General features: G+C 70.6%; 42 protein-coding genes (1 of these 42 cut by a window edge). 21 read left to right on the top strand and 21 right to left on the bottom strand.

Annotation, left to right across the window (positions count from 1 at the left end; translation table 11 throughout):
- From AH6_RS10520 to AH6_RS10505, 4 genes are all read left to right on the top strand, one after another.
- On the top strand, positions 1–1,289 hold a 1,289-nt coding region (locus tag AH6_RS10520; protein WP_067477554.1), incomplete at its 5' end, for an amidohydrolase family protein.
- A gap of 91 nt (positions 1,290–1,380) precedes the next feature.
- The gene (locus AH6_RS10515) at positions 1,381–2,877 is read left to right on the top strand and encodes a carboxyl transferase domain-containing protein (protein WP_067477551.1); all 1,497 of its coding nucleotides are present in this window, start codon (positions 1,381–1,383) and stop codon (positions 2,875–2,877) included.
- Between the two features lie 81 nt (positions 2,878–2,958).
- On the top strand, positions 2,959–3,855 hold the full coding sequence (locus AH6_RS10510; protein WP_067477548.1) for an NAD-dependent epimerase/dehydratase family protein: 897 nt from the start codon (positions 2,959–2,961) through the stop codon (positions 3,853–3,855).
- Positions 3,852–4,721: an RNA polymerase sigma-70 factor gene (locus tag AH6_RS10505; protein WP_067477545.1), complete on the top strand. Its 870-nt coding sequence runs from the start codon at positions 3,852–3,854 to the stop codon at positions 4,719–4,721. Before AH6_RS10510 ends, AH6_RS10505 begins: the two co-directional genes overlap by 4 nt.
- Before the next feature lies 1 nt (position 4,722).
- Here the strand turns inward: AH6_RS10505 and AH6_RS10500 are convergent, their stop codons facing one another.
- Complete coding sequence (locus tag AH6_RS10500) at positions 4,723–5,520, bottom strand: inositol monophosphatase family protein (RefSeq protein WP_218005770.1); 798 nt, start codon at positions 5,518–5,520, stop codon at positions 4,723–4,725.
- Between the two features lie 225 nt (positions 5,521–5,745).
- Here AH6_RS10500 and AH6_RS10495 point away from each other — a divergent pair, with 225 nt between their 5' ends.
- Both AH6_RS10495 and AH6_RS10490 read left to right on the top strand, forming a co-directional pair.
- Positions 5,746–6,648: a metal-dependent hydrolase gene (locus AH6_RS10495; protein ID WP_067477542.1), complete on the top strand. Its 903-nt coding sequence runs from the start codon at positions 5,746–5,748 to the stop codon at positions 6,646–6,648.
- Positions 6,649–6,791: 143 nt separating this feature from the next.
- Positions 6,792–7,082, top strand: coding sequence for a hypothetical protein (locus AH6_RS10490; protein WP_067477539.1), 291 nt, complete (start codon positions 6,792–6,794; stop codon positions 7,080–7,082).
- A 50-nt stretch (positions 7,083–7,132) separates the two neighbouring features.
- Here AH6_RS10490 and AH6_RS10485 read toward each other — a convergent pair whose 3' ends face one another.
- The 5 genes from AH6_RS10485 to AH6_RS10465 all read right to left on the bottom strand — a co-directional run bounded on the left by AH6_RS10485 (position 7,133) and on the right by AH6_RS10465 (position 13,292).
- Positions 7,133–7,537 (bottom strand): hypothetical protein, encoded by a 405-nt coding sequence (locus tag AH6_RS10485; RefSeq protein ID WP_067477536.1) that lies wholly within the window; start codon positions 7,535–7,537, stop codon positions 7,133–7,135.
- A gap of 88 nt (positions 7,538–7,625) precedes the next feature.
- Positions 7,626–9,053, bottom strand: a complete 1,428-nt coding sequence (locus AH6_RS10480) for an aldehyde dehydrogenase family protein (protein WP_067477532.1) — start codon at positions 9,051–9,053, stop codon at positions 7,626–7,628.
- An 80-nt stretch (positions 9,054–9,133) separates the two neighbouring features.
- Complete coding sequence (locus AH6_RS10475) at positions 9,134–10,126, bottom strand: LLM class flavin-dependent oxidoreductase (protein ID WP_067477529.1); 993 nt, start codon at positions 10,124–10,126, stop codon at positions 9,134–9,136.
- 57 nt (positions 10,127–10,183) lie between these two features.
- Complete coding sequence (locus AH6_RS10470) at positions 10,184–11,419, bottom strand: serine/threonine-protein kinase (protein WP_169807829.1); 1,236 nt, start codon at positions 11,417–11,419, stop codon at positions 10,184–10,186.
- A gap of 181 nt (positions 11,420–11,600) precedes the next feature.
- Positions 11,601–13,292, bottom strand: coding sequence for an ExeM/NucH family extracellular endonuclease (locus AH6_RS10465; protein ID WP_067477523.1), 1,692 nt, complete (start codon positions 13,290–13,292; stop codon positions 11,601–11,603).
- 303 nt (positions 13,293–13,595) lie between these two features.
- Here AH6_RS10465 and AH6_RS10460 point away from each other — a divergent pair, with 303 nt between their 5' ends.
- On the top strand, positions 13,596–14,288 hold the full coding sequence (locus AH6_RS10460) for a hypothetical protein (RefSeq protein ID WP_067477520.1): 693 nt from the start codon (positions 13,596–13,598) through the stop codon (positions 14,286–14,288).
- Here AH6_RS10460 and AH6_RS10455 read toward each other — a convergent pair.
- A complete protein-coding gene (locus AH6_RS10455; protein ID WP_067477517.1) occupies positions 14,281–14,880 on the bottom strand; it encodes a TetR/AcrR family transcriptional regulator in 600 nt (199 codons plus the stop codon). The genes AH6_RS10460 and AH6_RS10455 overlap by 8 nt on opposite strands.
- 69 nt (positions 14,881–14,949) lie before the next feature.
- Between AH6_RS10455 and AH6_RS10450 the strand changes: the two genes are divergently transcribed.
- Entirely contained in the window at positions 14,950–16,179 is a 1,230-nt protein-coding gene (locus AH6_RS10450; protein WP_067477515.1) for a macrolide family glycosyltransferase, read from the top strand.
- 31 nt (positions 16,180–16,210) lie between these two features.
- Entirely contained in the window at positions 16,211–18,547 is a 2,337-nt protein-coding gene (locus AH6_RS10445; RefSeq protein ID WP_067477512.1) for an ATP-binding cassette domain-containing protein, read from the top strand.
- A gap of 313 nt (positions 18,548–18,860) precedes the next feature.
- Here the strand turns inward: AH6_RS10445 and AH6_RS10440 are convergent, their stop codons facing one another.
- Positions 18,861–19,214, bottom strand: a complete 354-nt coding sequence (locus tag AH6_RS10440; RefSeq protein WP_067477509.1) for a winged helix-turn-helix transcriptional regulator — start codon at positions 19,212–19,214, stop codon at positions 18,861–18,863.
- Positions 19,215–19,279: 65 nt separating this feature from the next.
- Here AH6_RS10440 and AH6_RS10435 point away from each other — a divergent pair, with 65 nt between their 5' ends.
- Positions 19,280–20,146 (top strand): imine reductase family protein, encoded by an 867-nt coding sequence (locus tag AH6_RS10435; protein WP_067477506.1) that lies wholly within the window; start codon positions 19,280–19,282, stop codon positions 20,144–20,146.
- A 49-nt stretch (positions 20,147–20,195) separates the two neighbouring features.
- On the opposite strand, the gene AH6_RS10430 is transcribed toward AH6_RS10435, so the two are convergent.
- Positions 20,196–21,896 carry an alpha/beta hydrolase gene (locus AH6_RS10430; RefSeq protein ID WP_067477503.1) on the bottom strand — a complete coding sequence of 567 codons (1,701 nt, stop codon included), beginning with the start codon at positions 21,894–21,896 and terminating at the stop codon, positions 20,196–20,198.
- A 156-nt stretch (positions 21,897–22,052) separates the two neighbouring features.
- On the opposite strand from AH6_RS10430, the gene ligA reads away from it, so the two are divergent.
- Together ligA and AH6_RS10420 are read left to right on the top strand one after the other, a co-directional pair.
- Entirely contained in the window at positions 22,053–24,218 is a 2,166-nt protein-coding gene (gene ligA, locus AH6_RS10425) for an NAD-dependent DNA ligase LigA (RefSeq protein ID WP_067477500.1), read from the top strand.
- A 125-nt stretch (positions 24,219–24,343) separates the two neighbouring features.
- Positions 24,344–25,576 carry a hypothetical protein gene (locus tag AH6_RS10420; protein ID WP_067477498.1) on the top strand — a complete coding sequence of 411 codons (1,233 nt, stop codon included), beginning with the start codon at positions 24,344–24,346 and terminating at the stop codon, positions 25,574–25,576.
- 160 nt (positions 25,577–25,736) lie between these two features.
- On the opposite strand, the gene AH6_RS42265 is transcribed toward AH6_RS10420, so the two are convergent.
- The 5 genes from AH6_RS42265 to AH6_RS10400 are packed head-to-tail and all read right to left on the bottom strand — an operon-like array spanning position 25,737 to position 27,312.
- On the bottom strand, positions 25,737–25,922 hold the full coding sequence (locus tag AH6_RS42265; RefSeq protein ID WP_083982573.1) for a DUF397 domain-containing protein: 186 nt from the start codon (positions 25,920–25,922) through the stop codon (positions 25,737–25,739).
- 17 nt (positions 25,923–25,939) lie between these two features.
- Positions 25,940–26,131, bottom strand: a complete 192-nt coding sequence (locus AH6_RS10415) for a DUF397 domain-containing protein (RefSeq protein WP_067477495.1) — start codon at positions 26,129–26,131, stop codon at positions 25,940–25,942.
- Positions 26,132–26,153: 22 nt separating this feature from the next.
- A complete protein-coding gene (locus AH6_RS10410) occupies positions 26,154–26,339 on the bottom strand; it encodes a DUF397 domain-containing protein (RefSeq protein ID WP_067477493.1) in 186 nt (61 codons plus the stop codon).
- 23 nt (positions 26,340–26,362) lie between these two features.
- A complete protein-coding gene (locus tag AH6_RS10405; RefSeq protein ID WP_067477490.1) occupies positions 26,363–26,548 on the bottom strand; it encodes a DUF397 domain-containing protein in 186 nt (61 codons plus the stop codon).
- Positions 26,539–27,312 carry a helix-turn-helix domain-containing protein gene (locus AH6_RS10400; protein WP_067477486.1) on the bottom strand — a complete coding sequence of 258 codons (774 nt, stop codon included), beginning with the start codon at positions 27,310–27,312 and terminating at the stop codon, positions 26,539–26,541. Before AH6_RS10400 ends, AH6_RS10405 begins: the two co-directional genes overlap by 10 nt.
- A gap of 233 nt (positions 27,313–27,545) precedes the next feature.
- Between AH6_RS10400 and AH6_RS10395 the strand changes: the two genes are divergently transcribed.
- The 4 genes from AH6_RS10395 to AH6_RS10380 all read left to right on the top strand — a co-directional run bounded on the left by AH6_RS10395 (position 27,546) and on the right by AH6_RS10380 (position 30,202).
- Positions 27,546–27,923 (top strand): ATP-binding protein, encoded by a 378-nt coding sequence (locus AH6_RS10395; RefSeq protein WP_169807828.1) that lies wholly within the window; start codon positions 27,546–27,548, stop codon positions 27,921–27,923.
- Positions 27,920–28,144 (top strand): hypothetical protein, encoded by a 225-nt coding sequence (locus AH6_RS10390; RefSeq protein WP_067477480.1) that lies wholly within the window; start codon positions 27,920–27,922, stop codon positions 28,142–28,144. The genes AH6_RS10395 and AH6_RS10390 overlap by 4 nt, the downstream gene beginning before the upstream one ends.
- Before the next feature lie 190 nt (positions 28,145–28,334).
- Positions 28,335–29,306, top strand: a complete 972-nt coding sequence (dapD, locus tag AH6_RS10385; protein ID WP_067477477.1) for a 2,3,4,5-tetrahydropyridine-2,6-dicarboxylate N-succinyltransferase — start codon at positions 28,335–28,337, stop codon at positions 29,304–29,306.
- 227 nt (positions 29,307–29,533) lie between these two features.
- Complete coding sequence (locus tag AH6_RS10380) at positions 29,534–30,202, top strand: hypothetical protein (protein WP_067477474.1); 669 nt, start codon at positions 29,534–29,536, stop codon at positions 30,200–30,202.
- Positions 30,203–30,286: 84 nt separating this feature from the next.
- Here the strand turns inward: AH6_RS10380 and AH6_RS10375 are convergent, their stop codons facing one another.
- Complete coding sequence (locus AH6_RS10375) at positions 30,287–31,141, bottom strand: SCO6745 family protein (RefSeq protein WP_083982576.1); 855 nt, start codon at positions 31,139–31,141, stop codon at positions 30,287–30,289.
- Positions 31,142–31,289: 148 nt separating this feature from the next.
- The gene (locus AH6_RS10370; RefSeq protein ID WP_067477468.1) at positions 31,290–34,706 is read right to left on the bottom strand and encodes an indolepyruvate ferredoxin oxidoreductase family protein; all 3,417 of its coding nucleotides are present in this window, start codon (positions 34,704–34,706) and stop codon (positions 31,290–31,292) included.
- 123 nt (positions 34,707–34,829) lie between these two features.
- Between AH6_RS10370 and AH6_RS10365 the strand changes: the two genes are divergently transcribed.
- Positions 34,830–35,318: an Lrp/AsnC family transcriptional regulator gene (locus tag AH6_RS10365; RefSeq protein ID WP_218005769.1), complete on the top strand. Its 489-nt coding sequence runs from the start codon at positions 34,830–34,832 to the stop codon at positions 35,316–35,318.
- Here AH6_RS10365 and AH6_RS45270 read toward each other — a convergent pair.
- The 3 genes from AH6_RS45270 to AH6_RS10350 all read right to left on the bottom strand — a co-directional run bounded on the left by AH6_RS45270 (position 35,315) and on the right by AH6_RS10350 (position 37,343).
- Entirely contained in the window at positions 35,315–35,560 is a 246-nt protein-coding gene (locus AH6_RS45270; protein ID WP_218005768.1) for a potassium channel family protein, read from the bottom strand. The genes AH6_RS10365 and AH6_RS45270 overlap by 4 nt on opposite strands.
- 289 nt (positions 35,561–35,849) lie before the next feature.
- Positions 35,850–36,386 carry a DUF1269 domain-containing protein gene (locus AH6_RS10355; protein WP_067477458.1) on the bottom strand — a complete coding sequence of 179 codons (537 nt, stop codon included), beginning with the start codon at positions 36,384–36,386 and terminating at the stop codon, positions 35,850–35,852.
- Positions 36,387–36,404: 18 nt separating this feature from the next.
- Positions 36,405–37,343, bottom strand: a complete 939-nt coding sequence (locus AH6_RS10350) for a S8 family peptidase (protein ID WP_067477455.1) — start codon at positions 37,341–37,343, stop codon at positions 36,405–36,407.
- A gap of 271 nt (positions 37,344–37,614) precedes the next feature.
- Here AH6_RS10350 and AH6_RS10345 point away from each other — a divergent pair, with 271 nt between their 5' ends.
- Together AH6_RS10345 and AH6_RS10340 are read left to right on the top strand one after the other, a co-directional pair.
- Positions 37,615–38,364, top strand: a complete 750-nt coding sequence (locus AH6_RS10345) for a trimeric intracellular cation channel family protein (protein WP_067477452.1) — start codon at positions 37,615–37,617, stop codon at positions 38,362–38,364.
- Positions 38,365–38,398: 34 nt separating this feature from the next.
- Positions 38,399–39,235 carry a glycosyltransferase family 2 protein gene (locus AH6_RS10340; RefSeq protein ID WP_067477575.1) on the top strand — a complete coding sequence of 279 codons (837 nt, stop codon included), beginning with the start codon at positions 38,399–38,401 and terminating at the stop codon, positions 39,233–39,235.
- A 526-nt stretch (positions 39,236–39,761) separates the two neighbouring features.
- Here the strand turns inward: AH6_RS10340 and AH6_RS10335 are convergent.
- On the bottom strand, positions 39,762–40,739 hold the full coding sequence (locus tag AH6_RS10335; protein ID WP_067477449.1) for a hypothetical protein: 978 nt from the start codon (positions 40,737–40,739) through the stop codon (positions 39,762–39,764).
- Positions 40,740–40,790: 51 nt separating this feature from the next.
- Entirely contained in the window at positions 40,791–41,267 is a 477-nt protein-coding gene (locus AH6_RS10330) for a hypothetical protein (protein WP_067477446.1), read from the bottom strand.
- 963 nt (positions 41,268–42,230) lie between these two features.
- Here AH6_RS10330 and AH6_RS43630 point away from each other — a divergent pair.
- The gene (locus AH6_RS43630) at positions 42,231–42,464 is read left to right on the top strand and encodes a hypothetical protein (protein ID WP_157431393.1); all 234 of its coding nucleotides are present in this window, start codon (positions 42,231–42,233) and stop codon (positions 42,462–42,464) included.
- 429 nt (positions 42,465–42,893) lie between these two features.
- Positions 42,894–44,222: the 5' end (the start) of an SGNH/GDSL hydrolase family protein gene (locus AH6_RS42260; protein ID WP_083982567.1), read on the top strand. The gene runs 2,586 nt beyond the window's last position; 1,329 of the gene's 3,915 nt are visible here — the first part of the coding sequence; it begins with the start codon at positions 42,894–42,896; its stop codon lies beyond the right edge, outside the window.

Genomic DNA, 44,222 nt, shown 5'->3' with positions numbered 1-44,222 from the left:
CCCGCGGCTACCCGACCTTCAAGGACTGGCCCGCCCATGACTCGCTCACCCACCAGCAGACCTACTACAAGTGGGTCGAACGGTCCTGGCGGGGCGGGCAGCGCGTCCTGGTCAACCAGCTCGTCGCCAACCGCACGTTGTGCGAGATCTACCCGCTGAAGAAGAACTCCTGCGACGAGATGGACTCCCGGCGCCTCCAGGCCCAGCGCACCCGCGAGCTTCAAGACCACGTGGACAAGGAGTACGGCGGCCCCGGCAAGGGCTGGTTCCGGATCGTGGAGAGCCCCGAGCAGGCCCGGTCGGTGATCAAGGCGGGCAAGCTCGCGGTGGTGCTGGGCGTCGAGACCTCCGAGCCGTTCGGCTGCCGCCAGATCGTCGGCAAGGCGCAGTGCACCGAGGCCGACATCGACAGGGGCCTGGACGAGCTGCACCGCATCGGCGTCCGCTCGATGTTCCTGTGCCACAAGTTCGACAACGCCCTGTGCGGCGTGCGCTTCGACCCCGACACCACCGGCGTCATCATGAACCTCGGCAACTTCGTGGGCTCGGGCCGCTTCTGGCAGGCCGACACCTGCACCGCGCCCGAGCACGACAACCCGATCACGCCGTCCGGCGGCCTCGGCGACCTGCTCGCGGGCCCGCTGCGCGACCTGCGCGGCCTCGGCGTGACGTTGCCGATCTACCCCAAGGGCCCGCACTGCAACGTCAACGGCCTGACCGCCCTCGGCGAGCACGCGCTCAGGGGCATGACGAAGCGCAAGATGATCGTCGAGCTGGACCACATGAGCGCCAAGGCGGCCGGGCAGGCGCTGGACCTGCTGGAGAAGGACGGCTACTCCGGCGTCATCTCCTCGCACAGCTGGTCCGACGAGCACTACGCGCGGCGCATCTACCGGCTCGGCGGGATGGTCACCTCCTACGGCTCCCCGGCCGACGCGTTCACCTCGGAGTGGCGCAGGGCCAAGGAGCTGCGCGACGACCGGTACGTGTTCGGCTACGGGTACGGCCTGGACGCCAACGGCATGGGCCCGCTGCCCGGCCCGCGCAAGAACGCGTCCGACAAGCCGCTCGAATACCCCTACACCTCGCCCGTCGACCCCGGCGTCACGCTGGACCGGCAGACCACCGGCGACCGCACCTGGGACCTCAACACCGACGGCGTCGCCAACTACGGCCTGGTCCCGGACTGGATCGCCGACATGCGCAACGTCTCCGGCGGCGAGATCACCGACGACATGGCGCGCGGCGCGGAGGCCTACCTCCAGATGTGGGGGCGCGCCGAACGTTGATCCGCGACGCGGCGGCCCGGCGGCGACCCTCCGCCGGGCCGCCGCGCACGCTGTTGAAAGGATGGGCCGACCCACCCTGAGGAGGCCGCCGATGACCGAGCGTGTCGGAGCGCGCGACCTGTTGCGGCGCGTGCTGGACGACGGGTCCTGGACGTCCTGGGACACCGCCCCGCTCCCGGTCGCCGAGCCGGGTTCCCGCTACGCCGACGAGCTGGCCGCCGCCCGCGAGCGCAGCGGTTGCGACGAGGCCGTCGTCACCGGCACCGGCCTGCTGCGCGGCCGCCGCGTCGCCTGCATCGCCTCGGAGTTCCGGTTCCTGGCGGGCTCGATCGGCCTGGCGACGGCCGAGCGCATCGTCGCGGCCGTCGAGCGCGCCACCGCCGAGGGCCTGCCGCTGCTGGCCGCGCCGTCCTCCGGCGGCACCCGGATGCAGGAGGGCACCGCCGCGTTCGCGCAGATGGCGCGGATCACCGCCGCCGTCACCGAGCACCGCGCCGCCGGGCTGCCCTACCTCGTCTACCTGCGGCATCCCACCACCGGCGGGGTGTTCGCGTCGTGGGGGTCGCTGGGCCACCTGACCGCCGCCGAGCCGGGCGCGCTGATCGGGTTCCTGGGGCCGCGCGTCTACGAGGGCCTGTACGGGGAGCCGTTCCCCGAAGGCGTGCAGGTCGCCGAGAACCTGGCGGCCAAGGGCCTGGTGGACGCGGTCGTGGAGATCGACCACCTGGCCGACGTGGCGGCCGACGCGCTGGAGGTGCTGTGCGCGGACGAACCCGCCGCTCCGCCCCCACCGCCGGAGACCGCCGTCCCTTCCGACGAACCGGCGTGGGAGTCGATCGAACGTTCCCGCCGCCCCGACCGGCCCGGCGTCCGCGAGCTGCTGCGGCACGGCGCCGACCACGTCACCCCGCTGTCGGGCACCGGCCAGGGCGAGGCCGAGCCCGGCCTGCTGCTGGCGCTGGCCCGCTTCGGCGCGTCCCCGTGCGTGCTGGTCGGCCAGGACCGCCGCAGCCAGCGGTCGGGCCACCCGCTCGGCCCGGCCGGGCTGCGGGTCGCGCGGCGCGGCATGGGCCTGGCCGCCGAGCTGGACCTGCCGCTGGTCACGGTCGTGGACACCCCCGGCGCGGTGTTGTCGGCCGAGGCCGAGGAGGGCGGGCTCGCCGGGGAGATCGCGCGCTGCCTCGCCGACCTGATCACCCTGCCCGCGCCCACCCTCTGCCTGCTGCTGGGGGAGGGGACCGGCGGGGCCGCGCTCGCGCTGCTGCCCGCCGACCGCGTGCTGGCCGCCCGGCACGCCTGGTTGTCGCCGCTGCCGCCCGAGGGCGCGTCGGTGATCGTGCACCGCACCGCCGACCGCGCGCCCGAGATGGCCGAGGCGCAGGGCGTGCGCGCCGCCGACCTGCTGCGCGACGGCATCGTGGACGCCCTGGTGGACGAGCGCCCGGACGCCGCCGACGAGCCGGAAGCGTTCTGCGACCGCGCCGCCCGCGCCGTCGAGCACGCGCTGCGCGCCCTGGCCACGACCGATCCCGCCGACCGCCGCGCGGCCCGCCGCGACCGCTACCGGAACCTGGGCCGACGCATGTGACGCAGGCCACTCCGCCGGTGGTCACATTCGGGGACGCCCGCCCGTCCTGTCCCCGGAAACCGAATCCGAGGAGTGATCGTCATGCGCGTTCTCGTCGCCGGAGCCACCGGGGTCATCGGCCGCCAGTTGGTCCCGCTGCTCACCGCCACCGGGCACGAGGTGATCGGCCTGTCCCGCACCGGCCAGGTCAAGGCCGACGCCCTGGACCGGGCCGCGCTCACCAGGGCCGTCAAGGACGCCGCCCCCGACGCGGTGGTCCACCTGCTGACCGCCATCCCCGCCGAGATCAGCCCGCGCCACATGGAACGCGACTTCGCGCTCACCAACCGGCTGCGCACCGAGGGCACCCGCAACCTGCTGGACGCCGCCCACGAGGCGGGCGCGACCCGGATCATCTCCCAGGGCGTCGCCTTCGCCTACGACCCCGCGCCGGGCCTCGCCAACGAGGACGCCCCGTTCTGGACCAACCCGCCCAAACCGTCGGCGACCACCCTGGCCGCGCTGGAGACCCTGGAGAAGCTGACCGGCGAGGCGGACGGCCTGGTGTTGCGCTTCGGGCACCTCTACGGGCCGGGCACCGTGTTCGCGGCCGACGGCTCCATCGTCCGGCAGGTCCGGGCCCGCAAGATGCCGCTCGTCGGCAAGGGGAGCGCGGTCTTCTCCTTCACCCACACCCACGACGCCGCCACCGCCGTCGTGTCGGCGCTGTCGCGGCCGGTCGGCGGCGCGCTCAACATCGTGGACGACGACCCCGTGCCCGTCGCCGACTGGCTCCCCACCCTCGCCGCGATCCTGGGCGCGCCCAAACCGCAGCGCGTCCCCACCGCGCTGGCCCGGCTCATCGCGGGCCCGTGGGGCGTGGCGTTCATGACCAGGCTGCGGGGCGCCGACAACGCCCGCGCCCGGCTGGAGTTGAATTGGCGGCCACGCCACACCTCGTGGCGCGACGGCTTCGCCGCCGAACTGGGGGAACGGTGAACGAGGAGTTCGAGGAGCACCGGCCGCTGCTGCTCGGCCTGGCCTACCGGATGCTGGGCAGCATGTGGGACGCCGAGGACGTGGTGCAGGAGGCGTACCTGCGCTGGAGCGGCACCGACCGGACGCGGGTCCGCGCGGCGCGGCCCTTCCTGGCGACGATCGTGTCGCGCCTCGCGTTGGACCAGCTCCGCTCGGCCCGCGTCACCCGCGAGTCCTACACCGGGCCGTGGCTGCCCGAGCCCGTCGCCACCGACGGGCTCGGCCCCGTGGACACCGCCGAGCAGCGCGACACCCTCTCCTACGCCACCCTGCACATGATGGAGCGCCTCACCCCGCCCGAACGCGCCGTGCTCGTGCTGCGCGAGGCGTTCGAGATGCCCTACGAGCAGATCGCCGACGTGGTGGGCGCCTCGGCCGCCACCTGCCGCCAGACCTACCGGCGCGCCGCCCGCCACCTGGCCGAACGCCGCGACCGGACGCAGCCGACGCGCGAGGAGCACGCCGCGCTGCTCGCCCGCTTCCTGGACGCGGCGGCGGGCGGCGACCTGGCCGCCCTCACCGACCTGCTCAGCGCCGACGTCACCGCCTGGAACGACGGCGGCGGCAAGGTCCGCGCCGCGCTGCGCCCGATCCTCGGCCGCGAGCGCGTCATCGCGTTCGTCCTCGGCCTGGTCGCCCAGTACGGCCTGGGCGAGATGGAGGCGATCGAGGTCAACGGCGAGCTCGCGGTCCAGGTGACGGTGGACGGCGTGACGCAGGTCGTCACCGCCGACGTGCGCGACGGCCGCATCCACGCCCTGTTCAACGTCCGCAACCCGGACAAGCTGCACCATCTCCCCGCCCGGCCCGCAGCGGAGGACGCGTGACTCAGCCGTCGAGGGCCGCGAGCGCCGCCGCGTGCAGCTCGGGCGTGGCGGCCGCGACGACGAAGCCGCCGTCCACCGGCGTCCGTCCGGCCCGATCGGTGATCACGCCCCCCGCCGCGCGGACGATCGGGATCAGCGCGCCGACGTCGTAGGGCTGGAGCCCGTTCTCCACCACCAGGTCGAGCTGCCCGAGCGCGAGCAGGCCGTAGGAGTAGCAGTCGCCGCCGAAGCGCTGGAGCCGCACCGCCGTGGAGATCCGCCCGAACGCGGCCCGCTCCTCGTCGGTCTCGAACATGCTGGGGTGCGTGGTGTACATGACCGCCTCGCCCAGCTCGGTGGTGGGCCGGACGCGCAGCGGCGCGCGGCCGTGCGGCCCGTCGAACCATCCCTCGCCATCGATCGCGCCGAAGGTCTCGCCCAGGTAAGGCTGGCGCAGCCACCCCGCCACCGGATCGTCACCGACCGACAGACCGAGCAACACGCCCCACATCGGGACGCCGCTGACGAACGCCTTGGTCCCGTCGATCGGGTCGATCAGCCAGGTGCGGCCGCTCGCGCCGCTGCCCGACGTCCCGGCCTCCTCGCCGATCACCCGGTCGCCGGGGAACAGGCGGCTCAGCTCCTCCCGCAGGAAGCCCTCCACCGCCTTGTCGGCCTCGGTCACCGGGTCGTAGGCCCCGGGACGGCCCTTGTCCAGCTCGCCCAGCGCCGCCGGGTCCTGCCGGAACCAGCGCAGCGCCAGTTCCCCGGCCTCCGCCATCAGGGCGGGCACCCGGTCCCGCGCAACATCATCGATCACGCACCCATCATGGCGGACCCGGCCGTGATCACGTTCCGGGGCCCGGCGGAATCCGGATCGAGGCGGCGGTGCAAGTTACTGGACGGTTCATCCAATTGTGACGCACGCAACGCGCCGCCGGTCTTGCCCGGACACGGGCGGATTCCTACCGTCGAGATGTGTCCCAGGTCACCACGACGACCCCGGGACGTTCCCTCCCCGGCACGGACCTCACAGGAGAGTCCCATGAGCCCAGCAGCGGCCCGGCGCCGCGTCACGATCACCCCGCGCACCGTGCGCACGCGCCGCATCGCGTTCGAGTACCCGCCCGAGCGGCTGCCCCGCCACTACGTCGGCGGCGACCTGGTGATGAGCCACGTCGTCACCGTGCTGTCCAGCTTCTTCCCCGAAGGCGAGGACTTCTTCATCCGCTCGGTGCGCAACTACCGCGACCGCGTCACCGACCCCGAACTGAAGGCGCAGGTCGCCGGGTTCATCGGGCAGGAGGTGACGCACAGCCGCGAGCACCGCAACTTCAACGACCGGCTCGGCGCCCTCGGCTACCCGACCCGCCAGATCGACCGGGCGATCGGGGCGCTGCTGCGCTTCGGCGACCGCACGACGCCGCGCAGCAGCCGCCTCGCGGTGACCGCCGCGCTGGAGCACTACACCGCGACCCTCGCCGAGGTGCTGCTGACCGACGCGCGGGCGCGCGAGATGTTCGACGTCGACGAGGTCCGCTCGATGCTCGAATGGCACGCGCTGGAGGAGAACGAGCACAAGTCGGTCGCGTTCGACGTCTACCAGACCGCCGTCGGCAACCAGTTCCGCCGCGTGTGGACGATGCGCGTCACGACCGTCAGCTTCCTGGGCATCACGATCCTGGCGACGGTCTACTCGCTGCTGCGCGACCCCGTCGTCTACCGGCAGCCGCGCCGCCTGGCCGCGAGCCTGCGCGGGCTGCGGCACTCGCCGTGGCTCACCCCGGAGGTGGCGCGGCACATCCGCGACTACAACCGGCGCGACTTCCACCCCGACGACCACGACACCACCGCGCTGATCGAGGAGTGGAAGGTGCGCCTGTTCGGGACCGAGGGCGAGCTGACCGAGCGCACCAAGGGGCGGCCGGAGGAGGCCACCCCGAGTTGACGCGCGCCGGGTATGGCCCCGGTAGGCCGCCGGGCGCGACGGCAAGGACGCGGTCGGCGGCCGGTGATGCTTGCCTCGCGCATCGGCAAAAGCGGCGGAGATCGTGTGCCGCCGCCGCGCGGCGCGCGGCTACGGTGCCGCACATGTCGAACAACACGGCACACGAGATGTCACCCGGCCAGGGCCGGGTGACGGGACGCTACGCGCACCCGGGCGATCCGGTCGGGATGACGCACCCGCTGAGCGGGATGCCGCAGGGGGCGGTGATGGCGAACAAGGAGCTGGACCCGGCGGTCGCGGGCCTGGTGGCGTGGCTGCCGCCGTCCGGCGGCACCCTGTCGCGGGCCGCGATCGACCGCTGGACCGACGCGGCCCGCACGGTCCTGACCCTGGCCCACGCCCGCGACGAGGAGGAGCGGCAGCCGGCCGAGTGACCGAGGCCGGCGGGCGGCCGCCCAGCGGCCGCCGGCCGCCGCTCTCGGGCCTACGGGACCTGGCGGAGCCCGGAGGGCGAGATCACGACCTCGGCGAGGTGCACCAGGGGCGGGCAGTCCTTGCCGTTCGGACGGAAGTCCTCCAGCGTCGCCACCGCCGAGCGCTCGAAAAGCGGACCCGCACGACCGGTGACGCGCACCGAGACCGGCACCTTCTGCTGGGAAGCCGCCGCCTCGTACTTCACGAAGAACCGGACGGGCTCGGCGTCGGCCGCCGTGACCTCGGCATCGCGACAGACGGCGGCCACGCACGCGCGGACGCGCGTCGCCTTCTCCAGGACGGCCCGTTCGACGGTGAAGCCCACGCCGGATTCACCACCCATCAGAGTGCACAAGCGCTCGCCACCGCACCCGGCGACGGCCGCGACGAGCAGCGCGCACAGCAGAACCCGCATGTCCCTAGGACGCACAGGTCCCGAACGGGGTTGCTGCGGAAATGCGAACGGGCCTCGCGCGTGCGCGCGAGGCCCGGACGACTTCGGACTACAGCGGCAGCCCGGTCAGCACCATGATCTTCTCTTCGGTGTAGTCGGCCATCGCCGAACGCAGCCCCTCGCGGCCGACGCCCGAGTCCTTCACACCGCCGTAGGGCATCTGGTCGGCGCGGTAGGACGGCACGTCGCCGATGATGACGCCGCCCACCTCCAGCTCGCGGTGCGCGCGGAACGCCACGTCCAGATCGCGGGTGAAAACGCCCGCCTGGAGCCCGAACTTGGAGTCGTTGACCAGCGCGAACGCCTCGTCCACGCCGTCCACCGGCTGCACCAGCAGCACCGGGCCGAACACCTCCTCGCGCGCCACCTTGGCGTCGGCGGGCACGTCGGCCAGCACCGTCGGCGCGTAGGCCGCGCCGTCGCGGGTGCCGCCCGCCAGCACGGTCGCGCCCGCGGCGACGGCCTCGTCCACCCACGCCTGCACGCGCTCGGCCGCCTCGGTGGACACCAGCGGGCCGACCTGCGTCTTGTCGTCCCACGGGTCGCCGGTGACCAGGCCGTTCACCGTCTCCACCAGCTTGGGCACGAACGCGTCGTACACCGAGCGCTCGACGTAGACGCGCTGCACGGCGATGCAGCTCTGCCCCGCCTGGTAGTTGGAGAACAGCCCGATGCGCTGGGCCGCCCAGTCCAGGTCGGAGTCGGCCAGCACGACCGCCGCGCCGTTGCCGCCCAGCTCCAGCGTGACGTGCTTGCGCGGCACCTGGTCGTTGATCGACCAGCCGACCGGCACCGACCCGGTGAACGACACGATCGGCAACCGCGGGTCCTCCACCAGCGCCGACGCCCGGTCGTTGGGCACCGGCAACACCGAGACCATGCCCTCGGGCAGGTCGGTCTCGGCGAGGATCTCGCCCAGCACCAGCGCCGCCAGCGGGGTGGCGGGCGCGGGCTTGACCACGATCGGCGCGCCGACCGCGATCGCCGGGGCGACCTTGTGCGCGGTCAGGTTGAGCGGGAAGTTGAACGGCGAGATGCCGAGCACCGGCCCCTTGGGGACGCGCGAAATGTAGGCGAGGCGGCCGACGCCGCCCTCCTCGGTGTCCAGCCGCTGGGTGGTGGGGTTCCAGCGGCGGGTCTCCTCGGCGGCGAACCGGAAGGTGGAGATCGCGCGCTTGACCTCCACGCGCGCCCACATCAGCGGCTTGCCGTTCTCGCCGGTGATCAGCTCGGCGATCTCCTCGGCGCGCTCCTCCAGCCGCCGCGACACGTGCGCCAGCGCCTCGGCCCGCACGTGCACCGGCAGCGCCGCCGCCCGAGCGCGCACCGCGTCGGCCGCCGCGAGGGCCTGCTCGACCTGCCCGGTGGTCGGCACCGCGACGGTGCCCACGACCCGGCCGTCGTAGGGGTGGGTCACGGTCAGCTCGTCGTCGCCGGTCGCGGCCCGGCCGGCCAGCCAGAATGGAGTCACGTTCATGTCCTGGTCAGCGCCCGCCCGGCGATCTTCATTCCGGGCCCGGGGGCGCCCTCTCCTCTCAGTCGCCGACACCGCTCACGCTATCCGGCGGCCGGGGCGAAGCCGTAGAGGCCCGCGAGCAGCTCGTAGGAGCGCAGCCGGTCGGCGTGGTCGTAAACCATGGTGGTGACCATCACCTCGTCGGCCTCGGTGCGCTTGAGCAGCAGGTCCATCTGCTGGCGCACGCCCTCGGGGCCGCCGACGACCTGCGCGGCGAGCCGCGCCTCGATCATGTCGCGGTCCAGCGGCGTGTAGGGGTAGGCGGCGGCCTCCTCGGGGGAGGGCAGCGGCCCCGGGCGGCCCAGCCGCAACTTCAGGAACGACAGGGCCTGCGGCTGGGCCAGCACGCGGGCGGTGTCGTCGTCCTCGGCGGCGGTCACCGACACCGCGATCATCGCGTACGGCTTCGCCAGCGTTTCGGACGGCCGGAACGACTCGCGGTACAGCTCCAGCGCGGGCAGCGTGTTCTCGGCGCTGAAGTGGTGCGCGAACGCGAACGGCAACCCCAGCAGCCCCGCCAGGCGGGCGCTGTAGCCGCTGGAGCCCAGCAGCCAGATCGGCGGCCGGTTGCCCGCCGCCGGGGTGACGGTGCCGCGCTCGTCGAAGTAGCCGCTCAGCTCGTGGACCTGCTCGGGGAAGTCGTCCACCGACAGCGCGTCGGGGGAGCGGCGCAGGGCCCGCGCGGTGGCCTGGTCGGTGCCGGGCGCGCGGCCGAGACCGAGGTCGATGCGCCCCGGGTACAGGGCCTCCAGCGTCCCGAACTGCTCGGCCACGACCATCGGCGCGTGGTTGGGCAGCATGATCCCGCCCGACCCGATCCGCATCCGCTCGGTGGCGGCGGCGACCTGCCCGATCAGCACGGACGTGGCCGAGCTGGCGATGCCCGGCATCGTGTGGTGCTCGGCCAGCCAGTACCGGTGGTACCCGAGGGCCTCGGTGCGCCGGGCCAGGTCGAGGGTGTTGCGCAGGGCCTGCGCGGAGGTGGATCCGCTGGTCACGGGCGCGAGATCGAGGACGGAGAAGGGAACGCTCATGAACGTGCCAACCGGCGCGGGCGGTGTCCTCTTCCCTGGTGAGCCGAGTTTCACACCTCAGTAGCCGTAGGAGGGTTCCTGCTGGTGGGAGGTCTGCTGGGTGGGTTGCTGCGTGGGCGTTTCGTAGCCGCCGTCCTTGTTGAGCCAGACCAGCAGGACCGTGGCGGCCAGCACCGCGATCAGGACGGCGGCGACCAGCGCGGACCAGACGACACCGCGCCGGGACCGGTTCCGGGCGGGCGGGGGCTCGGGCCGTCGCGTCGGGATGAAGGGCTGCGCTGGAGGCTCGCGCCGTTGCGGCGGGACGAAGGGCTTCGCCGGGGGCTCGCGCCGCTGAGGCGGGATCGAAGGCTGCGTCGTCTGGGGCGCGAACCCGCCGGTGGTCTCGACGGGCCAGCCGCCCGAGGCCGAGGACGAGCGCGTCTGCGGGGCGTGGACCGCGGTGTCCTGCCCGGCCTCCAGGATCTGCGCGGTGAGCGCGGGCGCCGGGACGGCGGCGGGGAGCGGGCAGCCCAGCAGCCGCAGCAGGATCTCGTGGGCCTCGGGGCGTTCGCGCGGGTCCTTGGCCAGGCACTGGGCCACCACCTCGCGCAGCAGGCCGTCCAGGCGACCGAGGTCGGGCTCGGTGTTCAGGACGCGGTTGACGACGACCGGCAGGGTGCCGCCGCCGAACGGGGGCCGCCCGTTGGCGGCGTACCCGATGGTGGCGCCCCAGGCGAACACGTCCATGGCGGGCGCGGCGGGTTCGGCGCGCAGTTGCTCGGGCGACATGTAGACCGGCGTGCCGACCATGTGGGCGGTGAGCGTGGCCGCGTCCAGGGCCCGCGCGATGCCGAAGTCGATCACCCGCGGCCCGGCCGGGCCGAGCAGCACGTTGCCGGGCTTGAGGTCGCGGTGCACGACGCCCGCCTGGTGGATGGCGGCGAGGGCGGTCGCGATGCCGACGGCGGTCTGCTGGAGCGCGCCGCCGGTGAGCGGCCCGTCGTCGGAGACCTTGCGGTGCAGCGACGGCCCGGGGACGTACTCGCTGGCGATGAACGGCCGCCCGTCCTGCGTCCCGACCTCCAGGACCTGGGCGGTGCAGAAGGAGGCCACGAGCTTGGCGGCCTCGGCCTCGCGCACGAACCGGGCGCGGGCCACCTCGTGCCCGCCGGTCAGCAGCTTGACGGCGGCCTGGACGCCGTCCTTGCTCCCCAGGTAGACGGTGCCCTGCCCGCCCGCGCCGAGCCTGCCGCTGAGCCGGTAGCCGCCGAGGAGGGTGGGATCGTCGCCGCGCAGGGGCGTCGGAGTCATGGTGCGCATCCCCGTTCCGCCAAGCCGCTTCTCCCGTGGCCGCCGTTGGAGGGGTCCAACGTCCGACGGCCATGCCCGGCGTCCCCCAGTACGACGCACCGCATCGGACCACGAGTTCGATCCACAACGAAAAACCGGCCGCGGCGGGCCCGAGGGCCCACCGCGACCGGCCGGTAGTGGATCAGCGCAGGTCGAGGCCGATCAGGACGGGGTCGTGGTCGCTGCTGCGGAACGCGTCCGGCTGGTACAGCGACGGCGGGTTATATTCCTGGTTGTAGTCGAGGATGGTCGGCTCGTCGGCGTTGATGTGCCAGATCGTGGCGCCGGTGACGCGCTTGGACAGGTCGGCGCCGGTCAGCACGTGGTCCAGCTCGCCGGACTGGCCGTCGAAGACGTAGCTGTAGCGCTGCTCGTCGCGCACGAAGCGCTCGGTCTGGCCGACGAGGCCCGCGCCGGTCAGCGTCTTGATCGGGTCCTCGGCGGTGTAGGCGTTGAGGTCGCCGAGCACCACCGGGTTCGGCACGCCGGCGGTCAGCTCGGCGATCGCCTTGGCCTGGCTGACGCGGCGGGCGTTGTAGCAGCTCTGCCCGTCGCCCTGGTCGGCGTCGGGGCCGGTGGCGCCGCCGCAACCCTTGGACTTGAAGTGGTTGACGACCATCGTGAACGGCGTGCCGCCCGCGACCGGCTCGAAGGTCTGCACCAGCGGCGGGCGCTCGAACACCGGCGCGTCCGAGGAGCGCGCCGCGCCCACCGGCTTCACCTTGGCGGCCTTGTAGATGACGGCGACGTGGATCTCGTCGGTGCCGGGCTTGGGGTGCTTCACCCAGGTGTAGGTGCCCTCGCCCACGGCGGCGTTCAGCCGGTCCACCAGCGCCTTGAGGGCGGTGTCGCCGTTGTTCTCGACCTCCATGAGCCCGGCGACGTCGGCGTCCAGACCCTTGAGCGCGGCGACGAGCTTGGTGAGCTGGCGCTCCTGCTCGGCGGCGGTGTTGGCGCCGCGCTTGTTGAGCGTGGTGAACCAGTTGAGGGTGTTGAAGCTGGCGACGCGGACGTCACCGCCGACCGGCTGCGGCTTCTTGGGCCGGGGGTTGGCGTTGGCGAAGTGCGGCGTGCGCGTCGGCTGGAGCCGGTAGCTGCCGAACCCCTCGCTGAGCACGCCCTCCAGCCCGGCGGTGGTGCTGCCGATCCGGATCACGCGCGGGTCGGTGTAGGGGACGGTCTTGGGGTTCTGCACGGTGGAGGCGTCGTCGATCAGCAGCGCGCGCTCGGCGTTGCCCGCGGCGGTGTCGCCGCGCCCCTCGGTGGGCTGGAACAGCCGCCCGCCCGCCGCGACGGTGAGCTCCCCGTACCGGCCGAGCTGGTAGGTCTCGGTGGCGGTGAGCTGCTGCCCGAACCGCACGAGCACGCCCTCCAGCGACTCGCGCGTGACGCCGTCCTCCAGCGGCAGCCGGACGTTGTCGGCGGCGACCTTGCCGCGCCCGCAGACGTCCACGGCCGTGACGGGCGACAGCTCGGTGAGCCCGCTGTACTCGACGACCTTGCCCGACACGAGCACGCGGTCGCCGGGCGAGACCTCCGTCGTGGAGTAGACGAAGAGGCCGTCGGAGGTCTTCGGGTCGTCGTCGGGCGTGGGGTCCTGGACGAAGAAGCCCTTGAGCTGGTCGGCCCGCTGGTAGTCCCCGGTGACCACGCCCTCGACGCGGACGGTCTGCCCGGCGATCGGCGACGCGTTCCCAGCGCCCTGGACCTGGGCGATCTGGTGGCTGGCGGGGACGGCGCAGGCGGCCGGCTCCGCGAGGGCCATCCCGGTGCCGGCCGCGGTGACGAGGCCGGCCGCCAGGACGGTCGTGAGTGCTGCTGCTGTTCGGCGCATGCGCGCGAGCGTAGAACGCCCGGCACCCGCCCCGGCGAACCGTTAGTGAAGACTCCACCAATTTGTAACTGATTGAGAAAATTGAGGGACTTGAGGGGCCGCAGTGACCCGGGAGCCCCGCCACCGCTGGCCATGCCGGGCAGTGTGAGGGATCATGCGGGTTCGTTCCGGCGACGGGGAGGCGGCACGATGCGGCGTACGGCGGTGGGCGCGGTCTTGCTCGTGGCGTCGGCCGGTTGCGGATCGCAGCAGGCCGCCACGGAGGCGAAGCCTTCGTCCGCCTCTCCGTCACCGGAAGCGCGGTTGGAGGTCTCCACGCCGTGGGAGGACGCCGCGGTCCCGAATCCCGGAAGCGGGCAGGCCGATCCCCGTCTGGCGGCCGCGCTGCTCGACCGCTTCCGGCCGTCCCCGACGGCGGCCGTCTCGGTTCCCGAGGTGCCGGGCGCGGGCGTGCGGATGCCCGTCCGCGACACCAGGTCGCGGTTCCTCGGACTGCGTCAGATGAGCAGCCCTTTCCACGGGGAACCGGCCTGCACCAAATGGACCTCCGGAATGTGGATGACCCTGTACGACGTCTCCACCACGCCCCCCGTGCAGTTAGGTGTGACCAGGCTGCACCCGGACCTGCGCAGGGAGGGATCGTCCTCGGCGGGGCTGACCTTCAGCGAGGCGATCATCACCGGGCCGCCGCAGGTCGTGGACGGGCTGGCCGATGACCGCCTGCCCCCGGCCTGCGCGCGGTTGTCCATGCGCGACGGAGCCCCGGGGCGCGTCGAGCCGCTCCCCGTGGCACCGGTCGGCGACCGGACGTGGGCCTACCGGATCATCGACGCCAAGGGGTACGTCTGGCACTGGGTGCAGGTCGTCCGCTTCGGAGCCCACCTGATCGAGATCCGCATCCCCAACCAGGAACCGGCCCCGGCGGGCGACATGGCGCACTTCCTCCAGCGGATCGCCGCGCAGGCCCACGCGAAGGCCGCGAGGACGCTCACCTAGGGGCGGCGCGCATGGCGCGGACCGCCATCGTGACGATCGTGTCCGCGTACTCGTGGGTCAGCGGGGCGGTGCGCAGCAACCAGCGGTGGAACGGCGGGCCGAACAGCAGCTCCACCGCCACCGACAGGTCCAGGTCGGGGGCGAGCTGGCCCACCGCCTGCGCCGCGCGCAGGCGGTCCTTGGTGGCTTCGAGCTGGGGGCCGAGCAGGCGGTCGCGCATGTCGGCCGAGAGCTGGGGATCGTTCTGGATCTCGGTGTTCAGGGCGCGCGTGACGCCGTCGAGCACCGGGTCGTTGAACTCGTCCACGATGGCGCGCAGCACGGTGCGCAGGTCGGCCTCGACGTCCCCGGTGTCGGGCAGCTCCGCGCCCTCGGCGCGGGACATGTCCAGCAGCGAGTCGAACATGACCGCGCCCTTGGAGGACCACCAGCGGTAGATGGTCTGCTTGCCCACGCCGGCGCGGGCGGCGATGGCCTCGATCGTCAGCCGGGCGTAGCCGACCTCGAAGAGCAGTTCCCGGGTGGCGGTGAGGATGGCCTGGCGCGAACGCTCGCTGCGGCGGGTCGGGTCTGGGGCCTTGGGCGGTGTCATGGCGCGAACCTACCCGATGACGAGTCGGAACGTCTCGTCTTGACATGGGCGTGGAACGGCGGCATAGTGATGGGCAACGATACGTCTCGTCTCGTCTCGTTGAGAGAAACGGAGATCCGCATGGCCCATGTCGCGATGGTGAGCACCCCCTTCCCCGGGCACGTCAACCCGAGCCTGGAGGTCATCCGCGAGCTGGTCGCGCGTGGCCACCGGGTCACCTATGCCAACGACCCCTCCTACGAGGAGAAGGTGACGGCGACCGGGGCCGAGTTCGTCTCCTACAAGTCCACCCTGCTGTCGGATCGGGCGGCGAACATCGCCCCGGACGACACCGTCGGGCAGCTCGACCTGTTCCTGGACGACTCGATCTCGATGCTCCCGCAGCTCCGCGCCGCCTACGACGACGACCGCCCCGACCTGCTGCTCTACGACATCACCGGGTACGCGGGCCGCGTCCTCGCCGAGGGCTACGGCATCCCGTCGATGCAGCTCTCTCCCTCCGCCGTCGCCTGGGAGGGATACGAGGAGGACATGGCCGAGGCCCTGGACGCGCTCCGCCAGGACCCCGCCGGGGCCGAGCACTACCGGCGCTTCTCCGCATGGCTGGAGGAGAACGGCGCGTCCGTCACCGACTCGCTCGCGTTCGTCGGCAAGCCCGAACGCGGCCTGGCGCTGATCCCGCGCGTCATGCAGCCCAACGCCGACCGCGTGGACCCGGCCCGCTTCACCTTCGTCGGCCCCGCGCTGGCCCCGCGCGACGACCAGGGCGAATGGCAGCGTCCCGCCACCGCGGAGAAGGTCCTGCTGATCTCGCTGGGCTCGACCTACACCGACCAGCCCGACTTCTACCGCGCGTGCCTGGCCGCGTTCGGCGACCTGCCCGGCTGGCACGTCGTCCTGCAGATCGGCAAGCAGGTCGCCGTGGCGGACCTGGGCGAGATCCCCGTCAACGTCGAGGTGCACGACTGGGTGCCGCAACTCGCGATCCTGGAGCAGGCCGACGCGTTCGTGACGCACGCGGGCAGCGGCGGCGCGAACGAGGGGCTGTCCTGCGGCGTCCCCATGATCGCCGTGCCGCAGGCGGTGGACCAGTTCATGAACGCCGACAGCCTCGTCGAGGCTGGCGTCGCCCGGCGGCTCGACACCGCCGACGCGACCCCCGAAGCGCTGCGCGAAACCCTCCTGGCCCTCACCGGCGACGCGGAGGTGGCCGCCCGCGTGGCCGGGATCCGCCGCGAGCTGCGCGAGGAGGGCGGCACCCGGCACGCCGCCGACCTGATCGAGGCCCTGCTGCCCTGACCTGCGCGAACGGGTCGGTAATCTGGAGATCATGGACTCTGGAGCCGCCGACCCGTTCGTGCGGGTGCACGGCGCCCGCGAGCACAACCTGCGCGACGTGACCGTGGCCGTCCCGCGCGACGCGCTGGTGGCGTTCACGGGCGTGTCCGGTTCGGGCAAGTCGTCCCTGGCCTTCGGCACCCTCTACGCCGAGGCCCAGCGCCGCTACATGGAGTCGGTCGCGCCCTACGCCCGCCGCCTGCTCAACCAGGCCGGGGCCCCCGACGTGGACGACATCACGGGCCTGCCGCCCGCCGTCGCCCTGGAGCAGCGCCGCTCGGTGCCGTCCTCCCGCTCGTCGGTCGGCACCGTCACCACGCTGTCGAACCTGCTGCGCATGCTGATGTCGCGCGCGGGCGACTACCCGCCCGGAGCCGAGCACCTGGACTCCGACTCGTTCTCGCCCAACACCGCCGTCGGGGCCTGCCCCAACTGCCACGGCCTCGGCGTCGTGCACGACGTCACCGAGCAGACCCTCGTCCCCGACCCGTCGCTCAGCATCCGCGACGGCGCGATCGCGTCCTGGCCGGGCGCGTGGATGGGCAAGAACCTGCGCGACATCCTGCGCACCCTCGGCTACGACATCGACCGGCCCTGGTGCGACCTGCCGCAGGCGGACCGCGACTGGATCCTGTTCACCGACGAGCAGCCCGTCGTGACCGTGCATCCGATCCGCGACCCGCACCGCCACCAGAACAGCTACAAGGGCACCTACTCCAGCGCCAAACGCCTGGTCCTGCACACCTACGCCGACTCCAAGAGCGAGCCGCAGCGCCGCAAGGCGGCGGGCTTCCTGGTCAGCACGACCTGCCCGGTATGCCACGGTCTGCGGCTCAAGCCCGAGGCGCTCGCGGTCACGTTCGCCGGACGCACCATCGCCGAACTGGCCGCGATGCCGCTGGCGACACTCGCCGACGTGCTGCGGCCCCACACCACCGGCGACGGCCCCGCCGCCGTCCTCACGCAGGACCTGGTCGCGCGCATCGAAGTCCTGGTCGAACTGGGTCTCGGCTACCTGGGCATCGCCCGGCCGAGCCCCACCCTGTCCTCTGGCGAACTGCAACGGCTGCGGCTGGCGACCCAGCTCCGCTCCGGCCTGTTCGGCGTGGTGTACGTGCTGGACGAGCCGTCGGCCGGGCTGCATCCCGCCGACACCGTCGCGCTGATCTCGGTGCTGGAGCGGCTCAAGGCGTCCGGCAACAGCGTCTTCTTCGTCGAGCACAACATGGACGTGGTGCGCCGCGCCGACTGGATCGTGGACGTCGGCCCGGCCGCCGGAGTCCACGGCGGGCGCGTCCTGCTCAGCGGCCCCGTGGAAGAACTGCGCGACATAGACGAGTCGGTCACCCGCCCCTACCTCTTCAACGAGATCCGCCGCGCGCCCCGCGACCCACGCACTCCCTCCGGCCACCTCAAACTCCGCGACATCACCCGCCACAACCTCAACGGCCTGGACGCCGACGTCCCCCTCGGCGTCTTCACCGTCATCACCGGCGTGTCCGGCTCGGGCAAGACCACCCTGCTCGACGTCGTGGGGGAGACCGCCGAGGCCGACGGCGACCGCGTCGTGCGCGTGGACCAGAAGCCCATCGGCCGCACCCCGCGCTCCAACCTCGCCACCTACACGGGTCTGTTCGACGCGGTGCGCAAGCTGTTCGCCGCCACCGACGAGGCCCGCACCCGCGGCTACACCGCGAGCCGCTTCTCCTTCAACCTGCCCGAGGGCCGCTGCCCGACGTGCCAGGGCGACGGCTACGTGACGGTGGAGCTGCTGTTCCTGCCGTCCACCTACTCGCCCTGCCCGACCTGCCACGGCGCGCGCTACAACCCCGAGACGCTGGAGATCCGCTACCACGGGGCCGACATCGCGCAGGTGCTGGCGATGACCGTGGACGAGGCCGCCGACTTCCTGGCCGACGTCCCGCCAGCGGCCCGTTCCCTCAAGACGCTGCGCGAAGTGGGCCTCGGCTACCTGCGCCTCGGCCAGCCCGCCACCGAACTGTCGGGCGGCGAGGCCCAGCGCATCAAGCTGGCGTCCGAACTCCAGCGCGCCCGCCGCGACCGCACCCTCTACCTGCTGGACGAGCCGACCACCGGCCTGCACCCCGCCGACACCGACCTGCTGATGCGGCACCTGCACGCGCTGGTGGACGGCGGCAGCACGGTCGTGGCCGTCGAGCACGACATGGCCGTGGTCGTGGACGCAGATCACGTCATCGACCTCGGCCCTGGCGGCGGCGACGAGGGCGGCCGGATCGTCGCCCAGGGCACTCCCGCCGACATCGCCGCCAGCAACGGCAGCCGCACCGCGCCTTACCTGCGCCTTTAGGCAGTGTTTCAAAGTCCCGGCCCAGGGGGCTCGCCTGGCGGCTGTGTTTCTTGAAGTCCCGGCCCAGGGGGCTCGCCTGGCGGCTCGCCCCCTGACCGTGCCTTGGCGAGTGCCACATCGCTTCGCGATCTGTCGCGGCGGGGCTCGCCTTCGGCTTCGCCCCGCCGGGACAGTTAGTCACTCGCGCGACGGCTGAGGTCTTTGAGACAGGCCCTAGGCCGTGATCGGCCCGGCCGCGACGCTGCGCGCGATCGCCGTCCTGGCCATGCTCCAGCGTCTCCCCGACGTCCCGGACGGCCCGCCGCCAAGACCCTCAGGGACGGCTGACCGCGGTCGCGTCGAGCAGGTGCTCGCGGCCCCACTTCCCGAGCGGCGCCAGCGCCTCGTTCAGCGCGGCGCCGCGCGGGGTCAGCGAGTACTCCACACGCGGCGGCACCATGGCGTACTCCGCGCGGTGCACGATGCCGTCGGCCTCCAGTTCGCGCAGGTGCGCGGCCAGGACCTTCTCGGTGACGCCGTCCAACGCGCGGCGCAGCTCGCCGAAGCGGTGCGGGCGCTCGTCCAGCGCCCACAGGATCAGCACCTTCCACCTGCCGCCGATCACGTCCATCGCCGCGTCGATGCCGCAGTGGTAAGCCCCCGGCCGCCGGGCCCGCGTGCTTTCCATCAGGTAACCACCCACTTCGAAGTGCGTACTACTGCATGACGCCGGGTGCCACCAAGCTTGTTCCCATGAACGCCAACGCTTCCCGCGTCGCACTGCTCGGCCTCGGCGACATGGGCGCCGCCATCGCCCGCGCCTGGCTCGCCGCCGGGCACGCCCCGACCGTCTGGAACCGCACCGCCGCCCGCGCGCGGCCCCTCGCCGCCGAGGGCGCGACGGCCGCCGCCACCCCCGCCGAGGCCGTCGCCGAGGCCGACCTGATCGTCACCGTCCTGCTGGACGACGCCTCGGTCCGCGCCACTCTCGACGGTCTCGACCTGGCCGGTAAGGACCTGGTCGACCTGACCACGGGCACGCCCGCCGAGGCCCGCGCCCGCGCCGCCTGGGCCGCCGGACGCGGCGCCCGCTTCCTGGACGGCGCGATCCTGGCCGTGCCCCCGATGATCGGCGGCCCGGGCGCGCGCATCCTCTACAGCGGCGACCGCGCCGTCCTGGACGCGCACGAGACCGCCCTCACCGTCCCCGCCGCGCCCGCCTACCTCGGCCCCGACGCGGGTTTCGCCGCTCTGCACGACGTCGCGCTGCTCAGCGCCATGACCGGCATGTTCGCCGGCATCGAGCACGCCTTCGCGCTCCTGCGCGAGGAGGACGTCGCGCCCGCCGCCCTCGCCGCCATGCTCGCGCCCTGGCTCACCGCGATGACCGGCCACACGCACGGCATCGCCGCGCACCTGGAATCCGGTGACTACACCAAGGACGTGGCGTCGAACCTGGCCATGATGGTCCGGGGCAACGCGACTCTGCGCCGCACCGCCGAGGAGCAGGGCGTCAGCAGCGAGCTGCTCGACCCCTACTTCCGGCTGATGGAGCGCCTCGTCGCGGACGGCCGCGGTAAGGAGGGCACGACCGGCATCGTGGATCTACTGCGCGCCTGAGTGCGAAAAAGCGAAACGGCCCCCGCCGAAGCGGGGGCCGTCAAAAGCGTCAGCCGCGCAGGCGGTAACGCTCGCTCAACACCTGAGCACGCTCCAGCACGTTGCCCGGCAGCCTGTCGGACGACTGGGCGAACGGCCCCATCTCGTCAGGCGCGGGCATTCCCGTGCCCTTGCAGGACAGGTCCTTCTTGGGCAGCACACCGTTGACGATGTAGTTCTCCACGACGCGGTCCACGCAGTTGTTGCCGCTGGCGTAGAGGCCGTGGTCGCCCTCACGCGTGACCGTCAGCATCCGCGACCCGGCGAAGCGCCGGTGCGCGTTCAGCGCGCCCTCGTACGGCGTGGCCGGGTCGTGGGTGGACTGCACCATCAGCACCGGCGGCACGCCCTTGCCCGTCACCTTGGGCAGCGCCTTCACCTTCGGACGCTTCCAGTGCTGGCACGGGTCGGAGATCATCGCGTAGCCGACCAGCGGGTAGGCGCGGCCCGCCTTGGCCGAACGGGCGACCAGGTTCTTGACCGTGCCGGTGCGCGGGGTGTCGTTGCAGGTGACCGAGTAGAAGGTGGCCGTGTCGGCGTCCCAGGCCGGTTCCTCTTCCACGCGCAGCGGCGACCAGCGCTTGCGCAGCTTCTCGATCGAGCGGGCCAGGTCGGCGGGCGCGGCGGCCGACCGGACCTTCACGCCGGTGTAGCGGCGCAGGACGCTCAGCACCCGCGCGACCTCGGAGAACTCGTACTTGCTGTACATGCCCTGGGTGATGAGCCCATCCAGCTCCACGGCGTGCAGGTCCGGCCCGGACAACATCGGCAGCGGGTTCCGGGCCAGATTGGCGCGGATCGCCTCGTAGGTGCGGCGCACCTGCGCGGCGTTCTTGCCGAGGCCGTACTTGCGGTTGTAGTTGGCGGCCCACGGCGCGAAGTCCTGCCGGAAGCGCCGCTCGAAGCCCAATGGCTGGCGCGCGAACGCCTGCTGCCAGGTGCCGGTGAAGTCCACGTTGGAGTCGAGCACGAACCGGCCGGTCCGCTTGGGGAAGGCGGTGGCGTAGTGCGCGCCGAGCCAGCTTCCGCCCGAGTAGCCGATCCAGTGCACCTTCTGCTGGCCGAGCAGCGAGCGCAGCAGGTCGAGGTCGCGGACCGTCTGCCAGGTGGTGATGTAGCGGCCGCGCGCGCCCGACGCGCCCTGGCACGCCTTGGCGACGGCGCTCGCGTCCTTCAGGAGCTTGGCGACGTTGGCCTTGCTCCGGTTGCGGGGGTCGAGCGGCCGGTAGGGGAGGGGGCCGCAGGTCACGGTGGAGCTGTCGCCGGTGCCGCGCACGTCGATGCCGACGATCTGCATGGCGTCGGCCAGCTTCGAGCGGCCGTTCATGTCGGCGAACGACAGCGGCAGTTCGAGCCCGGGACCGCCGGGCCCGCCGGGGTTGGTGAACACCACGCCCTTGGCGCGGCCGCTGACCGGCCGCAACCGGGAGACGGCGACCTTCAGCCGTCCCTTGGCGGGGGCGGCCCAGTCCAGCGGGACGGTCATGGTGCCGCAGTCGAACCGCTTGAAGAGCGCGGGGAACTCCTCGCCCGAGGGGAAGTCCGCCGGGTCCACGCACGGTTTCCAGGCGATCTTCTGTGCGGTGAGGCGGGCGTCGGCCGACAACCGGACCGGGGATGCGGGGGACGGGGACGTGAACACCAGCGAGCCTGTGGCCGCCAGCGCGAGCGCTCCCGCCGCCGAGCCCACCGCGAGGGTGAGACGGCGCATGGTGCCTCCTAGTGCGGGCACGAAAAAGGGCCCCGGCCATGCCGGGACCCGTTCTCCGCGCGATGATCTGTAGCGGGATCCTATGGGATAAAAGACCCATAAGGGACCAGCCGCCCGCACCCCGATTCTGTCGGTCCCACCAGGGATGATGAACACATGAGCGAAACCGGGATCGCCGACCAGGCCGCCTACGCCGCCGCCGTCCAGACCGCCGTCGCCGCCTCCGCCGCCTACTACGGCGACGGCGACTCCCCGCTCGACGACGACGCCTTCGACCGGCTGGTGCGCGGCATCGCCGCCTACGAGGCCGCGCACCCCGAGCACGTGCTGCCCGACTCGCCCACCGGCAAGGTGGCCGGGGGCGCGGTGGTGGGCGACGTGCCGCACACCGTGCCGATGCTGAGCCTGGACAACGTGTTCGGCCCGGAAGAGCTGGCGTCGTGGGCGGCGGGCCTGGAGCGCCGCATCGGCCACCCGGTCACCAAGTGGAGCGTGGAGCCGAAGCTGGACGGCCTGGCGATCTCGGCCCGCTACCAGAACGGCCGCCTGGTGCAGCTGGTCACGCGCGGCGACGGCGCGGCCGGTGAGGACGTGAGCCACGGCATCGACAGCGTGCAGGGCCTGCCGCGCACGTTGGCCGAGCCGGTGACGTTGGAGATCCGCGGCGAGATCCTGATGACGACCGCGCAGTTCGAGGCGGCGACGGAGGCCCGCGTCGCGTCGGGCGGCACGCCGTTCGCGAACCCGCGCAGCGCCGCCGCCGGTTCGCTGCGCGCGCAGGACCGCCCCTACAAAGTCGAGATGACGTTCTTCGGCTACGGCGCGCTGCCCCTGGCGGAGGACGCGGGCTTCGGCACCGGAAGCACCCCCGACCTGGCCGAAGAGCTGCGCACCCTGCCGCACGGCCAGATCATGACCCGGGTGGAGGAGTGGGGCGTCCAGACGACGTCGAAGACGCCGGTGGCGGGCACGACGGCCGACACGATCGAGCAGGTCCAGGAGTGCGTGGACCACATCGCCGCCCAGCGCGCCGAGCTGGAGTTCGGCATCGACGGCATCGTGATCAAGGCCGACGACGCCGCCGACCAGCGGCAGGCGGGCTTCTCCTCGCGCGCGCCGCGCTGGGCGATCGCCTACAAGCTGCCCGCCGTCGAGAAGATCACCAAGCTCCTGGCCGTCGAGTGGAACGTGGGCCGCACCGGCATCATCGCGCCCCGCGCGGTGCTGGAGCCGGTCGAGGTGGACGGCGTGGTCATCACCTACGCCACGCTGCACAACGCGGGCGACATCGAGCGCCGCGACCTGAAGATCGGCGACTCCGTCATGGTGCACCGCGCGGGCGACGTGATCCCGCGCGTGGAGGCACCGGTCGTGCACCTGCGCACCGGCGAAGAGACCCCGATCGAGATCCCGTCGGCCTGCCCGAACTGCGGCGACACCATCGACGACTCGCAGAAGCGGTGGCGCTGCGTCAAGGGCCGCGCCTGCATGGCGGTGGCCTCGTTGCGCTACGCGGTGGGCCGCGACCAGCTCGACGTGGAGGGCCTGGGCGAGAAGATCATCGACCAGCTCGTCACCGCAGGGCACGTCACCGACTTCGCCGACCTGTTCACCCTGACCAAAACACAGCTCCTGACCCTGGACCGCATGGGCGAGACCAGCACCGACAACCTCTTGAAGGCCATCGAAGACGCCAAGGCCAAGCCGCTGAACAAGGTGTTCTGCGCCCTAGGAGTACGGGGAACCGGCCGCTCGATGTCACGACGCATCGCCCGCCACTTCGCGACGATGGACGAGATCCGCGCCGCCGACGCGGAGGCGTTCCAGGAGGTGGACGGCATCGGCCCGGAAAAGGCCCCCGTCCTGGTGGTCGAACTGGTGGAACTGGCCCCCCTGATCGACAAGCTGGTGACGGCGGGCGTGAACATGACCGAACCCGGCGCGATCACCCCCGCCGAACGAGCAGCCCGCCAGGCAGCCGCGGCCGAAGAAGCGGCCGCCGCCGCCGAGGCCGCAGGCGAGGACCCGGCCGAAGCGGCCGAACAGGCCGCCGCAGCCGCCGCCGTGGGCGACCTGCCCCTGTCGGGCATGTCGGTGGTGGTGACGGGCTCGATGACGGGCCCGCTGGCCGACCTGTCCCGCAACGAGATGAACGAACTGATCGAACGAGCGGGCGGCAAGGCATCGTCGTCGGTGTCGTCGAAGACGTCACTGCTGGTGGCGGGCGAGAAGGCGGGCTCCAAAAAGACGAAGGCCGAAAAGCTGGCCATCGACATCACCACACCCGAGGAGTTCGCCGACCGCCTAGCAGACTTCCTCTAACCTACCCACCCAACTGTCCAGGCGACCTCACTCTCCCATCATCGGAAGCTCCTGATCCATACCTGGCGATCGCCGCGCCCGCCCCGACTACTCTCAATCGCGAGAAGCCACCTCAGGAGCGGGCGATGGACAACGAGATTCAGCTGATCAGCGACGGTGATGGTCTGGCGGTCATCGGGAATGCGACGGATGTCGAACACTTTCTCCGCTCGAAAGGACTGCCGTCGAAGGATCTTAGGCTGCAACGGCTCAAGTCCGTCTTCGGCACCGGGGCTGTAGTCACGCAGGCGGGTTCGGAGGTCGCCGCCAACTCCGGCCGCTGGGTGAAGCTGACTCGGGAATCGGCACAGCTCGTCAAGGAGTTCGGGCTGAGGGAAAGCGCGAAATCGGATCTCAGCACAGGCGTGGTGAAGGGGCACAAGGGCCAGGTCAAGGGCTTCGTCGAATTCGTGAAGGGACCCCGAGCGCTTCTGACCAACCCGGCTGTTCTCGCCGGAGCTGCGGGGATCATGGCGCAGGTCGCAATGCAGCAGACTATGGACGAGATCACCGACTATCTCGCCACGATCGACGAGAAGGTCGACGACGTGCTGCGCGCCCAGAAGGACGCTGCGCTGGCCCGCATGATCGGAGTGGGTTTCGTCGTCGAGGAGGCCATGACCATCCGAGAGACGCGGGGCAGGGTCGACGACATCACGTGGTCGAAGGTGCAGGGCGCACCGGCGATGATCGCGGAAACCCAGGCGTACGCATTGCGGCAACTCGATGCGTTCGCGGAGAAGATGGAGAGCAAGACCAAGATCGGTGACCTTGCCGCGACGGCCAAGGAAGTTGAGTCCAAGGTGCGGGAGTGGCTCGCTGTTCTGGCCCGCTGTTTCCAACTGCGGGACGCGGTTGCGGTACTCGAACTCGACCGGGTGCTGGACGCGTCTCCGGAGGAGCTGGACGGGCATCGCCTCGGGCTGAAGGTCGCCCGGCAGGACCGGCTGGAACACATCGTGCGGAGCACCGAGCGTCTGGTGGCACGGATGAATGCGGCTGCGGGCACGGCTAACGCGAAGGTGCTGTTGCACCCGACCAAGTCCCCGGCCGTAGTCCAATCGAGCAACCATGTCGCGACCGACGTCCATGACTTCCACGAGCGGCTCGGGATCGAGTCCGGTCGCCTGTCATCGGAGCCGAGACGATGGGTGGGCGCGGTCGCGGAGGTGAGGAACAAGGCGCTTGAGACAGGGGCGAAGGGCGTCGGTGTCGCCAGAAGCCGAGGCAACGAGACCCTGGATCGGGCTGGCTTGGCCAAGGACAAGCTCTCTAACGGGATCGCCGAACGAACGCGCCGTCGGCGAGGAGGAGCGTGACGCGGAAGGCTGAGCGAGCGCCGATCGTCAGTGATGTACGCAGCCCAACTACACCCTCAACGGCGAGGAGTTCGATTTCCTGGGCCTAGTAGCTGGCTCTAACGGACGCGCCTCCTCGTCCGGCACAGCACAAGACGAGGAGGCGCGTTCGTGTTCGTGCTCAGACGCTCTTAATCATGCTGGCAAGGCGCCGGAAGTCGTCGCGATTCAGGAGGAGATTGGGGCCCTCCGGGTCTTTGCTGTCACGCACGGCGACAGTGTTAGAAGAAGTGGCCAACTCGACGCATTCGCCACCGTTCCCGCCGCTGTGCGTACTCTTTCGCCAGCCGGTGCTGATCGGGACCATCTTCCGCTACGCCTTCTCTAGGCTTGCAGATTCTTGACGGTGCTGGCGAAGCGTCGGAAGTCGCCGCGGTCCAGCAGGAGCTTGGGGCCCTCGGGGTCCTTGCTGTCACGCACGGCGACGATGCTGGACGCGTTGGCGAGTTCGATGCAGTCGCCCTGGTTGTCTGCGCTGTAGGAAGACTTGCGCCACGCAAGGATACTCAGGTCCATCGCTAGCCTCCTTTCTGTAGCACTACAGGATCTTGATCGCGCTGGTGAAGCGCCGAAAGTCATCGCGCGCCAGCAGTAGACCGGGGCCTTCTGGGTCCTTGCTGTCACGCACGGCGACGATGCCACGAGTACTTGCAACTTCCACGCACTGGTCGCCTTGTTCGCTGCTGCGACGGGACTTGCGCCACATGATGGTGCTCAGGTCCATCTCGTAGCCATCTTCCTGTGTAGCTACAGATTTTTGATGGTGCCGGCGAAGCGTTGGAAGTCGTGGCGGTCCAGCAGGAGCTTGGGGCCGTCCGGGTCCTTGCTGTCGCGCATGGCGACGATGCTGGACGCGTTGGCGAGTTCGATGCAGTCGCCCTGGTTGTCGCCGCTGTAGGAAGACTTGCGCCACGTGGCGGTGCTCAGGTCCATTTTTCGAGCGCCTTTCTTATCAGGTCTCGCGACATGCCTACGGGCAGCGCCTTGCCGCGCAAGGATATCAGCACGTTGCCGATGGCCCTGAGGTCGGCTGGATCGTCGGTCGTGATTCCTCGGATAACCGTATCCAGGTGCACTACTTCGCTGCGGTCCTCCATCATTGCGAGAACGAATGCGCCAGAGATGCCTGCGGGCAGCCCGTCGTTCGCGACGATCTGAATGGTCACATTCGGGCGCTCGCTCATCTCAAGCAAGTGCTCCAACTGCTTCCTCATCACCTCTTTGGAAACGACGAGGTTGTACAGCGCCTCCTCTTTGATGAGGGCGATGTACTTCACGGGGTTCTCGTCTCGCGTGATGAGGGCCTGCCGCTCGATCCGCGTGCTCGCGTCCTTGTCCTCAGGGAAGAATGCGCGCGCGTACTCCTCGATCTGTAGGAGCCCGGGAATGATCGAGTGCTGCCACGTGGTCAGCTCGACAGAATCCTTCTCCACCTCGGGCCAGTCGAACCAGAGAGGTACGGGATGACCTTCCTTGTTGAGGTTGTTCCAGAGTTCTATGAGTGCGCCGTCCGCCTCAAGGTAGTCGTCCACCTTCTCGACGAAGACGAGGTTGCAGCGCTTGTACCCGTTCTCGACTTTGGAGATATAGGTGTCGTGAACGTTGACCGCCTTGGCGATCGCCGCTTGCTTGATGTTCTTCGCTAGCCTCAGGCGCCTCATTTGCGCGCCGAACGCGATCAGAGCGGGGGAGTGCATGGGGCGTCGTCTGTGTGCGGGCATCTGAACTCCGAAGCTGCTCGTCTTGCTGCACCGAAAGATCACTTGCCACTTGCTGACCAATCATCTGGGTCAGATAGAAGTCTAGATGGCGCTAGCGTGACTGTGGAGGGAGTTACGAAAAATCAACCGGGAGTCACCAAGGCAAGACAGCAGCCATGATCACCGAGATAATGCGCAAAGTTCCCACATCGGCGACGACCATCGCGTCGTTGACGATCAAGTCCGCGCCGGAGACGATCAAGAAAGCGCGCGACTTCGTCGGCGAATGGTCCGGCGATCAGGGTTTCGGCCCTTCCGCCGCCTATATCGCCAAGACCGCCGTGACCGAGCTGGTCACCAACGCCTACCGGCACGGCACCGAGCCGAGAGAAGAGATCGTCGTCCGCGCCTACCTCAGCGACGTGGGCCCAGTCGTCGAGGTGCTGGACTCCAGCTCCCAACTCCCCGTCATCCGCCCTCTCGACCTCACCAGCGAGGACGGGCGCGGCCTGGCCATGTTGTCCCTCCTGGTCAGGGCATGGGGCTTCAACGCCGTCGCGGGCAGCGGCAAGGCGGTCTGGGCACTGCTGAAAGACGACGAGGCGTGACGGAAAGAGAGCCCGCGACGATCGCACGGCTGCTCGTCCTCGCCCTCGTCCGCCAGATGTTCCCCCGCTGGGACATCTGGATCTGCGACCAAGGCGTCTGGCGTGCGGCCGGGCCCGTCGTCATCAGCGCATCGTCGTCCGACGGCCTGCTAACGCACCTGGCGGGCGCGGACGCAGAGGCCATCCGGAGAGCAGCCCATCTCTTCTCGCTCGACGCCTGAACCCCCAGACGAGGAGCGCGGCGCGCGTCCGCCACTGCGTCGCACGCGCCGCGCTCCCGCCAACCCAGGCGCGACAGCCACCCCCCAATCACGATCAGCACCCACCGCCGAACGCGTCCACAGGACTCAGCCCCTGCGCGCGTCCTCCCCGAATCGGCGTTGCGGCACCGACCTGGGTAACCTGCGCGACGTGACCGAAGCGAAGCGCAATGACTCCGGGGCGTTCGGCGATGGCATCGCCACCGTCACCGCCGACGGAACGATCCTTGACACCTGGTACCCCCAACCCCAGTTGGGCGAGCCCGCCGAGCCCAAGACGCGCCGCCTGAGCGACGCCGAGGCCGCCGACGTCTTCGGCGCCGACGCCGCCCTCGGCCCCGACGCCGCGCGCGGCGTGGAGACGGTCGCCGTCCGGGTCGCCATCGCCGACCTCAGCGCGCCGCCCGCCGACGCGCACGACGTCTACCTGCGCCTGCACCTGCTGTCCTCGCGCCAGGTGAAGCCGCACGAGATCAACCTCGACGGCGTCTTCGGCCTGCTCGCCAACGTCGTCTGGACCAACCACGGCCCCTGTGCCGTGGAGGGCTTCGAGCAGACCCGCCTGCGGCTGCGCGCCCGCGGCAAGGTCACCGTGGACGGCGTCGACAAGTTCCCGCGCATGACCGACTACGTGCTGCCCTCGGGCGTCCGGATCGCCGACGCCTCCCGCGTCCGGCTCGGCGCGCACCTGGCGTCCGGCACCACCGTCATGCACGAGGGCTTCGTCAACTTCAACGCGGGCACCCTCGGCGCGTCCATGGTGGAAGGCCGCATCTCGGCGGGCGTCGTGGTCGGCGCCGACTCCGACGTGGGCGGCGGCGCGTCCATCATGGGCACCCTGTCCGGCGGCGGCAGCGAGGTCATCAGCATCGGCGAGCGCTGCCTGCTGGGCGCCAACTCCGGCATCGGCATCTCGCTGGGCGACGACTGCGTGGTGGAGGCCGGCCTGTACGTGACGGCCGGGACCAGGGTCGCCGTCGGCGGCCAGTCCCTGAAGGCCCGCGAGCTGTCAGGCCGCTCCGGCCTGCTGTTCCGCCGCAACTCCGTCAGCGGCGCGGTCGAGGCCGTCGCGCGCGAGGGCAAGGGCATCGAGCTGAACGCGGACCTGCACGCCAACGACTGACCCAGAACACGCATCGGGGGGCCTCGCCACGGCGAGGCCCCCCGATCTGTTTTCGAGCAGTCCGACGTTCACGCTCGCGACGAAGCGACCGCGCCCACTCGTGCATCGGCTTCCGGCCACGTGGCCATGGGCGGCCATCCCCCACCCGAGCCCCACCCCCAAGAGGTCCCGTTGATGATCTAGGTTGGGGCGAAATCGCCGTAAAACCGGACGGAGCGGGGAGCGCCATGTCGGTGGACGAGCTGGTCGATGAACGCGAACGCCTCATCGAGGAATGGGACGAGGCCGTCGAGGAGCACCTCGCGGACTTCAAGGACTACACCCGGCTCATACACCAGCGTGAGCGCGTCCAGGCCGAGGTGACGGTGTTCGACGAGATCTACGGTGCCGTGATCGACACCGGCTCGCGGGTCGACGGCGATCGGCGGCAGGCGCAGATGGGCCTGGCGAACATCCTCCTGCGGGTTCGCTACGCCTTCGAGGAGGAGATCGTCGAAACGACCCTGCTCAAGCGCAAGGCCGACGGACTCCAGCACCTCTTCGAGCGGAACCAGGCCGTGTTGTCGGAGCTGGAGCGGCGGCTCTCGCGCCAGTACCGCGACGAGCTGGATACCTTCCACCAACTCGCCGACCTGCACGCCGAGTTCGCCCGGATGCAGCTCTCCGCCTCCCACCAGGCGTGGCGCGACACCTGGCAAGGCGCGATCACCAGCCAGGAGATGGTCGCCGAGCAGTTGGAACGGTTCGCCCCCGGCTCGGCGGCGTCCTGGCGGTTCCAGGCCCCGCCGACCTGGCCGCAGCCCCACCCCGGCTGGTCGCCGCAGCCCGACTGGCTGCCCGACCCGGCCTGGGAGATCTCCCGAGATCTGAAGTGGCACTTCTGGACCCGGGACTGACCTCGCTCACCGGCCCGCCAGCAGACGCGGACCCATGACACGCATCGGGGGCCTCGCCGCAGCGAGGCCCCCGACCTGTTCCGGCTACTTGCCCGCGCGGCCCAAAAGGCCCGCGTCCACCGCCGCGCGGCGCAGCGGGCGGGCCAGCTCGCGCAGGCGCTCGCAGCCCTCCTCGCCCAACGCCGCGTAGGCCGGGACTGACGCCTCGTCCGTGCGGTCCTCGATCTCCTGGCGCAGCCGCGCGCCGTCCTCCGACAGCTTCAGTTCCGCGTCGGCGGTCAGCAGGCCCGCCGACCGCAGCCGCTCCGCCCCCTCGCTCCACTGCTCCGCCGACCACGCCCGCGTGCTGGTCAGGAAGCGCGGCGAGATCTCGCCCGACGCCGCGTGCAGCAGGTTCGCCTCCAGGCCCGTCACCCCCGCCAGCACCAGCGCCGCGATGTGCCCGTCCCCACGGAACTCCCGCAGCAGCGTCTGGGCGTGCCACAACACCAGGTGCGGCGCGTCCGGCCACGGCAGCGCCGCGTGCGCCGCGAACAGCGGGCGGCCCTCGGGACGCTCGGTGGCCGCCAGCGCGGCTCGACGGGTCAGCTCGGCCGCCTCGGCGAGGTCCGGCGTGTCGACGGCCTCGCCCAGGCCGCGTCGCAGTGCCTGGTCAGCCGCCTTGAGACGCGCTGCCACCAGTGCCTCGGGCGCGGCGACGTCCCAGACTGCCGGGACGGCGTAGTGCACCAGCGCCGGGCTGAAGTTGAAGAACGTGGCGTGCACGACCTCGGCCGACGCGCGGCCCATCGGCGCCGCGCGCGAGCCGAAGTAGCCCATCGCCGTGTCGGTCACGCCGATCTCGGCGTAGGCGGCCGGGGCCTCCGGCACGAAGTAGATCATCGTGTGCAGGGGTTCCACGTCCCGCCAGGCACGGCGGGCGAGGGCGGGGGAAACCATGGTCATCTGCTCCTTGCTCGGGAACGGCGCTCCGGCCGCCGAGCGTACCGGCCGGTCGGTATGTCCCCGGCGGCGGGCGGGAACAGAGCGGCCCCGCCGTCCCGGGCGTCGTTGACCGGGAGGGCGGGGCCGCTGCCTGAAAGGGCCGCTAGGCGGGGACCGGCGCGCTGTTCCAGCGGACCAGCAGCTCGCCCAGCCGGTCCTGGTAGCGGGCCACGTTGGCGGTCTTGACGTCCTCGTAGCCGCGGATCATGTCCGGCAGCTCCGCGATCTCCACCGCCAGTCCGTGCCGCGCCTCGTCCAGCTCCGCCATCAGCCGCTCGACCACCGCGAGGTAGTCGGCGACCAGGCGGCGCTCCACCCGCCGCTGCTCGGCCAGGCCGAACGGGTCCAGCGGCGTGCCGCGCAGCCCGCGCATCGCTCGCAGCGCGTAGAAGGCGGGCTTGGCCGTCTTCCCGAGCGCGATCTTCTTGTCCATGCCCAGCGCCCGCAGGATCGGCGGGTGCAGCATGTACTTGATCTCAGAGCCCGCGCCGAACTGCTCCTCCACCCGCCGCCGCAGCGCCGGGTCCAGGTGCAGCCGCGCGACCTCGTACTCGTCCTTGTAGGCCATCAGCTTGTACAGGTTGCGCGCCACGGCGGTCGCGAGGCGCTGCCCGGCGACGCCCGCCGCCTTCTCCGCCCGCTCGACGCCGCGGACGGTGTCGAGGTAGCGGCGCGCCAGCGTCGCGTTCTGGTACTTGACCAGGTCCGGGACGCGCACGCGCAGCACCGACGCCAGGTCGTCGCCCACTGGGACGGCCGCCGGGGCGGGCTCCTCCACGCGCGCCCACGCGGGGTCCAGCACCATGCGACGGCCCGCGCGGAACGCCTGCACGTTCGCGGCCACCTGCACCCCGTTGACCTCGATGGCCTCCTCGACGGCCTTGGCCGACAGCGGCAGCAGCCCCGCCTGGTAGGCCGCGCCCACCACGATGAAGTTGGCCGGGGCGGAGTTGCCGAACCAGCGCTCGGCCAGCGCCAGCGCGTCGAACGCCACCATCCGGTCGGCGCGGGTGCGCGCCGCGATCTGCCCGACCAGGTCGGCCGACGGCGGCAGCTTGGCGGTCACGTCCACGATCATCTGGCCGGTCGGGACCTCGCCGGTGGACACCACAGCGCCGGTCCGGTCGGTGGCGCAGCGCCGCAGGTTCGTCTCGCTGGTCCCGGCGAGCGCGTCGAACACCAGGTACGCGTCCGCGCCGCCCGCGCCGATCTGGCCGGGCCGGTCGCGGTCGGTCCCGGTGACGCGCAGGTGCGACACCACCGCGCCCGCCTTCTGGCTCAGGCCGGTCTGGTCGAGGGTGCGGGCGTGCACGCCGTCCAGCAGCGCGGCGGTCGCCAGCACCTGGTTGACGGTGACGACGCCGGTGCCGCCGATGCCGACCAGCAGCACGTCGCCGGTGTGCGGGCGGTCGGCCAGCTCGCCCAGCTCGCCGATCTCCGGCAGGCCCTGCGCGCGCGACTTCTTCTTGCCCGGCACGACGGTGACGAACGACGGGCAGTCGCCGTCCAGGCAGGAGTAGTCCTTGTTGCAGGAGGTCTGGTTGATCTGCGTCTTGCGGCCGAACTCGGTCTCGACCGGCTCCACGCTCAGGCAGTTGGACTTGGTGCCGCAGTCGCCGCAGCCCTCGCACACCGCCTCGTTGATCAGCACGCGGGTGACCGGGTCGGGGGCCTGGCCGCGCTTGCGCTTGCGCCGCGTCTCGGCCGCGCACGCCTGGTCGTACAGCACCACGGTGACGCCCGGGACGTCACGCAGTTCGCGCTGCACGGCGTCCATCTCGTCGCGGTGCCGGACCGTCACGCCCGGGGCCCAGTCGGTGCCGCGCGGGTACTTGCCCGGGTCGTCGGCCACCACGATGATCTTCGCGACGCCCTCGGCGTGCAACATGCGCGTGACGGTCACCGGGTCCGCGCCGCCGTCGGCGTCCTGGCCGCCGGTCATCGCGACCGCGTTGTTGTACAGCAGCTTGTAGGTGATGTTGGTGTCCGCCGCGACGGCCTGCCGGATCGCCAGGCTGCCGGAGTGGAAGAACGTGCCGTCGCCGATGTTCTGGAACATGTGCTCGGTGCCGCTGAACGGCGCCGCGCCCACCCACATCGCGCCCTCGCCGCCCATCTGGGTGGTGCCGAGGCTGCGGTCCATGAACACGCTCATGATGTGGCAGCCGATGCCGCCCGCCGCCAGCGAGTCCTCCGGCACGGCCGTGGACCGGTTGTGCGGGCAGCCCGAGCAGAAGTACGGCGTGCGCGCCGGGGCCAGCATGTTGATCTTCGGGACGCGCGGCTTCAGCACCGGGTGCCGCAGGTCCAGGTGCTCCTCGCCGAGCCGGTCGGCCAGCAGCCGGGCCAGCGCGCGGGTGATGCGGTCGGCCTCCAGGCCGCCGTCGGCGGGGATCAGCGCCGCGCCGTCGGGGCCGCGCTTGCCCAGCACCGCCGGGCGCTCGGGCAGGTCGTAGAGGATGTCGCGGATCTGCGACTCCACGAACGGCCGCTTCTCCTCCACCACCACGATCTCGTCGAGCCCGGCGGCGAACGCGCGGATGCCGTCGCGGTGCAGCGGGTGGATCATCGCCAGGCGCAGCAGCCGCACGCCGCGCCGCTCCAGCGCGGCGTCGTCCAGGCCGAGCCGGTCCAGGGCCTCGCGCAGCTCCAGGTAGGTGCGGCCCGCGGCGACCAGTCCGACGCGGGCCTCGCCCGTCGCGCCCTCGACGCGGTCGAGCCGGTTGGCGGCGGCGAACGCGGCGGCGGCCTCCAGCCGTCCTTCCAGCACCTCCGGCTCCATGGCGGTGGTGGTCTTGATGTCGATGCCGGCCTTGCGGGTCGGCTTCCAGGGCCGCCCGCGCCAGGCGAACTCCGGCAGCACCGGCGCGCCGACGGGGGCGACGTCCACGACCTCGTGCGCGTCGGCCACGTCGGTGATGATCTTGAAGCCGACCCAGGCGCCCGAGTAGCGCGACATCTCGTAGCCGTAGCGGCCGAGGCGCAGCACGTCGCCGACCGAGGCGGGCACCAGCACCGGCATGAACGCGTCGGCGAGCGCGCCCTCGGTGGCCGAGGGGAGGGTGGAGGACTTGCAGGACGGGTCGTCCCCGGCGACCACCAGCACGCCGCCGCGCTCGGTGGTGCCGAGCCAGTTGGCGTGCTTGAAGGCGTCCAGCGACCGGTCCACGCCCGGGGCCTTGCCGTACCAGAGCCCGAACACGCCCTCGAAGCGCGGGTCGGGGAGCTGCGGGACGAGCTGCGACCCGTAGACGGCGGTGGCGGCCAGCTCCTCGTTGACGCCCGGGATGAAGCGGATGTCGTGGGCGTCCAGCAGCTTGCCCGCCCGCTGGAGCTGCTGGTCGAGGCCGCCGAGGGGCGAACCCCGGTAACCCGAGACGAACCCGGCGGTGGACCAACCCCGCAGCGCGTCGGCGCGCCTCTGGTCCAGCACCAGGCGGACGAGGGCCTGGACGCCGCCGAGGGCGATCCGGCCGGTCTCCAGCTCCAGCCGGTCCCGGAGCGGGGCGGAAACGGTCATGCTTCACCTCTGGTTCAACACGGTGTGATGAGGATCATTCACCCTCCCCGCTGAGCGACCTGCAAGATGACGGGCGCATAATTGAGCGGATTGCTCAGGTCCAGGCACGCCCCGTTTCGAGAAATGAGCGATGTGATGCGCGTCAACCTGCTCGACATCCAGATCCTGCGCCGCCTGGTCGAGCAGCCGCGCATCGGCGTGACCGAATTGGCCGCCAAGCTCGGCATCGCCCGCAACACCGCGCACTCGCGCGTCGAGCGGCTGGAACGCGACGGCGTGATCGGGCACCGCGGCCGCGAGGTGGACCTCGGCGCGCTGGGCTTCGAGCTGACCGCGTTCGTGACCCTGGAGGTCGCGCAGGGCCGCATCGCCGAGGCGTCGGCGGCGCTGGCGACGATCCCGCGCGTGCTGGAGGTCCTCGGCATCACCGGCCAGGGCGACCTGCTGGTGCGCGCGGTCGCGCCCAACGGCAAGCAGCTCCACGAGGTGATCGACTCGATCCTGGCCTGCCCCGGCGTGCGGCGCAGCACCACCTCGATCGTGCTGACCCACCAGGTGCCGTTCCGGATCGCGCCGCTGCTGGCCGACGAGGAGCGCCGCCGCTCCCGCTAGGGACGGCGGCGCAGCGCGCCGACGACCAGCGACAACGCCGTGGTGACGACGAGCAGGTCGAAGGCCGTCTGCACGGTGACGACGGCGCGCGCGGCCTGCCCGACGGCGACGATGTCGCCGAAGCCGACGGTGCCCAGCGTCGTCATCGCGAAGTAGAGGGCGTCCAGGCGTGTGCCGATGCCGTCGAACTGCCAGGCGAGCAGGAAGTAGACCGCCGCGAAGAACGCCACGACCAGCGTCACGACCGTGAGCAGCAGGGCGATCTGCTCGGTGAGCAGCCGCTCGGGGCCCAGCGCCCGCTGGACCTGGAGGCCGACCAGCCAGGTGACGGCGGCGAGGCCGAGGGCCAGCAGCAGGACACGCGGCAGCAGACGGTCGCGCGGATGCAGCGGGAGGGTGAACTAGACCCCGACGATCACCACGGCGGTGATCGTCGCGTTCAGCCAGGCGCGGACGCGGCGGCGCAGGTCGGGGTCGCTCATGGGGGCGTCCCCGCGCCCGGCGACGCCTCCGCCGCCGGGCGCGGACGGGTCAGGCGCCCTGCTCCCGGGACGCGCCCGGTGCCGCGGCCGCCGCGTGGGAGCGGGAGGTCTCGACGGCCTCGCGCAGGCCCTGCTCGTCCTCGGTGGACAACGACGTCTGGATGATCTGGCCGCCGAACTGCGCCATCTCGGGCACGACCTTGTCCGGGTTGCGCTTGTCGACCAGCACGAACACCGCCGCCGCGCCGGGGCGCAGGCCCTCGCCGAGGCGGCGCATGAAGTCGTCGTCCACGCCGGTGTCGGTCGCCGCGCCCACGGCCGCGCCGGTCGCGCCGCCGATCGCCATGCCGAGCAGCGGCATGAAGAAGATGAGCCCGATGAGGCCGCCCCAGGCCGCCCCGCCCAGCGCGCCGCCGGCGACGAGGCTGTTGGCCTGGTGCAGCTTGATCTTGCCGTCGTCCTTGCGCTCGACGACGACCACGTCCTCCAGCTCGATGACGTGCTCCTTCTGGAGCTGGACGAGCTTGTCGCGGGCCTGCTGGGCGGTGGCCAGGTCGTCGTAGGCGATGGCGATGAGGTCGCTCATGTGCGGTTTCTCCCCGTTCTATTGCTGCACGGCCGCGGCCGCGTCGACGATGCCGAGCCCGAGTCGCGGGTCCCTGGCGGGATTGGTGGCGGTCTGCCGGATGGTCTGCATGATCTGGTCGGGTGTCCGGCCCTGCCCGGCCAGCAGGGCGGCCAGCGCCGACACCTGCGGGGCGGCCATCGAGGTGCCGTCCAGCCGCCCGTAACCGGAGGTGCCGTCCTTGGTCTCCGGCGTCCGATAGGTGGGCAGCGTGGACAGGACGCCGACGCCGGGCGCGGTGACCTGCTCCTGCGCGCCGACGTTGGTGAACTCGGCGGGCCGCCCCCGCTGGTCGCTGGCCCCGACGATCAGGACCGGCGTGGATACCCTGTAGGGCTGCTTGGCGGTGCCGTCGTTCCCGGCGGCGGCGACGACCACCGCGCCCTTGCCGTGGGCGTAGGTGAACGCCTGGTTGAGGACGCCGCCCTTGATGAGCCGCGACATCAGCCCCGACTCGCCGAGCGAGAGGTTGATGACCTTCGCGCCGTGGTCGGCGGCCCAGAGGATGGCTTTGGTGATGGTGGCGTTGTCGCCCGACCTCAGGGTGTTCAAGGCCCGGACCGGCATGATCCTGGCGTCCGGCGCACTCCCGGCGATGCCGACGCCGTTGTCGGTGACGGCCGCCGCGATGCCGGACACATGGGTGCCGTGCCCGTTCTGGTCCTTGGGCTCATCGTCGTTGTCGACGAAGTCGTAGCCGTCGACGAGGTTGTCCTTGAGGTCGGGATGCCCGAGATCGGCCCCGGTGTCCACGACGGCGATGGTGACGCCCCTGCCGGTGGCGTCCCGCTTCCAAGCGCCGGGCAGCTTCATGGCGTTCAGCGCCCACTGTTGGTCGCGCATCGGGTCGGCCTTGGCACTCGACCCGCACCCGGCGACGGCGACGAGCACGACGCACCCCGCCAGCCAGCCCCGCATCGCACCCCTCCACCGTGTCGGCCCCCGCCCTAAGTGATCTTTCCGGGAGGGATCAAAGCCCCGCTGCGACCCGGGCAATGAACTGCCAAAGCTCCGCTACGCCGCCCCGCGCCCGGGTGACCACGCGGGAGGATCCGGCGACGGAGGGCCTGGTGGCGCCGCCGCGGCGCTCCCGACCTGGCTGCTGGCGTCAGGCCGTCCGGCAATGCAAATACCGAAGAACGCCCCACAGCATCGGCCCGCTAACGCACGGTGACCATAGAATCCGCAGGTGCGTTTCGAGGCGATCACAACGCTGCTGGACCTGGCCGGGGTGCTGGCCAACGCGATCCTGGGCGGCGCGATCGCCCGGCAACGCAATCTGGACCTGTTCGGCTTCCTGGTGATCGGGGGGATCTCGGGCCTGGGCGGCGGCGTGCTGCGCGACACGCTGCTGCAACACGGCACACCGGTGGCGCTGATCGACCCCTTCTACATCCCGACGGCCCTGGCGGGCGCGACGCTGGCGTTCGTCCTGAACGTGCACCATCGGGCGTGGAACCAGATCTTCAACATCCTGGACGCCGCGGCCCTGAGCCTGTGGGCGGCGGCAGGCGCACAGATGTCCCTGGCCGCGGGCCTGGGCTCAGGCCCGGCGATCCTGCTGGGCACCCTGACGGCCGTAGGCGGCGGCGCAACGAGAGACCTGCTCCTGCAACGAGTCCCAGCGATCCTGGGAGGCAACGCCCTGTACGCGTCGATCGCGGTCCTGGTGGCAACGCTGCAAGTCCTGTGCTCAGCCCTGGGCGCACCCTTGGTAGTAGGCACAGCGGTAGGAATCCTGGGCGGCTCGATCCTGCGCCTGATAGCGGCCTGGCGAGGCTGGAGCTTGCCGAACGGCCTGGACTGGAAACCACGCGAGACATGGACGAAAGTCGTCCAATACACCTCAATCCCACACCGCGACGAACTGAAGGTGAACCTGCGAAAGAAACCTCTGCCAGACGAGCGCAACCAACACCACCGAAAGAAGCCCTCGTGACAACCCCCCAAGCGTCGACGCGATCGTGCTGACGATGAACGACCGCCCTACGGAGTTCGCCGAAGCGATGGCCTCCCTGCTAGCTCAGACCGACGTGGCCCTGAACGTGGTCGTGGTGGGCAACGGCTGCGAGCCGGACAACGTCCCCGATGGCGTCCGCACGGTCACCCTGTCGAAGAACGTCGGCATCCCCGAGGGCCGCAACGTAGGAGCCGAAGCACTCCAGAATGGCGAGTTCCTGTTCTTCTTCGACAACGACGCGCTCCTACCGACCAGCGATACCCTCGCGCGCCTGATCGCCGAGCTACGCCACCACCCGACCGCCGCCTACGCGCAACCCCGCATAGCTGACCCGGCTACCGGCACCACCCTTGCCCGCTGGGTACCTCGTTTGCGCGGAACCGACCCCACGCGGCCCGGCACCGTCGCGAGCATGTCCGAAGGCATCATCGTGATCCGCCGTGCGGACTTCGAGCGTGCGGGCGGCTGGCCAGGCCACTATTTCCTGTTCCACGAGGGCCTGGACCTGGCCTGGCGACTGTGGAACCTGGGCAAGACCGGCTGGTACGCGCCGAACGTCACCGTCCACCACCCGGCGACCAGCCCGACCCGCCACGCCACCTTCCACCACCTGAACGCCCGCAATCGGGTCTGGGCCGCCTACCGCAACCTGCCCGCCCCGCTGCTCCCGCTCTACCTGGCGATATGGACACCCCTGACCTTCGCCCGCCTACGCACCCGTAACGCGGCAAGAGCGACCCTGACCGGCTTCCGCGAAGGCTTCACCACCCGCCAAGCCCAGACCCGCCGCCCGATCACCTGGCACACCGCGGCTCGCCTGACCCGAGCCGGCCGTCCCCCGATCATCTGACGGGCATCCGCTCATATCCGGAAGTCGGCACCGTCAATCTCGAACCAAGGCACCCATGTGGGCCATGACTTCATGAAACGACCGCCATCACTGTGCTTCGTCGTCATGGGCGTCCAACCCATTCGGCGTCACAACTCGAGGATTTCGGAGGGGAAACCAGCGGGAGAACGCGGGTTCGGTGGCCTCCGGCTCAGCGGCTTTGCCCCGGCCAGAGCCATCCCGCAGATTCCTCGAAGTATCCCTCCCCGTCCGCCTCCTGTGCGACGCCAGGCCGACATGGCTCCGCTCGATCAGTTGCAGTGCTGAGTACCGTCAAGTCTGCGATCACCAATACCAACGCACCACTGCTGTTCGTATCCGGGACATCCTGCGCGAGTTGGGAAATCGGTCATCGCCACCCGAGCGACAAGGTCTACCAAGGCCCGAAGCGGCGGTGGCCATTGTGCTTGTGGATTGTGGATCATCGAGTGCCGGCGCCACCATAGTGGCGCCGGCACCGGATAAGGCGGGGACGTGAGGTGCTGGCTCAGGACCCGTAGCGGTCCTTGGCATCACGCAGAGCGGTGACCTGCTCGGCGACCGCTTCCTTCAGGGGCGTCAGCTCGGCGGCGTGCTTCTTGATCGCGGCCTGTTGGAGGGCCACCTCGACACCGTGCTCGATCTTGACCAGGTCGGTGCGCTGTTTGCAGGCGACATCGGCGACAGCGGTCTGGACTTCGCGCGGCGTGATGGCCTTGTCCAACTCCCACGCGGGATCGGTCGCGGCCTTGATGGGGTTGGCGTAGCGGAATCCTTGCTCGGCCATGCAAGCCGACCACTTGTGGAACACCGCCACGGTGGTGGGGTGGGACTGGGTCTTCAGATAGGCCTGACGTTGCAGCGTGGCCGCGAGCATGACCGTCTTCTGGGAGACCTGGTTGGAGCCGGACAGACGCAGGGCACGGGATGTCTCGCCGATGCAGCCGCCCTCGGGCACGGTTTTACCCTGGTACTCCTTGATCGCCAGGAGCCGGACTTCGGCACGCCGGTTCGTGTCGACCGGGGCCTGGCCGGTCAGGACCTGCTTCTGCTCGGAAGTGAGTTGGTCGTCGCCTGCTGCACGCGTGGACGTCTCCTCCGTGGAGCGCATCGCTGGAGGCAGGTGGTAGCCGCGTTCCTTGGCGGATACGGCGTCGGAGATGCCGTAACGCCTGCTGTCGGCGGCAGCGGTACCCGCCAGGAAGCGGCTTGTGATGTCGGGGGTGTCAGCCAGGTAGCTGATCCCGAAGCTCTTCATGCACGCACGGGTCACGATGTTCTCAGCGTTGACCTGTTCGGCGTGCTGCTGGGCGCTCAACTGGTAAGCGTCCAGCGGGAGGCTGAGAACCATGTTGGTGTTCTGCGGAGGCTTGTCAGCCTGGGCGGTGGGCGGCGGCCCGGTGAGGACCAATGCCCCGGCGGCCGACAACAGGCCGGTGGCTCCCGCCCCGATGGCGATCGCCTTGACGTGCTTGGTGAGGCGCATTGAGTCTTGCCTTTCCGGTCATGTCGATGGGAGCGGTCGGCGAATCGCCTGTCAGCAGGCGTTTCCTCGACCGGCAGACGCCTCGTTGTTGGCCAGTACCGAGTTCAAGGTCCCCCACCTGTAGGCACCCACCCAGTTGTAGTCGCCGACGGCGTTCTCATACACCCAGGTGGTGGCGCCGTAGCAGCGGTTCGAGGCCAGGGAGTGGGCGTTGTTCCGGACCACCTGTCCATTGGGGCGGCTTCCGTCGAATCCGTAGCAGGAAAAGGTGTTGTAGCTCAGGTTTCCCTGGAACGCGTTGGATCCACATGCCCCGAGACCCGCCAAAGGCCCGCGCAGCCTGGATGCGTAGGTGAGCGCCCATCCCGAGGTTCCGCTGATGGAGGGGGTGTTCCCGCCGTTGCTGCCGACGTCGATCCTCCAACCCTGCGCCTGGGCCGTCGGACCGGTGAGCAGGAACGCTCCCGCCAGGGCTCCGCCCGTGATCAGGCTGGACACGGCGACCTTGCGCACCTTCTCGGATTTCATAGGTCTCCTTTCCCTCTTTTGTCGAGCACTGAGTACTGCAGCACTGCCATGCCTGTAAGGAGGGTCGGTTTTGGCATGTGAACGCTCGGCTCGTTGACGATGGCTAGGATCTTTGCCTGTTCGACAGAATAAGTAAAGCCTATTTTCTGAAATGGTTGCTGACTGCCAGTGATCGCCACTGCGTCTCAACTGGGCTGTGAAGTGGAACGCCGGCATGTGCAGAAGGCCGTTCCGCCTGATCAAGGCTATGTGCGGGTCTTGCATCTGCTGGTTACGGCCGGTTGAGAGGTTCTACGTGGTCATGGCCACAGTCGCAAGTGGTCGTGGCTTCGCCATTGAGCGTCTGTAGGGAGTATCCGCGCTGGTAACTGGCCATCACTGCGATCCACTCGCTGAACGGCGACTAGGGGCCTGACTGGATGACAGTCTGTGAGTACAGCATCCTGCTCGCCACTGTCCCAATGCGGCCAGGCGAACATACTGACTTGACAAGCGAGTTTTGTCGATGATCACACTTGGTTCACTCGATAACGATAAAAGTTGTCATGGAGGAGTTGCGACATTGCGCTCTATCATCCCCCTCAAGCCGTCCTCTCAACGCCCAAGCCGGGGACCACCAGCTACCGACCAGTGTGGTGGTGTCGCCACACCGAGGATGGCGGCTGCAAACTCCAGCGCGTCCGGAACCGCTTGGGGCATCGACTCCTGCTCATCTCGCTGGAGAGCACCAACCGCGGCAGTCGGCGCTACACGCGCGAGCAGCGCACCATCAATAACCGAAGCGGATCACGGCAACGGTGAGGGTGGCGCAGTGTGGACTTCCCGACACTCTCCCAGCAGGTCTTCCACAAGTTTCTCTTTGGAGGAACGCCAGTGAACCGTTTTCACCGAGCCGTTGGACCGTCGCGCACGTCACCGGCAGCGCTCCGCCGTCCTACCTCTCCCGGTGTCCGTCTTTCGTCCATGGGCGAGGTCGGCCTGATCGAGAAAGCCTGCGCGACCGCGGCGCGTCGCTGCCTGTCCTCGTCGGGACTCGCCAAAACCTCCCTACCGATCGCCACGACTTTCCTTGACGGGCAGAACCGCAAGGTCGTGGCATGCCTGAAGCCCAAGGCCGCAGCCGAGCATGGCTATGACGGAGACGGGTTCCCGGGTGACGACGGCAAGCATCCAGCCTTGACCGAAGTGCGCAACTGAGCTCCGAGCGGGGCCAGCGCCCGTTCGGCCAGGCGTCCAGAGCCAAAGAACCCAAGGTCGCTGTCCGGGACGCCAAGTGTCAGCGGCGAACCCACCCGGTCGGCTAGCCCAAGCGGTGAAGATCGCTCACCGGAAGAAGGTCGTCAACGACAACCGCGTGTCCGCTGAAGGCAAGCAGGTGGTGTCCACCTGGCCGCGCAACGCCAAGACCGTCATCGCTTGGAGCTGCACCCAGCTACCAGGACAGCCCGGGCAACGGGGCGGGCCGCAGGTATCGCCAGGCGACGCCTGCCGTCCGGCCGATCTGTACCTGCTACCGGCGGAGAACACACATCTCCTCGCTCAGGGGTGCCCTGGGGACAGGGAGGTGCCTTATTCCACGCCCAAGAAGAATCCAGGTGAGAAGTGAAACACCGAAGATCTCTCATCATGGCGACGGCCTTCGCCCTGTCAATCTCGCTGGCCGCGCCCGTCGATGCCGCCACTGTCGCCTTGCGGCGACCTCTCTCCCAATCGAAGCCGTCCCCCGGCTCCCCGAAAGCGGGAACTCTGGCGCCCAAGCCGAGCGACCGGCCGCCACTATCGGAAATCGCCCCTGGTGACCGCCGTCGCGTCTTGGGCGCCGATTGGCGTGCCTCACGCGACCGGGCCTGGTCCACCATCGGCGACGCCACCGGATTCCACGTCCTGATATCTGACAAGGACGACGGCTACCGCTGGCACACCGCGGCCACCCTGTCGGAGCCGGGCCTGGACGCCGATATGTGGATCGGCAACGCATGCGTGACCGGCTCAGGCCGTCGCGCCGTGGTCACCTATGCTCCCCGTAGTTTTACCAACAAGCCCGACCTGATGCTGCGTGGAGCTTTCACCGCCATCGTCGACCTGGAGAGCGGTAAAGTCCGCAAGCTCAAGACCCGCTCATCCCTGGCATACTTCAGCCCCGGCTGCGGCACCTCGGAAAAGGCAGTTTTCACTCAGTACCCCAAGGAGACCAAAAACGCTTCTCGCCTCGTGGCCGTCGATGCCGCCGATGGCGCGATCGAACTTCCCGTTGAGCTGGACGGCCAGATCTCCTCGGCGGTACCGGTTGCCGACGGGTTCGTCGCGGCCGACTCGGCCCGAGTCGTCAAGATCACTCCAAACGGTGCCCGGACACAGGTGGCGGCGGCCAGACAGGTACCCTTTCAGTTCAACGCCGACAGCAAGGGCGGCGTCGTTTTCCTGGATCGCGAATCCAGTCCTTCCCCCGCCGCCGGGGCCCAAGCAGGGCGGCAGCGCGCTGTTGTCCGTCGAGTCGACGCTGTACAGATCAAGCATCCACGCGCTCCTCACGCCATCCCCACAACACTGGCCGACGGGCCCCTCCAAGATGTCGATCTCACGCGTAGCGCCAACGGACAAGTGTTCATCACCGGTGCCGCTACCCCACGTACTTCACTGCCGACCTCCGTCACTCTGATCGAGGGGACGCCCCGCGGAGCCAAGGCCACGACTCGCGCGGAATCACTGGTGACGCGCACTGCATGGGCTGACGGCCACGATCCCCGCAACGCAGGCATAGGACCGGGCGACCCGCGCCCCACCGATATCAACATCACCGCCCTTAACACCCGCCGAACGGCGACCTTCCAGATGCTGCCGGGCGGCGGAGCCGGCACTGCCGAACGCTCTCCGCTGTTAAAAGCCGCCGCCGACTCCGTCGATCCGGACGCCATCTGCGCCGTCCCGCGTAACAGCACCGTCAAACATGCGCTG

Source organism: Actinomadura hibisca NBRC 15177 (assembly GCF_001552635.1).
GTDB classification, from domain to species: domain Bacteria; phylum Actinomycetota; class Actinomycetes; order Streptosporangiales; family Streptosporangiaceae; genus Spirillospora; species Spirillospora hibisca.
Note: the sequence above shows the minus strand (reverse complement) of the source record. Positions and strands in the feature narration are given on the sequence as shown.

Coding starts and splice junctions, on each gene's coding strand:
- AH6_RS10510 (WP_067477548.1), top strand. CDS start 2,959: ATGCGCGTTCTCGTCGCCGGAGCCACCGGGGTCATCGGCCGCCAGTTG.
- AH6_RS10335 (WP_067477449.1), bottom strand. CDS start 40,739: ATGCGCCTCACCAAGCACGTCAAGGCGATCGCCATCGGGGCGGGAGCC.
- AH6_RS10350 (WP_067477455.1), bottom strand. CDS start 37,343: ATGCGGGGCTGGCTGGCGGGGTGCGTCGTGCTCGTCGCCGTCGCCGGG.
- AH6_RS10440 (WP_067477509.1), bottom strand. CDS start 19,214: ATGGAAAGCACGCGGGCCCGGCGGCCGGGGGCTTACCACTGCGGCATC.
- AH6_RS10415 (WP_067477495.1), bottom strand. CDS start 26,131: ATGGACCTGAGTATCCTTGCGTGGCGCAAGTCTTCCTACAGCGCAGAC.
- ligA (WP_067477500.1), top strand. CDS start 22,053: ATGAGCGAAACCGGGATCGCCGACCAGGCCGCCTACGCCGCCGCCGTC.
- AH6_RS10495 (WP_067477542.1), top strand. CDS start 5,746: ATGAGCCCAGCAGCGGCCCGGCGCCGCGTCACGATCACCCCGCGCACC.
- AH6_RS10340 (WP_067477575.1), top strand. CDS start 38,399: ATGAACGACCGCCCTACGGAGTTCGCCGAAGCGATGGCCTCCCTGCTA.
- AH6_RS10370 (WP_067477468.1), bottom strand. CDS start 34,706: ATGACCGTTTCCGCCCCGCTCCGGGACCGGCTGGAGCTGGAGACCGGC.
- AH6_RS10430 (WP_067477503.1), bottom strand. CDS start 21,896: ATGCGCCGTCTCACCCTCGCGGTGGGCTCGGCGGCGGGAGCGCTCGCG.
- AH6_RS10435 (WP_067477506.1), top strand. CDS start 19,280: ATGAACGCCAACGCTTCCCGCGTCGCACTGCTCGGCCTCGGCGACATG.
- AH6_RS10375 (WP_083982576.1), bottom strand. CDS start 31,141: ATGGTTTCCCCCGCCCTCGCCCGCCGTGCCTGGCGGGACGTGGAACCC.
- AH6_RS43630 (WP_157431393.1), top strand. CDS start 42,231: ATGGGCGAGGTCGGCCTGATCGAGAAAGCCTGCGCGACCGCGGCGCGT.
- AH6_RS10480 (WP_067477532.1), bottom strand. CDS start 9,053: ATGAACGTGACTCCATTCTGGCTGGCCGGCCGGGCCGCGACCGGCGAC.
- AH6_RS10445 (WP_067477512.1), top strand. CDS start 16,211: ATGGACTCTGGAGCCGCCGACCCGTTCGTGCGGGTGCACGGCGCCCGC.
- AH6_RS10400 (WP_067477486.1), bottom strand. CDS start 27,312: ATGCACTCCCCCGCTCTGATCGCGTTCGGCGCGCAAATGAGGCGCCTG.
- AH6_RS10465 (WP_067477523.1), bottom strand. CDS start 13,292: ATGCGCCGAACAGCAGCAGCACTCACGACCGTCCTGGCGGCCGGCCTC.
- AH6_RS10475 (WP_067477529.1), bottom strand. CDS start 10,126: ATGAGCGTTCCCTTCTCCGTCCTCGATCTCGCGCCCGTGACCAGCGGA.
- AH6_RS10355 (WP_067477458.1), bottom strand. CDS start 36,386: ATGAGCGACCTCATCGCCATCGCCTACGACGACCTGGCCACCGCCCAG.
- AH6_RS10490 (WP_067477539.1), top strand. CDS start 6,792: ATGTCGAACAACACGGCACACGAGATGTCACCCGGCCAGGGCCGGGTG.
- AH6_RS10410 (WP_067477493.1), bottom strand. CDS start 26,339: ATGGACCTGAGCACCATCATGTGGCGCAAGTCCCGTCGCAGCAGCGAA.
- AH6_RS10485 (WP_067477536.1), bottom strand. CDS start 7,537: ATGCGGGTTCTGCTGTGCGCGCTGCTCGTCGCGGCCGTCGCCGGGTGC.
- AH6_RS10330 (WP_067477446.1), bottom strand. CDS start 41,267: ATGAAATCCGAGAAGGTGCGCAAGGTCGCCGTGTCCAGCCTGATCACG.
- AH6_RS10420 (WP_067477498.1), top strand. CDS start 24,344: ATGGACAACGAGATTCAGCTGATCAGCGACGGTGATGGTCTGGCGGTC.
- AH6_RS10450 (WP_067477515.1), top strand. CDS start 14,950: ATGGGCAACGATACGTCTCGTCTCGTCTCGTTGAGAGAAACGGAGATC.
- AH6_RS10455 (WP_067477517.1), bottom strand. CDS start 14,880: ATGACACCGCCCAAGGCCCCAGACCCGACCCGCCGCAGCGAGCGTTCG.
- AH6_RS10380 (WP_067477474.1), top strand. CDS start 29,534: ATGTCGGTGGACGAGCTGGTCGATGAACGCGAACGCCTCATCGAGGAA.
- AH6_RS10365 (WP_218005769.1), top strand. CDS start 34,830: ATGAGCGATGTGATGCGCGTCAACCTGCTCGACATCCAGATCCTGCGC.
- AH6_RS10405 (WP_067477490.1), bottom strand. CDS start 26,548: ATGGACCTGAGCACCGCCACGTGGCGCAAGTCTTCCTACAGCGGCGAC.
- AH6_RS10515 (WP_067477551.1), top strand. CDS start 1,381: ATGACCGAGCGTGTCGGAGCGCGCGACCTGTTGCGGCGCGTGCTGGAC.
- AH6_RS10470 (WP_169807829.1), bottom strand. CDS start 11,419: ATGACTCCGACGCCCCTGCGCGGCGACGATCCCACCCTCCTCGGCGGC.
- AH6_RS42265 (WP_083982573.1), bottom strand. CDS start 25,922: ATGGTCCCGATCAGCACCGGCTGGCGAAAGAGTACGCACAGCGGCGGG.